Annotated in this window: 54 protein-coding genes and 1 pseudogene (2 of these 55 cut by a window edge); 31 read left to right on the top strand and 24 right to left on the bottom strand. The window is 57.2% G+C overall.

The window, feature by feature from the left end; translation table 11 throughout:
• On the bottom strand, positions 1–318 hold the start of the coding sequence (locus RSF91_RS11755; RefSeq protein WP_332568592.1) for a Bug family tripartite tricarboxylate transporter substrate binding protein. It extends 696 nt beyond the left edge of the window; the window shows 318 of its 1,014 coding nt (coding positions 1–318); the start codon lies at positions 316–318; its stop codon lies off the left edge, out of view.
• Positions 319–429: 111 nt separating this feature from the next.
• On the opposite strand from RSF91_RS11755, the gene RSF91_RS11750 reads away from it, so the two are divergent.
• A complete protein-coding gene (locus RSF91_RS11750) occupies positions 430–2,187 on the top strand; it encodes an IlvD/Edd family dehydratase (RefSeq protein WP_332568591.1) in 1,758 nt (585 codons plus the stop codon).
• 6 nt (positions 2,188–2,193) lie between these two features.
• Entirely contained in the window at positions 2,194–2,874 is a 681-nt protein-coding gene (locus RSF91_RS11745) for a GntR family transcriptional regulator (RefSeq protein WP_332568590.1), read from the top strand.
• A gap of 8 nt (positions 2,875–2,882) precedes the next feature.
• Here RSF91_RS11745 and RSF91_RS11740 read toward each other — a convergent pair whose 3' ends face one another.
• A complete protein-coding gene (locus tag RSF91_RS11740; protein ID WP_332568589.1) occupies positions 2,883–3,698 on the bottom strand; it encodes a 3-keto-5-aminohexanoate cleavage protein in 816 nt (271 codons plus the stop codon).
• Between the two features lie 12 nt (positions 3,699–3,710).
• Entirely contained in the window at positions 3,711–4,697 is a 987-nt protein-coding gene (locus RSF91_RS11735; protein ID WP_332568596.1) for a 3-hydroxyacyl-CoA dehydrogenase family protein, read from the bottom strand.
• A 283-nt stretch (positions 4,698–4,980) separates the two neighbouring features.
• Here RSF91_RS11735 and RSF91_RS11730 point away from each other — a divergent pair, with 283 nt between their 5' ends.
• From RSF91_RS11730 to RSF91_RS11720, 3 genes are read left to right on the top strand one after another with little or no spacing between them, the layout of a single operon-like run.
• Positions 4,981–5,607, top strand: a complete 627-nt coding sequence (locus RSF91_RS11730) for a TetR/AcrR family transcriptional regulator (RefSeq protein WP_332568588.1) — start codon at positions 4,981–4,983, stop codon at positions 5,605–5,607.
• A 28-nt stretch (positions 5,608–5,635) separates the two neighbouring features.
• Positions 5,636–6,505, top strand: a complete 870-nt coding sequence (locus RSF91_RS11725) for a crotonase/enoyl-CoA hydratase family protein (RefSeq protein ID WP_332568587.1) — start codon at positions 5,636–5,638, stop codon at positions 6,503–6,505.
• The gene (locus RSF91_RS11720) at positions 6,505–8,133 is read left to right on the top strand and encodes an AMP-binding protein (RefSeq protein WP_332568586.1); all 1,629 of its coding nucleotides are present in this window, start codon (positions 6,505–6,507) and stop codon (positions 8,131–8,133) included. The genes RSF91_RS11725 and RSF91_RS11720 overlap by 1 nt, the downstream gene beginning before the upstream one ends.
• A gap of 470 nt (positions 8,134–8,603) precedes the next feature.
• Here the strand turns inward: RSF91_RS11720 and RSF91_RS11715 are convergent, their stop codons facing one another.
• Positions 8,604–9,356: an IclR family transcriptional regulator gene (locus tag RSF91_RS11715; protein WP_332568585.1), complete on the bottom strand. Its 753-nt coding sequence runs from the start codon at positions 9,354–9,356 to the stop codon at positions 8,604–8,606.
• Positions 9,357–9,537: 181 nt separating this feature from the next.
• Between RSF91_RS11715 and RSF91_RS11710 the strand changes: the two genes are divergently transcribed.
• The 11 genes from RSF91_RS11710 to RSF91_RS11660 all read left to right on the top strand — a co-directional run bounded on the left by RSF91_RS11710 (position 9,538) and on the right by RSF91_RS11660 (position 20,454).
• Positions 9,538–10,317: an enoyl-CoA hydratase/isomerase family protein gene (locus RSF91_RS11710; RefSeq protein WP_332568584.1), complete on the top strand. Its 780-nt coding sequence runs from the start codon at positions 9,538–9,540 to the stop codon at positions 10,315–10,317.
• Complete coding sequence (locus RSF91_RS11705; RefSeq protein ID WP_332568583.1) at positions 10,314–11,936, top strand: acyl-CoA mutase large subunit family protein; 1,623 nt, start codon at positions 10,314–10,316, stop codon at positions 11,934–11,936. Before RSF91_RS11710 ends, RSF91_RS11705 begins: the two co-directional genes overlap by 4 nt.
• Positions 11,933–12,349: a cobalamin B12-binding domain-containing protein gene (locus tag RSF91_RS11700; protein ID WP_332568582.1), complete on the top strand. Its 417-nt coding sequence runs from the start codon at positions 11,933–11,935 to the stop codon at positions 12,347–12,349. The genes RSF91_RS11705 and RSF91_RS11700 overlap by 4 nt, the downstream gene beginning before the upstream one ends.
• Complete coding sequence (locus RSF91_RS11695) at positions 12,346–13,479, top strand: CaiB/BaiF CoA transferase family protein (protein ID WP_332568581.1); 1,134 nt, start codon at positions 12,346–12,348, stop codon at positions 13,477–13,479. Before RSF91_RS11700 ends, RSF91_RS11695 begins: the two co-directional genes overlap by 4 nt.
• A complete protein-coding gene (locus tag RSF91_RS11690) occupies positions 13,470–14,408 on the top strand; it encodes an ArgK/MeaB family GTPase (protein ID WP_332568580.1) in 939 nt (312 codons plus the stop codon). The genes RSF91_RS11695 and RSF91_RS11690 overlap by 10 nt, the downstream gene beginning before the upstream one ends.
• Complete coding sequence (locus tag RSF91_RS11685; RefSeq protein WP_332568579.1) at positions 14,402–15,367, top strand: Bug family tripartite tricarboxylate transporter substrate binding protein; 966 nt, start codon at positions 14,402–14,404, stop codon at positions 15,365–15,367. The genes RSF91_RS11690 and RSF91_RS11685 overlap by 7 nt, the downstream gene beginning before the upstream one ends.
• A 3-nt stretch (positions 15,368–15,370) precedes the next feature.
• Positions 15,371–15,673 (top strand): hypothetical protein, encoded by a 303-nt coding sequence (locus RSF91_RS11680; protein ID WP_332568578.1) that lies wholly within the window; start codon positions 15,371–15,373, stop codon positions 15,671–15,673.
• A 37-nt stretch (positions 15,674–15,710) separates the two neighbouring features.
• Positions 15,711–16,964 (top strand): ABC transporter substrate-binding protein, encoded by a 1,254-nt coding sequence (locus tag RSF91_RS11675; protein ID WP_442878845.1) that lies wholly within the window; start codon positions 15,711–15,713, stop codon positions 16,962–16,964.
• Between the two features lie 78 nt (positions 16,965–17,042).
• On the top strand, positions 17,043–18,134 hold the full coding sequence (locus tag RSF91_RS11670) for an isopenicillin N synthase family dioxygenase (RefSeq protein ID WP_332568577.1): 1,092 nt from the start codon (positions 17,043–17,045) through the stop codon (positions 18,132–18,134).
• 115 nt (positions 18,135–18,249) lie between these two features.
• Positions 18,250–19,686, top strand: a complete 1,437-nt coding sequence (locus RSF91_RS11665; protein ID WP_332568576.1) for an aldehyde dehydrogenase family protein — start codon at positions 18,250–18,252, stop codon at positions 19,684–19,686.
• 15 nt (positions 19,687–19,701) lie between these two features.
• On the top strand, positions 19,702–20,454 hold the full coding sequence (locus RSF91_RS11660) for an SDR family oxidoreductase (RefSeq protein ID WP_332568575.1): 753 nt from the start codon (positions 19,702–19,704) through the stop codon (positions 20,452–20,454).
• 150 nt (positions 20,455–20,604) lie between these two features.
• Here RSF91_RS11660 and RSF91_RS11655 read toward each other — a convergent pair.
• From RSF91_RS11655 to RSF91_RS11625, 7 genes and pseudogenes are all read right to left on the bottom strand, one after another.
• A pseudogene (locus RSF91_RS11655) lies at positions 20,605–21,312 on the bottom strand (IS5 family transposase); the annotation flags it as partial.
• A gap of 478 nt (positions 21,313–21,790) precedes the next feature.
• Positions 21,791–23,446 carry a fatty acid--CoA ligase gene (locus RSF91_RS11650; protein ID WP_332568574.1) on the bottom strand — a complete coding sequence of 552 codons (1,656 nt, stop codon included), beginning with the start codon at positions 23,444–23,446 and terminating at the stop codon, positions 21,791–21,793.
• A gap of 289 nt (positions 23,447–23,735) precedes the next feature.
• Complete coding sequence (locus RSF91_RS11645; protein ID WP_332568573.1) at positions 23,736–24,314, bottom strand: RBBP9/YdeN family alpha/beta hydrolase; 579 nt, start codon at positions 24,312–24,314, stop codon at positions 23,736–23,738.
• Between the two features lie 289 nt (positions 24,315–24,603).
• Entirely contained in the window at positions 24,604–25,662 is a 1,059-nt protein-coding gene (locus RSF91_RS11640) for a 3-keto-5-aminohexanoate cleavage protein (RefSeq protein WP_332568572.1), read from the bottom strand.
• A gap of 28 nt (positions 25,663–25,690) precedes the next feature.
• Positions 25,691–26,515: an SDR family NAD(P)-dependent oxidoreductase gene (locus tag RSF91_RS11635; RefSeq protein WP_332568571.1), complete on the bottom strand. Its 825-nt coding sequence runs from the start codon at positions 26,513–26,515 to the stop codon at positions 25,691–25,693.
• Between the two features lie 28 nt (positions 26,516–26,543).
• Positions 26,544–27,515, bottom strand: a complete 972-nt coding sequence (locus RSF91_RS11630; RefSeq protein ID WP_332568570.1) for a Bug family tripartite tricarboxylate transporter substrate binding protein — start codon at positions 27,513–27,515, stop codon at positions 26,544–26,546.
• Positions 27,516–27,537: 22 nt separating this feature from the next.
• Positions 27,538–28,755: a porin gene (locus tag RSF91_RS11625; protein WP_332568569.1), complete on the bottom strand. Its 1,218-nt coding sequence runs from the start codon at positions 28,753–28,755 to the stop codon at positions 27,538–27,540.
• A 131-nt stretch (positions 28,756–28,886) separates the two neighbouring features.
• Between RSF91_RS11625 and RSF91_RS11620 the strand changes: the two genes are divergently transcribed.
• The 3 genes from RSF91_RS11620 (at position 28,887) to RSF91_RS11610 (ending at position 33,312) form a co-directional block, all read left to right on the top strand.
• On the top strand, positions 28,887–29,912 hold the full coding sequence (locus tag RSF91_RS11620) for an AraC family transcriptional regulator (RefSeq protein ID WP_332568568.1): 1,026 nt from the start codon (positions 28,887–28,889) through the stop codon (positions 29,910–29,912).
• A 638-nt stretch (positions 29,913–30,550) separates the two neighbouring features.
• The gene (locus RSF91_RS11615; protein WP_332568567.1) at positions 30,551–31,018 is read left to right on the top strand and encodes a (2Fe-2S)-binding protein; all 468 of its coding nucleotides are present in this window, start codon (positions 30,551–30,553) and stop codon (positions 31,016–31,018) included.
• Positions 31,018–33,312 (top strand): xanthine dehydrogenase family protein molybdopterin-binding subunit, encoded by a 2,295-nt coding sequence (locus RSF91_RS11610; RefSeq protein WP_332568566.1) that lies wholly within the window; start codon positions 31,018–31,020, stop codon positions 33,310–33,312. The genes RSF91_RS11615 and RSF91_RS11610 overlap by 1 nt, the downstream gene beginning before the upstream one ends.
• Positions 33,313–33,402: 90 nt before the next feature.
• Here the strand turns inward: RSF91_RS11610 and RSF91_RS11605 are convergent, their stop codons facing one another.
• Positions 33,403–33,612: a hypothetical protein gene (locus RSF91_RS11605; protein ID WP_099735831.1), complete on the bottom strand. Its 210-nt coding sequence runs from the start codon at positions 33,610–33,612 to the stop codon at positions 33,403–33,405.
• Positions 33,613–33,862: 250 nt separating this feature from the next.
• On the opposite strand from RSF91_RS11605, the gene RSF91_RS11600 reads away from it, so the two are divergent.
• Together RSF91_RS11600 and cutA are read left to right on the top strand one after the other, a co-directional pair.
• Positions 33,863–34,867, top strand: coding sequence for a 2-dehydropantoate 2-reductase (locus RSF91_RS11600; protein ID WP_332568565.1), 1,005 nt, complete (start codon positions 33,863–33,865; stop codon positions 34,865–34,867).
• 42 nt (positions 34,868–34,909) lie between these two features.
• The gene (gene cutA / locus RSF91_RS11595; RefSeq protein WP_169108516.1) at positions 34,910–35,269 is read left to right on the top strand and encodes a divalent-cation tolerance protein CutA; all 360 of its coding nucleotides are present in this window, start codon (positions 34,910–34,912) and stop codon (positions 35,267–35,269) included.
• Between the two features lie 1,087 nt (positions 35,270–36,356).
• Here cutA and ftsY read toward each other — a convergent pair.
• Entirely contained in the window at positions 36,357–37,520 is a 1,164-nt protein-coding gene (ftsY, locus tag RSF91_RS11590) for a signal recognition particle-docking protein FtsY (protein ID WP_332568564.1), read from the bottom strand.
• 28 nt (positions 37,521–37,548) lie between these two features.
• On the opposite strand from ftsY, the gene RSF91_RS11585 reads away from it, so the two are divergent.
• The 4 genes from RSF91_RS11585 (at position 37,549) to coaD (ending at position 41,876) form a co-directional block, all read left to right on the top strand.
• Positions 37,549–39,018, top strand: a complete 1,470-nt coding sequence (locus RSF91_RS11585) for a M16 family metallopeptidase (RefSeq protein WP_332568563.1) — start codon at positions 37,549–37,551, stop codon at positions 39,016–39,018.
• A 138-nt stretch (positions 39,019–39,156) separates the two neighbouring features.
• Positions 39,157–40,509: a M16 family metallopeptidase gene (locus tag RSF91_RS11580; protein ID WP_332568562.1), complete on the top strand. Its 1,353-nt coding sequence runs from the start codon at positions 39,157–39,159 to the stop codon at positions 40,507–40,509.
• Positions 40,506–41,210 carry a 16S rRNA (guanine(966)-N(2))-methyltransferase RsmD gene (gene rsmD / locus RSF91_RS11575; RefSeq protein WP_332568561.1) on the top strand — a complete coding sequence of 235 codons (705 nt, stop codon included), beginning with the start codon at positions 40,506–40,508 and terminating at the stop codon, positions 41,208–41,210. Before RSF91_RS11580 ends, rsmD begins: the two co-directional genes overlap by 4 nt.
• A 171-nt stretch (positions 41,211–41,381) precedes the next feature.
• Positions 41,382–41,876 (top strand): pantetheine-phosphate adenylyltransferase, encoded by a 495-nt coding sequence (coaD, locus tag RSF91_RS11570; protein WP_332568560.1) that lies wholly within the window; start codon positions 41,382–41,384, stop codon positions 41,874–41,876.
• Between the two features lie 10 nt (positions 41,877–41,886).
• Here coaD and RSF91_RS11565 read toward each other — a convergent pair whose 3' ends face one another.
• From RSF91_RS11565 to RSF91_RS11545, 5 genes are all read right to left on the bottom strand, one after another.
• Positions 41,887–42,972 (bottom strand): zinc-binding metallopeptidase family protein, encoded by a 1,086-nt coding sequence (locus tag RSF91_RS11565; RefSeq protein WP_332568559.1) that lies wholly within the window; start codon positions 42,970–42,972, stop codon positions 41,887–41,889.
• Between the two features lie 123 nt (positions 42,973–43,095).
• Positions 43,096–43,416 (bottom strand): BON domain-containing protein, encoded by a 321-nt coding sequence (locus RSF91_RS11560; RefSeq protein WP_332568558.1) that lies wholly within the window; start codon positions 43,414–43,416, stop codon positions 43,096–43,098.
• 73 nt (positions 43,417–43,489) lie between these two features.
• Complete coding sequence (locus RSF91_RS11555; RefSeq protein ID WP_332568557.1) at positions 43,490–43,978, bottom strand: hypothetical protein; 489 nt, start codon at positions 43,976–43,978, stop codon at positions 43,490–43,492.
• A 164-nt stretch (positions 43,979–44,142) separates the two neighbouring features.
• Positions 44,143–44,304, bottom strand: a complete 162-nt coding sequence (locus RSF91_RS11550; RefSeq protein WP_332568556.1) for a DUF1328 domain-containing protein — start codon at positions 44,302–44,304, stop codon at positions 44,143–44,145.
• A gap of 162 nt (positions 44,305–44,466) precedes the next feature.
• Positions 44,467–45,816, bottom strand: coding sequence for a sensor histidine kinase (locus RSF91_RS11545; protein ID WP_332568555.1), 1,350 nt, complete (start codon positions 45,814–45,816; stop codon positions 44,467–44,469).
• Positions 45,817–45,952: 136 nt separating this feature from the next.
• Here RSF91_RS11545 and RSF91_RS11540 point away from each other — a divergent pair, with 136 nt between their 5' ends.
• Entirely contained in the window at positions 45,953–46,585 is a 633-nt protein-coding gene (locus tag RSF91_RS11540) for a response regulator (protein ID WP_099735844.1), read from the top strand.
• A 48-nt stretch (positions 46,586–46,633) separates the two neighbouring features.
• Here RSF91_RS11540 and RSF91_RS11535 read toward each other — a convergent pair whose 3' ends face one another.
• The 4 genes from RSF91_RS11535 to gpmA form a co-directional block, all read right to left on the bottom strand.
• On the bottom strand, positions 46,634–47,014 hold the full coding sequence (locus RSF91_RS11535; RefSeq protein WP_332568554.1) for a response regulator: 381 nt from the start codon (positions 47,012–47,014) through the stop codon (positions 46,634–46,636).
• 130 nt (positions 47,015–47,144) lie between these two features.
• On the bottom strand, positions 47,145–47,891 hold the full coding sequence (locus tag RSF91_RS11530) for a HesA/MoeB/ThiF family protein (RefSeq protein WP_332568553.1): 747 nt from the start codon (positions 47,889–47,891) through the stop codon (positions 47,145–47,147).
• Between the two features lie 73 nt (positions 47,892–47,964).
• Positions 47,965–49,476 carry a S41 family peptidase gene (locus tag RSF91_RS11525; RefSeq protein ID WP_332568552.1) on the bottom strand — a complete coding sequence of 504 codons (1,512 nt, stop codon included), beginning with the start codon at positions 49,474–49,476 and terminating at the stop codon, positions 47,965–47,967.
• Between the two features lie 132 nt (positions 49,477–49,608).
• Positions 49,609–50,352, bottom strand: a complete 744-nt coding sequence (gene gpmA / locus RSF91_RS11520; RefSeq protein WP_332568551.1) for a 2,3-diphosphoglycerate-dependent phosphoglycerate mutase — start codon at positions 50,350–50,352, stop codon at positions 49,609–49,611.
• 287 nt (positions 50,353–50,639) lie between these two features.
• Between gpmA and RSF91_RS11515 the strand changes: the two genes are divergently transcribed.
• The 4 genes from RSF91_RS11515 to RSF91_RS11500 all read left to right on the top strand — a co-directional run bounded on the left by RSF91_RS11515 (position 50,640) and on the right by RSF91_RS11500 (position 53,299).
• Positions 50,640–51,053, top strand: coding sequence for a rhodanese-like domain-containing protein (locus RSF91_RS11515; protein ID WP_332568550.1), 414 nt, complete (start codon positions 50,640–50,642; stop codon positions 51,051–51,053).
• Between the two features lie 131 nt (positions 51,054–51,184).
• Positions 51,185–51,442 (top strand): glutaredoxin 3, encoded by a 258-nt coding sequence (gene grxC, locus RSF91_RS11510; protein ID WP_332568549.1) that lies wholly within the window; start codon positions 51,185–51,187, stop codon positions 51,440–51,442.
• 263 nt (positions 51,443–51,705) lie between these two features.
• On the top strand, positions 51,706–52,167 hold the full coding sequence (secB, locus tag RSF91_RS11505; protein WP_003066740.1) for a protein-export chaperone SecB: 462 nt from the start codon (positions 51,706–51,708) through the stop codon (positions 52,165–52,167).
• A 121-nt stretch (positions 52,168–52,288) separates the two neighbouring features.
• Positions 52,289–53,299, top strand: coding sequence for an NAD(P)H-dependent glycerol-3-phosphate dehydrogenase (locus tag RSF91_RS11500; protein ID WP_332568548.1), 1,011 nt, complete (start codon positions 52,289–52,291; stop codon positions 53,297–53,299).
• 238 nt (positions 53,300–53,537) lie between these two features.
• Here the strand turns inward: RSF91_RS11500 and RSF91_RS11495 are convergent, their stop codons facing one another.
• Positions 53,538–54,428, bottom strand: a complete 891-nt coding sequence (locus tag RSF91_RS11495; protein WP_332568547.1) for a DMT family transporter — start codon at positions 54,426–54,428, stop codon at positions 53,538–53,540.
• A gap of 279 nt (positions 54,429–54,707) precedes the next feature.
• Complete coding sequence (gene lysA / locus RSF91_RS11490) at positions 54,708–55,955, bottom strand: diaminopimelate decarboxylase (RefSeq protein ID WP_332568546.1); 1,248 nt, start codon at positions 55,953–55,955, stop codon at positions 54,708–54,710.
• 109 nt (positions 55,956–56,064) lie between these two features.
• Between lysA and RSF91_RS11485 the strand changes: the two genes are divergently transcribed.
• Positions 56,065–56,184: the 5' portion of a LysR family transcriptional regulator gene (locus RSF91_RS11485; RefSeq protein WP_332568545.1), read on the top strand. The gene runs 813 nt beyond the window's last position; only the first 120 of its 933 coding nucleotides appear in the window; its start codon is at positions 56,065–56,067; its stop codon lies beyond the right edge, outside the window.

The following is a 56,184-nucleotide window of genomic DNA, read 5'->3' as shown; positions in this document are numbered from 1 at the left end:
GGCTCCCATTAGCAAGGTATAGCCATCAGCAGGGGACTTCGCAACTTGACCTGCTCCAAGACTACCTCCTGCACCAGCGCGGTTATCGACTACGAATTGCTGGCCTAACGCGTCAGAAAGTTGTTTGGCCAGTACACGGCCAATCACATCAGTTGCGCCACCGGGGGCGTAAGGCACTACAAGCCTCACAGGCTTGTTGGGGTAGTCGGCTTGTGCCAGCGCGGCGCCTGTCGCGCCCAAAGTCAGCAGAACTGCGGTAGCGAGAGTGGAAAGTATGTGACGACGTGAACTTTGGTGATTGAAATCATTGGTGGTCATTAGGTCTCCTTTAGGGTTTTCAGGTATGCGCTTTCTTGGTTGAGCGCTCGATTTTTTCTTTAATCAATAATATTATTAATAATCAGCGCATCAACAATGGTTAACCCTCTCATGACGAACAAGCCAAACCAACAGCCCGCGATTCATCCCGAAGCCGCTTCGAGCGGGATTTCCAAGGGACTCACCAACTACGGTGATCGCGGGTTCTCTCTTTTCTTGCGTAAAGCCTTCATCAAGGGTGCTGGCTATACAGACAAGGCTCTGGATCGACCAGTGATTGGCATTTCGAACACTGGGAGCTCTTACAACCCTTGTCACGGGAACATGCCGCAACTGATCGAAGCGGTGAAGCGAGGCATCCTGATGGCTGGTGGGTTGCCGATGGACTTCCCGACTATTTCTTTGCATGAGAGCTTTTCGCAGCCAACCAGCATGTATTTGCGCAATCTCATGTCCATGGATACGGAAGAGATGCTGCGAGCTCAGCCCATGGATGCGGTTGTGCTGATTGGCGGATGTGACAAGACGGTGCCCGCCCAACTTATGGGGGCTGCGTCGGCTGGCTTGCCTGCAGTCCAGCTGGTTACAGGCTCGATGCTCACTGGCTCTCATCGCAGCGAGCGGGTTGGTGCTTGTACTGATTGCCGTCGCTATTGGGGCAAGTTCCGCGCTGAAGAAATTGATGCTGAAGAGATTTCCGATGTGAATAATCAGCTGGTAGCAAGCGTCGGGACATGTTCTGTCGCCGGAACGGCAAGCACCATGGCCTGTATTGCCGAAGCTTTGGGGATTGGCGTTCCTGGTAGCGCAACGCCGCCTGCAGTAACGGCTGACCGGATTCGAATTGCAGAGCGCTCGGGTGAAGTGGCGGTGCAAATGGCCCGTACGGGTTTGACTATCGACAAGATTCTCACTCCTGCCGCTTTTGAAAATGCGATGCGTGTTCTCTTGGCTATGGGAGGCTCTACCAACGCCATTGTTCACCTGGCTGCTATTGCAGGACGACTGGGCTATGAACTCGATTTGAAGGCTCTGGATGTGATGAGCCGCAATACACCTGTGCTGCTGGATCTCAAGCCTTCGGGAGATCACTATATGGAAGACTTCCATGCAGCTGGTGGCATGCCTACATTGCTGCGAGAGCTTAAGCCTCTGCTGCACTTGGATGCGCTGACTGTGACGGGTAGAACCCTGGGTGAGGAACTGGAAGCTGCTGGCCCAGGCTTCAAGCAGCATATCGTCAAGACATTGGATGCGCCTTTGTATCCACAGGGTGGAATTGCGGTACTGCACGGCAACCTCGCCCCAGGTGGAGCCATCATCAAGCAGTCCGCAGCTAACCCTGAGCTGATGGAGCACGAAGGCCGAGCGGTCGTTTTTGAGAATGCCGAGGATTTGGCCGCTCGCATTGACTCGCCGGATCTTGATGTTCGGGCCGAAGACGTGCTGGTTCTCAAAAATATTGGCCCTAAGGCCGCGGCGATGCCGGAGGCGGGTTACCTCCCTATTCCCAAGAAACTCGCAGCTCAAGGCGTTAAAGATATGGTGCGTGTTTCCGATGGCCGTATGAGCGGCACCGCGTTTGGCACCATCGTTTTGCACGTGACTCCCGAAGCCGCGATAGGCGGTCCACTGGCCTGGGTTCAAACAGGTGACAGAATTCGCCTCTCTGTACGTGAACGCAGTATTGAATGGCTTGTCAGTGATGAAGAACTGGCGATGCGTCAGAATGCCAAGCCTGTTCAGGTTCCGACGGCTGAGCGTGGCTACGCTCATTTGTTCAAGAAAACGGTTTTGCAGGCTGATCGAGGCGCAGACTTTGATTTCTTGACAGCTACGGAACGCAAAGGTTCGATCCCAAGGAGTTAAGACCATATGCCGACGGGCGTTCATGCCAATGAACGCCGTCCTTCTGAGGACGGCGCATCTGCTATTGCCGCGACATTGGAGGAAGACATTGTTCTGGGGCTTTTGGCGCCCAGAGTGCGTCTTGTCGAAGATGATTTGATGGAAAGATTTGGAGCCAAGCGTCATGTGGTGAGAGACGCTTTGGCTCAGCTGGAAAGCGTGGGGCTGCTTGAACGCAAGCGCAACGTTGGCTCCATGGTGAAAGCCTTTGGCAAAGATGAAGTGATTCATCTTTATGAGATGCGTGAGCTCCTTGAAGCTGAAGCAATGCGCAAAATCACGCTGCCTTTGTCCAGTGAGGCGTTGAAACAGTTGAAAGGTATCCAGGCTGGGCATGACACAGCGATCCAGAAGCAGGATCCGCGTGGCATCTTTAGGACCAACCAAGAGTTTCATCGGCTTTTGTTTGCTCAATGCGGCAATGCTTTTTTGTCGCAATCCATTGAAGACTTTGCACGCAGAACGCATGCAATTCGATTCGGAGCTCTGATGTCGAGAGAGCGTCAGCTGCAATCTCAAAAGGAACACCATGAGCTTCTGGATGTTTTGGCTGAGGGGACAAGAGATCGCCTTATTAGCCTGACAGTGGCTCACCTTGTCCCCCCAAGAGATCACTACTTGAAGGCACAAGAATCACTGTCGATCTGAAGCGTTTTTCAGTTCAAGAAAAGGCTTCGGATATCGCTTGCGGTAGCCAATGGGCGTCCGAGAGCCTCGGCGCCCTTGCGTACCTGCGCGACCAATGCCCCATTGTTGGAAGCTTGTTCTCCGCTCTTCAAGAACAGGTTGTTTTCAAAGCCAACGCGTGCATGACCTCCAAGGCTTGCTGCAGCAATGGCGCAGGCGTTTTCTTGAGGTCCAAAGGCACACATGGCCCAAGGGTAGGCTTCGTCATGTGCTTCAAGGAATGGCAGCAAGTCTGTGGGGGACGAGGTCTGTCCTGCCGAATAGCGTCCCAGGACAAAGAGCAAGAACCACTTGTTTTCAGGGATGACGCCAGATGAGCGTAGGCGCTGCCAAGCTTGAACGTCGGCCACGTCATACAGAATCACCTGGGTCATCACATTGCTGTCTTTGAGCCATGTGAAGAAGGCTTGGATGTCGGACTCAGGAACTTCTGGTTTGAGAATCTCGCGTAGACCTACAGAAATCGCTTCAGGATTCACGTCGCGTGCGACCTGCATTTGCTCGTATGGCTGGTAGACCTGAGCTGCTTCGGTTGTGATCTGAACAACCAATTCCTGTCCAACCGCTTTGCGTACAGCAGCTGTAGCTTCCAAGTAGGCATGGGCATCCAGCAAATGTGTGCCATCTGGTTTGCGCACATGCATATGGATCATGGATGCACCTGAGTCCAAGCATTCTTTGGCTGTTTGCGCCAATTCCGTTGCAGTGAGAGGTACGTTTGAGTGCTGTTCTTTGGTCTTGTATGCCCCGTTGGGTGCAACAGTCACGATCAAAGGCTGATTCATCATGTTCTCCTCTTATTGCTCTATCGCATCGCCTACAGGAGGCAGCTCATTTTTCAGAATCTCAAGACCTGCTAGCAGAGTCGTTTGATATCGCTGCTTCTCTTGTGCAATGCTCTCAGGAGTCCATTTGAAAAAACCTTCTCCGCTTTTCATTCCGAATTTGCCTTCAGCCACTTTTTGCGACAGGCATTGGCTGGGCTCTTTGTTGGCGGCAAGTGACGGATACATCGTCGCCCCGGCAGCACAGTGAACTTCAAGGCCTGCGTGGTCGCGCTGAAGAACGGGGCCTGCCGCGAGAAATCGAAAGCCAAAGCCAAAGCGCACTGCCGCGTCTACGTCTTCGGGTGAAGCAATGCCTGCATCGATCAATGCAAAGGCTTCGCGTGCAAGTGCATGCTGAAGGCGGTTGGCGAGGAAGCCAGGTAGATCCTTTTTGACCAGCACTGGAACCATGCCGCACTGGCGCATGAAAGCGTAAAGATTCTCAGCGCACTCCATGCTGGATGCTTCGCCGCATACAACCTCAACCAGAGGCGTCAGGTGGGCGGGCATGAAAAAGTGCAGTCCCAGCATGCGATCTTGAGTCTGCAGTCCCTCGGCAATCGCAGTGATGGGAAAGCTGGAACTGTTGCTGGCCAGCAGTGCGTCTTTACGAGCTCTTTGTTCGAGTTGTTGAAACAGAGCCTGTTTGATATCCAAACGCTCGGGGATGCACTCAATCGCGACATCTACGGATGCCCAGTCGATGTCATCCAGTGAAGAAGCTACTGACAGCTTTTCAAGGTGCTGGGCCGCATTCAGTTGGCTCAGTCCATTTAATACTAGCTCAGTTACCTTCGCCGCACGATCGGCATTGGACTCGATGACTGTCGTTTTGCAGCCACCGCGGCAAAGAACAACTGCAATGTCTGCTCCCATGGTGCCGCCACCAACAACAACGGCGTGTGAACGAGAAGGGCGGAAGAAGTGCTTCGGTGCACTGAAAGTCGTTTGCTCCAACTGACGTCTCCAAGTTTTATAAGTCTTGAAGGAAGTTTGAAGCTTTCCAATAAATTTGTTAAACAAATTTATTTTGTAAATTGGCCTGTTTTGTTAATAAATTTGACAAGGGAATTCATCTTACTAGCTCGTACGAAAGTGCTTATTTCAGGAAGCGAAGCAGCGCTCCCATAGATATCGAAGGAGGCCGTTCTGAAAGGCTTGCGGCTATTTAGGAAAAGCTGGTCGATTCAGGGATTACACCTGTTTAACAGTCATCTCTGACTGCTAATATTTGCAGTCAATGATGACTGTCAAATCAAAACCAACAACCCGCACTGCACAACGTGATGCAACACGTCAGCGCATCGTTGATGCGGCCGTAGCTTCCTTGATCGAACGCGGCAGCGCCGCAACAACCACAGTTGAAGTGCAGGAGCGCGCTCAGGTCAGTCGAGGCGCTCTCCTTCACCACTTTCCGAGCCACGCGCAGTTGCTTGCTGCCACCATCGAAGCACTGGTCGCACGCAATGAGGATTCTGTTCGTCGTGCACTTGCACTGCAGCCCGCCGAGATGGAGCCAGTGGATAGGGCGACGCGCGCATTGGCGGAGGCATTCACCCAACCTGCCTATCTGGCAGAGCTGGAACTGTGGGCTGTAGCCCGCACCGACGCAAACCTTCGCGAGTCGCTGCGCGATGCGGAGCGACAGGCCAGGCGCGATTTCGAGCGCGTGGTTTCTGAACTCTTTGCCTCTGTTAAGAACCTTCCAGCTTATACAGAAGTCGTTGCCTTGAGCATGGAGCTGCTGCGAGGGATGGCTCTGGCCTGCTTGCTACGTGAAGATAAGCATCGACAGGAAAAGCTGCTGCAAAGCTGGTCCTGGGCCGTACGAATTCTGCTCAAAAACCAACCCGATCCCCCTAAGTAGACCTTTCAACCACGAGGAGACCTGAGAAATGAGCCAGTTCAAGACACTTCGCTACGAAGCACGCGACCGCAAGGCCTATATCACGCTGTCCAGGCCCGATCGATTGAATGCTATTGATGACGATATGCCTGGAGAAATCCGCGCAGCTGTGGAGCTAGCAGAAAGTGATCCCGACGTGCATGTAATAGTGCTCAGCGGCGACGGCGATGCTTTCTGCGCCGGTTATGACCTCAAAAAATTTGCGGAAGATGGCAATAGCCGCTGGAACCAGGCAGGTCCATCGTGGGATCCGATCCAAGACTATCGCGGGATGCGTCGCAACACGGACGACTTCTTCACATTGTTCCGCGCGCTGAAACCGTCCATCTGCAAAATCCACGGCTATGCCGTCGCGGGCGGTAGCGATATAGCCTTGAGCTGTGACCTCGTGGTCATGGCGGAGGACGCAAAGATTGGCTATATGCCTGCGCGGGTTTGGGGTTGCCCCACAACAGCCATGTGGGTCTACCGATTAGGTGTGGAACGAGCGAAGCGCATGCTGCTGACCGGTGACAAGATCGATGGAAAGACTGCTGCCGCGTGGGGGCTGGTTCTGGAGGCTGTACCAGCAGAGCGACTAAATGCTCGTGTGGAAGAGTTAGCCGACCGCATCGCAGGCGTACCCACAAACCATCTGGCCATGCAAAAGTTGATGATCAATCAGGCGTTGGACAACATGGGGCTGACCTCTACTCAGACTCTTGCGACGTTGTTTGATGGCATCACTCGGCATACTGCGGAAGGTCGCTGGTTCAAAGATTTTGCGGAGCAGCGTGGCTTTCATGAGGCGGTTGCCTGGCGTGACTCTGGACGTCCCATTCCCAACGGCGGCGGTCCACTTCCTATGGAAAAAGCCTGATGAAAGCCCTGCAGACCTCCTACTGGCCTGCGGATACTTCGCAGCCTATTCTGAGTCTGACTGCAGGTGACGCTTTGCGTCTAGCTGCAGCCGAGGCTCCTGACGTCACAGCGCTAGTCGAGTTAGTCCCTGCAGGCATGACCTCACTGGTCGGAGCAAACAGAACTGATCGGCGCTGGACGTACGCGCAGTTGTTGACTGAGGCCGAGCGTTGTGCTCATTGGCTGGCCCAGCATTTCCGTCCTGGAGAGCGTATCTGCTTGTGGGCACCCAACGTACCTGAATGGGTGTTCATACAGTACGGCGCTGCCATGGCAGGGCTGGTGCTGGTTACCGCCAATCCAGCACTACGAGCGAAAGAGTTGCGTTATGTGCTCCGGCAATCAGAGGCTGCAGGGCTCATTCACACTGAGGAGTTCAGAGGGACGCCTATGGGTGATATCGCCCGCGAGTTGGAAGCTGAGGTCCGGCATCGATTTTGCATCGCTGACTGGCGGAATCTTCTCGAAAAAAATGCTTCGAGTGACACTGTGTTGCCTATTGTCAGGCCTGAAGATCCTGCTCAGATCCAGTACACCTCAGGGACTACGGGGGAGCCTAAGGGGGCGATGTTGCGTCATCTGAGCTTAGTGACGAACGGCTATTACATTGCATCGAAGGCAGGTCTGAAACGCGGTGTCTTTGTAAGCCCCATGCCACTCTTCCATACCTCAGGTTCAGGCATGAGTGCACTCGGCTGCGTCACCACCCGATCAACCTATGTACTACCGCTAGTTTTTGATCCAGAGCTAATTCTCAGCGCTATTGAGCGTGAGGCCGGAACATTGACGTTGGGGGTGCCGACAATGTTGATTGCCATGCACGAGCAAGCAAGCAGAAGTAGTTATGACTTGTCTTCCTTGCGCACGGCAATTTGTGGTGGAGCGCCAATTCCTGGAGACCTACTCAAGCGGGTCGAAACCAGTCTCGGCTGCGACCTGACTCCTGTTTTTGGGCAGACTGAACTTAGCCCGATTGTCATGCAATGTGCACCAGATGACTCACTAGAAGACAAGGCTAATTCGGCAGGCCGCCCCTTGTGGCAGGTGGAAGTCAAGATCGGCGATCCAGCGAAGGGAGATCCAGTCCCCATAGGGGATGAGGGCGAGATCATGGCCCGCGGCTATCAATGCATGCTGGGTTACTACAACATGCCTGAGGCGAATGCCCAGGCCATCGATGCCGAGAACTGGGTACGCACCGGCGACCTCGGCATCATGGACGAACGCGGCTACGTACGAGTGACCGGACGACTAAAGGACATGATCATCCGTGGTGGCGAGAACATCTACCCGCCTGAGATTGAGCAACAATTGTTTTCTCATCCAGGAGTGGCAGACGTGGCCGTGTTCGGTATTCCCGATCCGTACTGGGGAGAGGTGGTCGTCGCAGCGGTGCGAGCCTCCGATCTCCAATCGATCCCCACGGTAAGCGAGCTGCATGCACATTGCCGTGCTGGACTGGCGCCACATAAAACGCCGACGCACTGGTTTTTGTGCCGAGAGTTTCCTTTGACCGGCTCAGGTAAGGTGCAGAAGTTCAAGCTACGTGAGCTATGGCGCCAGGGGAGCCTGGTTGCGTTGGTTTAAGGAACCTCTGCATAAATCAAACCCAAGTGTGGTAACGCTTCGCTGAGTCTACGTTCCAAGGTTCAGTGAGCACCAAGATGCCTGCGTTTCGCGGGCATCTTGCCTTTTCAAGGTGGCACTTCAACCTTAAATGGGCTACTCGCCAGCCGATGTTGAATCGACCTGGGTCCAGTAGAGCAGTACGTGAGTTCTATCTATTGGTGCCGTAGCCATGGGTTGCTAATCTGCTTGTGTCATGCAGCGAAGTGTCATTGATCGTCGATGTGCTGCGGTATCGGCCCTTGTTTCATTGAGGCTTATTGATGATCTATATGTACTTCGAACGGCTTGTTTCCAGTACTGCAGGTCGGTGGCGTGGACATGTGACTTGAAGCTGTCTAGAAAAGGCTGGTCGATTCACCGGGTCGATTCATACGGCAAAGCCGACCTAAGCCTTAGAAGGTGGCTTTAGCCTTGATTAGGACTCGTGATCAAGTATGAACAAGCTGCCGTGATAGAAAACTGCAACTAGCGACTAATAGCTGAGCCATCGCGGCCACATTTCCCTCCAGGCGGTGCTGTGGACCAGCAACTGCAACTGCCAACGTTTCGTTATAGACGTTGATAAACGCTGCTATCGCCCAAACGTCACTAACGTTTTCTCCTCGCGTGACAAAGTAGCCTTGCTTACGACTGTCGAGCACGTCTTGTACGAGTAGCTCGTGCTCGACTTTGGTGGATTGGGTTATGGCTTGCAGCTTACGTTCCTTGAGCCACGTCCGTAGTTCCGTTTCCTTGAGGCTACCGAGCAACGCTTTACCAATCGAGCTGGAATGCAAAGGTTTGAACTCCCCCGGTTTCGCGGAGTATCGGATCGAGTGCAGGCCTTCAACAACTTGCAGATAGATCACTGAGTCCGCCTGCCGCTTGCCCAGAATAATGGTCTCCCGCGTGGCATCACGCAGGCGTTCAAGCACTGGCATAGCACGCTCTACCAAGGGATCTTTAGCGCAGATATCGCGCATCACATCGAACATACGTCTTGTCGGGTAAAGCGCCCGAGGACGGCTCAAGGTGTAGAGATAGCCGCGAGCAATCAAGGTGCTGACAAGTGCATGACAGGTGCTCTTGGGGATGTTGATGGCCTCTGCCAGTTCCGTCAGGGACAGTGGTGTTTGACCGCTCTGAAAGACCTCATAGATATCGATCATACGATCGACCGATGTGACGGTAGTAGCTGCCATGCTTCCCCTTCTAATGAGTTCTATTGAAAACAAAAATTCAGTGGGCTGAACAAAACCGGGTGCTTATGGTGGTAATCATGCGGCATTTTTTAATTTGTTCCAAATACTGAATTTTCATCCTTGTGTTAGAAAAAATGCCTTCCTAGGATGGGTGCACAACATTTCAAGGAGGCAATAAAAAGTGCAGGCCATTCAGGACATCAGCATCGAGCGGCATGAAAACGGCGTGGTTTGGATTACCGTTGACCGGGCCCACAAACACAATGCGCTGGCGGGTCATGTGCTCACAGCGTTGGCACAGGCAGTCACAGAAGAGGGCGCTCAGTCCACCACCCGGCTGTTGCTGATCCGCGGCGCCGGCGAACGCTTCTTTGCCGCCGGCGGCGATCTGGTTGAACTCTCGGAGGTGCGGGACGAAGCCGCGACCCGGGCCATGGCCGAGCGCTCACGCGGCGCTCTTGATGTCATCCGCCAGTGCCCCGTGCCCGTGCTGGCCTTTCTGAACGGAGACGCTATCGGCGGCGGTGCCGAACTGGCACTGGCCTGCGATTTACGCTTGCAGGCAGCACACGCCCGCATCGGCTTCATCCAGGCACGCCTGGCCATCAGCAGCGCCTGGGGCGGCGGCCCTGATCTGTGTCAGCTCGTTGGCAGCGCCCGCGCACTGCGAATGATGGCGCGCTGCGAAATGGTGGGTGCGCAGCAGGCCCTCGACTGGGGTCTGTCTGACCAGCTCATCAGCGACGGCCCCGACGGTCAGGACATCCAGGCATTTCTGGCCCCCATGCTTTCCTGCCCGGTCCATGTGCTGCGCGCCATCAAGGCGCAGACCAGCGCATGGCGCACCGGCCAGAGCTACGAGCAGCGGCGCGAGGTGGAGCGGCAGCAGGTCTTGTGCACTTGGCTGCACGACGACCACTGGAGTGCATCGGACCGATTTCTTGCGAAAGGCAGCCAATGAACCGAGACGACAACCTGCAGTTTGAGGGCGCGATCCCTCAGCTGTACCCCACGTCACCCAGTGGCATTGAGGTGCCGACCTGTGTGGATGCCTCTGCGGTGGATGCCGAGCGCATCGGACGGCCCGGTGAGTACCCTTTCACTCGCGGTATCTTCCCCGATGGCTATCAGGGCCGACTGTGGACCATTCGCCAGTACTCGGGCTTTGGCACGGCCGAAGAATCCAACGAGCGCTACAAATTCCTGCTGGAAAAAGGCCAAACCGGCCTGTCGGTGGCATTGGATCTGCCCACGCAGTGCGGCCTTGATCCAACGCACCCGATGGCTCGCCCGGAGATCGGCAAGGTCGGCGTTTCGCTGTCCAACCTGAGCGAGGCCGAGATCCTGTTCAAGGATCTGGACCTGTCGCAAATTTCCACTTCGTTCACGATCAATGGCACGGCCGCCATCATTTATGCGATGTACCTGGCTGTGGCCGACAAGCAGGGCGTGCCGCGCAGCAAGCTTACAGGCACGATCCAGAACGACATTTTGAAAGAGTACGTGGCGCGCGGCACCTGGATTTTTCCGGTGCGCCCGTCCATGCGCCTGATCGCCGACAGCATTCTGTATTCCAACGAGGTCTCTCCGCGCTTCAACCCGATCAGCATTGCCGGGGCCCACGTGCGGGATGCGGGCGCCACGGCCGCCGAAGAAATGGCCTACACGCTGGCCAACGGCCTGGCCTATGTGGATGAGCTGCGCAGCCGTGGTGGCGATGTCGAGAAGTTCGCCAAGCGTCTGTCCTTCTTCTTCTATGTACACATGGACTTCTTCGACGAAATCGCGAAGTTCCGTGCCGGGCGCCGCCTCTGGGCCCGTTTGATGAAGGAGCGCTACGACGTTCAAGACCCCAAGGCCCAGCATTTCCGTTTTGGCGTGGTCTGTGGCGGCTCGTCTCTGGTGGCTCCACAGCCTTACAACAACGTGGCGCGCGTGGCCGTAGAAACGATGGCCGCGGTCTTTGGCGGTGCGCAGTCCATCTTCACCTGCGCTTTCGACGAGGCCTTCCAGATTCCCACCGAATTTTCGGCCGAACTGGCGGTGCGCACGCAGCAGATCCTAGCCTACGAAAGCGGTATCGCCCGCACGGTGGACCCTCTGGGCGGCAGCTACTTCGTCGAGCAGCACACCAACCGCATGGAAGAGCAGATTGTGGGCGTCATGGACGAGATCGATGCCTACGGTGGTGTGGTGAAGGCCATTGAAGACGGCTGGCTGCAGATGCGCCTGGCTGAGCGCGGGCTGGAGCGCAAGCTCGACAACGACGCCGGCAAAAGCGTGGTCGTGGGCCAGAACCATTTCAAGAAAGAAAACGAAGAGATCAAGGTGGGTGAGGTGTTCACGCTCGATCCCACCGTGGCGCAGCGTGCGCTGGAGAAATACCAGCGCGTGATGGACAACCGTGACAACGCTGGCGTCAAACGTTCACTTTCCCGCCTTTCGGCAGCTGCCGCCAAGGACGATGAGAACGTCATGCCCTACCTGGTCGAGTGCTGCCACGCCTATGCCACGGTAGAGGAGATGGTGGACTGCCTCAAGGCGCAGTGGGGCGAATTCAAGGAGCCGGTGAACTTATGAGCACGCAACAACGCACTGCCAAATTGGCATCCAAACGCATCCTGATCGGCAAGCCCGGTCTGGATGGGCACGACATCGGGGCCAAGATCATTGCGCTAACACTGCGCAACGCCGGGGCCGAGGTGATCTACACCGGCTTGCGCCGCAGCCCGGCGCAGATTGCCCAGGTCGCCATCGACGAAGGCGTGGATGCGGTGGGCTTAAGCATTCTCTCGGGTAGCCACAAAGAACTGGTGGCCGACGTGATTGCGCAGCTGCGCGAGATGAACGCATCCGACGTGAAGGTGTTTGTCGGAGGCACCATCCCCGCCGAAGACCATGAATCGCTGCGCGAGTTGGGTGTCAGCGCCGTTTTCACTGCCGATATGCCGCTCGACAAAGTGGTGGCATCGCTGGCCGAAAGCCTGTCATGACGGCCCCGTTGGCTGGAATCCGTGTCATCGAGGTCGGCCACATGCTGGCTGGCCCCTACTGCGGGCTCATGCTGGCCGACATGGGCGCTGAGGTCATCAAGATCGAAACGCCCGAGGGTGACATCGCCCGCTCGGTGAGCCCGCACTTTGTTGGGCCGCACAACGCCTACTTTGCCAGCCTCAACCGCAGCAAAAAAAGCGTGGTGCTGAATTTAGCCTGCGCTCAGGGGCAAGAGGCGCTGGCCGATCTGGCCAGTACCTCACATGCCCTTATCACCAACCTGCGGCCTTCAGCCATCCGCAAACTCGGCCTGACCTATGACAGCCTGCGGCAGTGCAACGAGCGCCTGGTCTGCGTGGCGCTTACCGGTTACGGGCTGGATGGCCCGTACTCAGATAACCCGGCTTATGACTATGTGATCCAGGCGTTGACCGGCGTGATGGCCCTCACCGGCGATCCGTCGGCACCGCCCACCAAGGCCGGCTACTCCGCCGTGGACAACTCGGCCGGACTGGCGGCCGCCGTGGGCTTGCTGGCCAAGATCGTGCAGGGGCAGGGCGGCCAGGTCGATGTGGCGATGTATGACGTGATGCTCTCGCAGCTTAACTATCTGGCTGGCGCGGCACTCAACGCTGGCGAGACGATCGAGCGCCTGGCCGATTCGTCGCACCCGTATGTGGTGCCGGCCCAGATCTTTGCTACTGCCGATGGCTGGCTGACGCTGTTCATCACGCACGACAAGTTCTGGGAAATTTTCTGCATGGAAATCGAGCGGCCTCAGTGGGTGCGTGACCCGCGCTTTGCCACCATGGCGGCACGGCGCAGCCACCGCACCGAAGTGGTGTCGGCCATTGCACAGGTGCTGCAGCAGGCCCCGGCAGCGCACTGGGTCCGGCGCCTAGCGCCCTTGGGGGTGGTGGTGGCTGAGGTGGGCACTCTCAATACCGCGCTGGACGGCGACATCGCACGTTCGCGGGATTTGGTGGTCTCCCTAGGCGATGGCAACCTGCCGCTCAGCGCCGTGGCCAGCCCTATACGCTTTGACGACTTCACTCCCACTTACCGCTTGCCGCCGCTGCTCAATGAGCACGCAGCAGAACTGCTGGGAAAGGGCGTGCCATGCACATGAACGTCACTGCGCTGGACCGTGCATCGCTAGGGCGCGCGTTGACCAGGCTGGCCAATGCCGGCGTGTCGGACGCCGCACTGCGTCCACTGCCGGTGCGGCCCGCCACACTGGCGCACCGCATCGGCGTGACCGGGGCGCCCGGAGCGGGAAAGAGCACGCTGGTGGGGCATTTGGCCATGCAGCGGCTGCAGACACGGGCGCGGCTGGGGGTGCTGGCCGTGGACCCCAGCAGCCCCCACAGCGGGGGGGCAATTTTGGGCGACCGCATCCGCATGGATGACCTTGCCGGCAGTCACGAGCTGTATATCCGCTCCCTGGGCTCGCGCAAAACCACCGATGGCCTGGCCGACAACCTGCCGGAAATGCTCGATCTCATGGATGCCTATGGCTTCGGCGAGGTGCTGCTGGAAACTGTGGGCGTGGGTCAGGCGGAATACGCGGTGCGTGCACAGGTCGACACGCTGGTGCTGGTGTTGCTGCCCGACAGCGGCGACGTGGTGCAGGCCATGAAGGCCGGAATCATGGAAATGGCCGATATTTTTGTGGTCAACAAGGCCGATCTGCCTGGTGCCCAGCGCATGGTGGCCGATATTCGTCGCATTGCTGCCGTCAGTCGCCATACCCCGGATGCATGGATAGCTCCGATTCTGCTGACGGCTTCATCGCAGCCGGAATCCATTACCGCGCTGTCGCAGGCCATTGATCAGCACCAGGCCTGGTTGGCCCGCAATGGCGGGCAGCAGCAGTCGTTGCACACCCTGCGGGCCCGCTACCGGTTGAAGCGGACGCTGGAGCTGAGACTGGGCGATGCCATTGCGCGTGAGGACACGGAATTTTTCTCGAAGCCTGTTGCAGAGCAGCTGGCGCACATCCTCGAAATCGCTCGAGCGCAGCTCGCGGAAGACCTGAAGAAAGGTTCGACATGCTGAAAAACAGGCTTTCGGTGTTTGCCGCTGCGTGTGCACTACTTGGCTTGTCGGCTCCTACCGCTCAAGCCTTTCCAGACAAGCCGGTGCGCATCATCGTGCCACAGACACCGGGGGGGGCCTCCGATGCACTGGCGCGAGTCATGGCGCAAAAGCTGGGTGAGAAATGGGGCCAGCCCGTTATCGTGGAAAACAGAGCTGGTGCGGGTGGCAATATCGGAATGGGGGCCGTGGCCACGGCTGCCCCGGACGGTTATGTGCTGCTCATGACCTATGTGGGAACCCAGGCCATCAATGGTGCCCTGTATCGAGGTCTGTCGTTTGATCCGGTGGCCGACTTCACCCCTGTGGCCACGCTGGCGACCTTGCCGTTTGTGATTGTGGGGCGTAGCAATGCAGCGTTTCACACCGTGGCAGAGCTGGTGGCTATGGCGAAAAAGGTACGTGTGACTTATGGCTCCGCTGGCAACGGCTCGGTCAACCACTTGCTGGGTGAAATGTTCGGCTCCGGCGCGGCGGTCAAGCTTGAGCATGTCCCCTACCGCGGAGCCGCTCAAGCACTGCAAGACCTGCTGGCCGGACAGGTGGACGTGGTCTTCACCAGTCTGCCCTCCGTGGCTGGGCAGCTCAAAAGCGGCAACCTGCATCCGATCGCGGTGACCAGCGCCCGCCGCGCCAAAGCATTTGCACAGATTCCCACGGTGGCGGAGGCTGGTTTCGCTGACTTTGACGTCAACCCCTGGTTCGGCCTGATGGCTCCGGCTCGTGTGCCGCGCGAAGTCGTCATGAAGATCAACACCGATGTGAACGATTTACTGCGCACCCGCGAGGTGACGGCCAGTTTTGAAGCGCAGGGCGCGGAACCCTATCCGTCCACACCCGATGCATTCGGCCAGCAGCTGCGCGCCGATGCCGTGCGCTGGGGCAAGGTGGTGCGCACTTCCGGCGCGCGGGTGGACTGAGTCATGGCACGGACGCACATCCGATTGTCCAAAAAAGCCATCCATGTCGGCACAACGGAGCTGGCATCGATCGATCAGGTGGATGCGGCCAGAGCCGCATCACTTTCCCTGCTGCAACACAGCGTGCGGCGCAGGCACAAGCAGCTGGCATTGATCCGGCTGTTGAATGCGGTGCAACTGAGAGCGGAGATTGACGGCGCGTCCTGGGATCACAGCCTGGCGGTTGCCGGGGTATTAGGCCGTCCGCAGGAGGTGCTGCTGCTGCGCGCCATGCGGTGCCGAACCGGAAGTGGGCAAGCGCGGTAAAGGCTTGCAGTTCGACTTTTCAACGAAGGAGAGTTAGATGCTGATACCAAGAAAGCGTTTTGCCCGCCGTGCGCCCTCCGGGCCCGGCCGCCTGGCAGCTGTTGCGCTGGCGCTGTCTGCCATGGGGGCTACGGCACCTGTGCTGGCACAGGCCTCGGATGACGTCATCCGCATTGGCGTGCTGGCGGACATGTCGGGTCTGTACTCCGATATGGGCGGGCCGGGAATCACCGAGGCCGTGAAATTCGCCGTGGCCGATGCTGGTGGTACCGTGCTGGGCAAAAAAATCGAGGTGGTTGTTGCCAATCACTCGGCCAAAGCCGATACCGCTGCTACCCGGGCCCGCGAATGGTTTGACACCCAGGGCGTGGACATGATCATCAGTGGCCCCAGTTCGGGCACCAGCCTGGCGATTGCTAAAGTCGCGGCGGAGAAGAAAAAAATCGTGATAGTCACCGGTGGCGTGGCTGCGCAGCTCACCAACGAGGAATGTTCGCCTTACATCATTCATTATCTGTACGACACCGTGGCTCTGGCGCGCGGCACGGGCGCTGCCATGACCAAGCAGGGCGGCAAGAGCTGGTACTTTCTCACGGTGGATTACGCGTTTGGTGATTCCCTGGAGCGCGAGACCGCACAGGTGGTCAAGGCCAGCGGAGGCAAAGTCATCGGCAACGTGCGCCATCCGCTTTCAGCCTCAGACTTTTCATCCTTTCTGCTGCAGGCCAAAGCCTCGGGCGCCCAGGTTCTGGGTCTGGCCAATGGAGGGGGGGACACCATCAATGCGATCAAGGCAGCCAATGAATTCGGCGTGTCCCAGTCCATGAAAATTGCCGGCTTGATGCTGTTTCTGACCGATGTGCACTCGCTCGGTCTGAAGCTCACCCAGGGCATCAACCTGACCGAAGCCTGGTATTGGGACAGTAATGAAAAAACACGGGCCTGGTCCCAGCGCTTTCAGGGCAAGATGAAAAAGATGCCCACCAGCATGCAGGCAGCCAGCTATTCCGCCGCGCTGCAATACCTGCTGGCGGTCAAAGCGGCGGGAACCGACCAGACCGAGCGCGTGATGGCGCAGCTGAAAAAACAAAAAATCGACGATATGTACACCTCGGACGGCTTCATCCGTGAAGACGGCCGGATGGTGCACGATCTGCGGCTGATGGCGGTCAAGAGTCCGGCTGAATCCAAGAAACCCTGGGACTATTACAAGGAGGTGCAAGTTATTCCGGGCAGCCAAGCGTTTGCCTCCAAGGCGGAGTCCAAATGCAAAAACTGGGTGGGAGGGTAAACCAAAAAAAGTCACTCCCTACACCCCACGAGTCAGTGCATCCATTTCCAAGCAAGTACTAAATCAGGAGACAAAGCGATGACCGAAATCAAGCAGAATTTTGTAAAAAGCACGACAGAGCCTTCCGAAGCCGTGCGCAAAGCTATCGTGGAAGCCAAAGAGCTGCCCATTTTGGATGTTGGCCCCTATCTGGCCGGTGTGCCCGGTGCGCTGGAGCAATTGGGCGCAGATGTACGCCACATTCAGGAGCATCTGGGTTTTTTTGCCATCATTAACCACGGTATTCCCCAGGCGCTGATCGATGAATCCTTCCATCAGACAGCGAAGCTGTTTGAAGTGTCGGGGGAGGAAAAGATGAAGCACCGGGTGGGCTATCACCACCAGGGCTATCTGCCGCCCAAGTCATCTATCCTGCAGTCCAATGCCATCAAGGAAAAGATTGCACTCAATACCAAGAAGGACACAAACTCCGCCTGGTTGTTCATGCGTGAACGCGACGCCAACGACCCAAAGGTCAAGGCCAATGTCCGCCACCGTGGTCAGAATCAGTGGCCCGACAGCCTGCCGGACTTCAAGGCCGCACTCTACAAGTACCAGACATCGATGGAACAGCTGGGTAAACAGCTGCTGCCGATTTACGCCCGGGCACTGAATTTGCGTGCAGATTATTTCGACAGCATGTTCAAGACGCCCGAGTACTACCAGCGCTGTGCTTACTACCATCCCGAAGAGAAGATGGAAGAGGGTCAGTTCGCGCTGGCACCGCACTCAGACGGCAGCTTTCTCACGCTGCTGCCCATGACGCCCGTGCCCGGTCTGCAGGTGATGACGCCCAATAAAGACTGGCTGAACGTGAAGTATGTGAAGGACGCGCTGATCGTCAACACCGGCCAGGTGCTCAACCGCCTGTCCAACGACCGCTTTATCGCTACGCCGCACCGCGTCATTAACCCGCCGCACAAGCGTTATGCGATGACGTTCTTTTTCTATCCCGATGACGACGCCAGCGTGGCCCCGATTGCCGAGTGCGTGCAGCCCGGTGAGAAAGTCAAGTACGACTCGCGCTCGTTCTACGACTTTTTCGTTCCCTATCTGGACGACCTCTATCACTACAACGACGCCAACTTCATGAAGGAAGTGGAGCCCGAGCGCGCGGTGGCGCAAGGCTGACGAGGCTGCACCGCCAGGTGCTGTCTCTGCCCGGCCGGCCGCACAGCCTTTGCAGGTACTGTGCGGCGCGGGCAGAGATGAGGGCAGAGGTTTTTCAGATAACCGAGGGGCCAATGTGAAGAGGCAGTTACTCATCAATGGAAATTGGGTGGACGCGCTGGCAGGTGGAACGATCGATGTGATCGATCCCTGCACGGCACGTTCGTTTGGCAGCATTGCACGCGGTCAGGCCGAAGACGTGGACCGCGCAGTCGCGGCTGCACAGGCCGCTATGGACGGCGCCTGGGGGCGTACCACCGCCACCGAACGTGGGCGCATTTTGCTGCGCCTGGCGCAGATCATCGTGGCCAACGGCGAAGAGCTGGCGCAGCTGGAAGCGCGCGACACCGGCAAACCCATGGCCGTAGCTCGGGCAGATGCCGCCGCGGTGGCTCGTTACTTTGAGTTTTATGGTGGCGCGGCTGACAAGGTGCATGGCCAGACCATTCCCTATCTGAACGGCTACAACGTGAGCGTGGTGCGCGTGCCGCACGGTGTCACCGGCCACATCATTCCCTGGAACTACCCGGCCCAGATGATGGGGCGCACGTTGGCCCCCGCACTGGCCATGGGCAATGCCGCAGTGGTGAAGCCGTCGGAGGACGCCTGCCTGACGGCGCTTAAGCTCGCGGAGCTGGCCATGGAGGCCGGCCTGCCTCCAGGAGCGCTGAATATCGTAACCGGCTACGGTGCTGAGGCCGGCGCCGCGCTCACGGCCCACCCGGGCGTCAATTTTGTGACCTTCACCGGTTCGCCCGAAGCCGGCATGCTGGTGCAACAGGCCACGGCACTCCACCATGTTCCTTGCGTGCTGGAACTAGGGGGCAAGTCGCCGCAGATCGTGTTTGACGACGCCAATCTGGCCAAGGCCGTTCCTGCCATCGTGCGTGCCATCGTGCAAAACGCGGGGCAAACCTGCTCGGCCGGCAGCCGTCTGCTGGTGCAGCAAGGGGTGTACGACGTATTCGTGAAGACCGTGGCCGAGCATTTTTCCGCGCTGCGCGTGGGCACGCCAGAGATGGATCTGGACTGCGGCCCGCTGATCAGCGCCAAGCAAAAAAGGCGCGTGCAGGCATATATCGACGATGCCGTGCAGCAAGGCATTCCGCTGCTGGCTCAGGGCCGGCTGGCCGATGGGCTGTCGGACGATGGTTTCTTTGTCGCACCGGCCTTGTTCGGTGCGGTGCCGCGCGACAGCCGCTTGGCCTGTCAGGAAATCTTCGGCCCGGTGCTGGCCGTGATGCCGTTCAGCGACGAAGAAGACGCCGTGCGTCTGGCCAACGCCACGGAGTTTGGCCTAGTCGCGGGTGTCTGGACAGAAAACGGTAGTCGCCAGTCGCGCATGGCCCACAGGATTGACAGCGGGCAGGTGTTCATCAACTGCTATGGCGCCGGCGGCGGCGTGGAGCTGCCCTTTGGCGGCGTGAAGAAAAGCGGATATGGCCGGGAAAAAGGCCTGGTAGCTCTCGAAGAGATGAGCACCACCAAAACCATTGTTCAGCACTACGAATAATCAGGAGACCGCAACATGACTGCATTGACCAACAAAATTGCCATCGTTACCGGTGCCGGCAGCGGCTTTGGAGCGGCTATCGCTAAAGCCTTTGTGCAGGCCGGGGCCAAAGTGGTACTGGCCGATCTGCGGCTCGAAGCCGCGCAGGCCGTGGCTCAGGAGCTGGGGGCCAACGCACTGGCCGTGGCCTGTGATGTGAGTAAAGGCGAGCAAGTGCAGACCATGGTGGACCAGTGCGTGCGTCACTTCGGCATACCCTATGTGGTGGTCAACAACGCCGGCACCACGCACCGCAACCAGCCCATGCTAGAAGTGGACGAAGCCACGTTCGACCGCGTCTTCAACGTCAACGTGAAGTCCATCTACCACATGACCCGCGCCGTAGTGCCCCTGATGCAGGAGCGCAAGGACGGTGTGATCATCAATATCGGATCGGTCGGCAGCATTCGCCCCCGCCCGGGACTGACCTGGTACAACAGTTCCAAGGGCGCCGTTAAGGTGATGACCAAGTCTATGGCGGTAGAGCTGGCGCCCATGGGCATCCGCGTGAACCTGATTGCACCGGTTATGTCGCCCACTGGTCTGCTGCAGGATTTTATGGGAGTAGCCGACAGCGAAGAAAACCGTGCTCGCTTTGTCTCCACTATTCCTATGGGGCGCATGTGTGACCCCATGGATGTTGCCAATGCAGCACTCTATCTTGCGAGTCCGCATTCGTCATTTCTAACGGGCATTGAATTGCCAGTTGACGGAGGACGATCCATTTAACGTCATGAGGATCTGAGCATTGTTGATTAATTATGCTTAGGCGTCAGGTCCCTGCAGTGCAATAACTCCATCGAAAAGTGTTTACAACACTAGATGGGCGTTGTTGCACAAATCCAATTTGAGGCGAACTACCCCAAACTCTCGCCATGGCTATGCTACGCCTACCGTCTGAGGGCGACCCTGGGCTGTAAATCGATTCAAAATGGCTGCTCGGATATGCAGCTCGTTGACTTGGCGTTCAAAGGTTCAGGACATCACTTGGCTCGCCCAGTCGATTGATGCAGTTCATCTTGGTTTCCAGCAAACTTCGCCGGTGGCAGCCACTCCAGTGTTTCCAGCTACCTCGTCCCACAGCCGTCTGCATGCAGCATCGCTGCATTGCGATGCGCAAAGACGCCACCTTTGCGGATTCGAGAATTCTTTCAAGGCGGGATGACTGGAGTTTCTCCAAGCCTCATTACCGTTTCAAGGACTGGTTGCGTGTCGTAAGCACCATCGCCTGTCAGGCGCGTCATCCTCGGGCAACTGTTGCAGCAAGTAAGGCAAGACTGAAGCATCGTTCACATTTTTTGAAGTCACACAGGTGGCCCTAGTCTGCAATGTCTGCTCATCAATACCAATGTGCAACTTGCACTACTGGCGTTGGCGCTCAGGCCCATGCTTTTTGCATTTTCACTCGCCTTCGCCCAAGAACTTGATCTCTTCGAGTCCACCAGCAAGTGCAGACCGGCTTGGCTGCGTGTATACGGTATCTGAACATTCAGATTGAGTGCGTACTGAAGTCTGGCACTGGCCATGTAAGGCCACACAATTGCAGCACCGATTGCACCAGCCCGTGAATTGCCTGAGCGCTAGGCCAACTTGAAGCTTGCCAGCTGGTGGCGTAGCCAGATGGAACTCACACCGGAAGGTCAGACAAACACTCCGCGTTGGCGCAGTTTGTTGCTGATGCGCAATTGGCCGTGTGCGTGCTGTTAGATGGAATTGGCAACAACGGCCGCCTCAATGGCTTCGTCCACTTGATTCTTTGGGTCGGGTTGGTGTCATAAAGTCTCGATCAGAGCCACGATACCACCTCCTTCGTGGTAGTGCTGATATCGATAGGGGGTGCCACGGGGCAGGCCCATGACTTTGCGGCATTGGAGATGTTACCTAGCTCGCTGGCCGGATTGGGCAGGCCAACCTTGTGCCGGATGAAGGTTTGTTGAAGCTGTTCGTGAGGTTTCTCTGTGGGCGCTTGCGCGCCCGGATTGATAAAAATTTGTACCCTTATCAAAAAGGGAAACCTCACCTGTTGAAAAGGCCCGCTGTCAGATCAAGTCTGAACTTCTGCATCTTAGTGTCCGGCTGAAGAGTCTTCGCGTAGCAGTTTCTTGTTGATCTTGCCCACGCTTGTTTTGGGAATCTCGCTCACCAAGCGGATGCGCTCGAGTTCAGGCACCGCATACGCACTCAACCGATTGGCTTGCACCTGGCTCAGCAGCTGCTCGCGCACGAACTCGGCCTTCACCTCGCGGCCAGCGACCACAAAGGCCATGGGACGTTCGCCCCACTTTTCATCCTGCACCCCAATCACAGCGGCTTCTTGCACACCGGGGATCTGCGTGATCAGGCCTTCAACCTCAATCGAAGAGACCCATTCGCCGCCAGTCTTGATCACATCCTTGAGGCGGTCAACGATTTGCACTACGCCGTTGGGCTGCATCACGGCGATGTCCTGAGTGTGTAAATAGCCACCACTCCACAGCTCTTCCGAGGCCTCGGGCTTCTTGAAATAAAGCGGTGTAAGCGAAGGCGAGCGCAGCACGATCTCACCGCGGGTTACGCCGTCGCGGGGCACATCCTGCATGCTCTCGTCGACTACGCGTAAGTCCACCATCAGCGATGGCTGGCCGGTCGAGCAGCGCAGGCGTAGGTCTTCCTGCGCGGTGAGCGTAGCGCCAGTTGCAGGCGTGAGGGCCAGCGAAACCACGGGACCAGTTTCTGACATGCCATAGCCGGCAAATACATCCATGCCCTTGGCCAGGGACGCTGCGCACAGGCCAGGTGGAAGGGCCGATCCACCGATGATGAGCTTCCAGCCATTGAGGTCTTGGCCAGTCTTTTCAGAGCCGTTGAGCAACATCTGCAGGATGGTGGGAACGCAGTGCGAGAAAGTGATCTTCTCGGTTTCGCGTAGTTGCAGCAATACATCGGGCTGGTAGCGGCCTGGCAGCACGGTGCGCAGGCCCAGCATGATGGCGATATAAGGCAGGCCCCAGCCCAACACATGGAACATGGGGGTAATGGGCATGTAAACGTCCGCGCGGTGTAAGCGCTGCGTACCACTCGGCGAGCAGAGGCTCAAGGCCGTGGCCATGGCGTGCAGCACGATGTGGCGATGGCTGTAGCACACGCCTTTGGGATCGCCGGTGGTGCCCGTGGTGTAGAACGTTACGGCCTTGGTGTTTTCATCCAGCTCGGGGAAGTCGTAGCCAGCACTCGCCTGGGTGACTAGGGCTTCGTACTCGCCGGCCAGGTCCAGATCGGTCGCTGGCACGATGCCATTATCGGATAGCACGATGATGTGGCGAATGCGTGGCAGCTCAGAACGGATTTGCTCGATAACGCTGAGGAAGTCGGTGTGCACCAGTAGGACATCTGTATCGGCATCCCTGAGGGTGTACAGAATCTGTGCGGGCGACAAGCGGACATTTACCGTGAACAGTGTGGCACCCATCATGGGAATGCCGAAGTAGGATTCCAGATAGCGGTGGCTGTCCCAGTCCATCACGGCCACGGTGCTGCCAGCACCCACTTCCAAGCGAGTCAGGGCGTTGGCTAGCTGTCCAATTCGGCGCTGGAAGTCGCGGTACTGGTAGCGCATTTCCCCTCGGTAGGTAATTTCTTGATCCCCGTGCAAGCTCATGGCATTGATCAGCAACTGCTTGATCAACAGAGGGTAAGCGTACGCCGATGGTGTTGGCTGGAGCAAGTTATCAGTGGACTTCATATCATCTCGCATTCATTTTTGGTTTGCTATTTGAGGGAGACGGCCGCAGCCACAGGTGCGCATCCTCTACGGCGAGGTCATAGCTGAGGCCAGGTAAACGGGGGGCAATGCACCGGCCATTTAGAATATCGACCTTCAGCCCGAGTGCGAGACAGCTAAAGGCATGAGCTTCGCATAGCCCGCTAGCTCTTAGTTAAATGCAAGACTTCCCGAGCTGAGCAGTAACTACTTGAAAAAACAGCTAGCTATGCGTCGACAGGCTGGTCAAGAAAACAGAAATGGTTGGCGGTTAAGCCATTAATAAATCGACCATCAACTGCTCCGCATCCGGCCAGTAGCCAAAGCCCGACAGCGGATTCAAATGGCCTACCGCACCCAGATGAGCCAGCCGGCTGCCCCATGCCTCACCCATGGCAGCCGCCTTGTCTGGGGCGCACAGCGGGTCATTTGAGCTGCTGGCGACAATCGATTTGAAGGGGAAGTTTTGATGGGGTACGGGCGTCCACAGATGCTCAGCAAATTCTTGTGCCGATGGGTAGCCCGTTGGCAGCACTTTTTCCAGGTCAGGGGGTGTTACCAGCAGCGCCCCCTTGACCTTGCCAAGCAGGCCGGATGACTGCGCCCAATGTGCCAGCATCACACAACCGACGCTGTGCGCCACCAGCAGCACGGGCAGCTGTGCAGTGGCCACCGCCTGATCAATGGCGGTGATACGCGCGGTCAGTGAGAAATCTTTTTTCCCCGCGGGTGGCACCAAGGTCACATGCTGCAAGCTTTCTGCCAAGATTTCCTGCCAGTGGTCCTTGAGGCGGTCCCTCATGCCCGGTATGAGCACAACATGCATGTCTTGCAAAGAAGAAGCGTTCATTTGTCGTTCAAACTAATAGTGAAGCATCTCTCATTCATCTGCCGAAGAATGAGGGCGATTACTGGAAAGAGTCGTGTGAGAACGTGTTCAAAATCTCTTCTGTACCGCGCCAAAGTCTTTGTGGGATGCGATTCCGCAGGCCGCCCGCAAAGGCACTGGCCCTCTGGGTTGGGTGCTGGACACGGAGGTCCAGGCGACCGGCTGTACTGGCGGGCGATTTCTTCGCGCGGCGCAGCTTGCACCCTGCTAACTCATCCCAATTGCGCTGCAACGCGGCATCGTAGAGGCTTTAGGCTGCGCGTTTCAGGAAGCCCTGGTTGCCGCCATTGCGATTGGGGGAGAACCCGTTGATTTCCAAGGTTTCGTCCGCAGAATCGTAGAAGGTGTCAATGCGGCAGATTTCACGCGCCTGCTCCGGCGTCGCAATGGGACGGCCAAATTCACGAGAGATACGCACCAATTGCTTGATCTGCTCAACGGTTGACATGCGTTCGGTGCGTGACTGGTTCCACAGGTTATCTTCAATGCCACAGCGCACATGCAACCCCAGTGCAATGCCCATCATGTTGATCGGCAGCACATTGCGCATGGAGCTTTCCACCGTCAGCACGGCGCCGTCCGGCAATGCGCGCACAAAGTTGGCCAGACTGTAGAGGTTTGGCATGTCCATGCCGCCGCCGATGGCTACCCAATTGAGCACCAGCGGACCTTTGTAAATACCACGGCGAATCAGGCGTTCGACGGACTCGTAGCTGTTGATGTTGTAGCACTGAAAGGCGCTTTGAATACCCGCCGCGCTCAGCCGCTTGATGTGTTCCTCGACCCAGCCGGGTTGAGCCGGTACCGTCATTTCCTTGTAGGCGTTGAATACGGCCGGGTCTTCCATCGATGTGCCAACGATGTCGGCATGGTCCCAATGCTCGACGACGTTCATCTGCGACGTGTTCACCGTCACCGTGACTTGGTCGGGCTTGGGCTGAAGTTCGGCCAGCATGTGGCGCGTGTCGTCGGACAACCACTTGGCGGCAGCGCCGTCGCTCTCGGGGGCAAAGCTAATCGAACCACCCACCTGAATAATCATCTTGGGTACGGCCTTGCGCACACCGGCGATCAGCTCGTTGAATTTGGAAAGGCGCTTGCTGCCCTTGCCGTCCAACTCGCGCACATGCAGGTGCAGCACCGTTGCGCCCGCGTTGTAGCAATCCACCGCCTTTTGGATTTGCGCTTCCATCGTGACCGGAATATCTTCTGGAAAATCAGCAGGGACCCAGGATGGACCATAGGGCGCTGCAGTAATAATCAAGGGCTGCTGGTTTTCCGGATAAAGGGAGCCGTCGAGAAAATTCATGATTAATATTTCCGATGTGTAGGTATATTTAAATAGCAACGCCGCCATTGGGGCTGATAATCTGCCCAATTAAGTATTTAGTCTCTGCAAGATGCAGTGCGGTTTCTGCGTACTCTTCAGGCGTACCCAGACGACCCAATGGAATCATTTGCGCCAGACGGGAACGACCTTCTTCCCCTGCCTGCTCCATATATCTTGAAAATGCTGGCGTCAAGATTCCGCCGGGGGCCATGGCATTCACAAAAACATTGGATCCAGCGACTTCGGCGGCGACGGATTTGGTGAAAGCAATCACAGCGCCCTTGGTTGCGGAGTAATGAGGAGAATGCGAGCTGATGGGGCAGAAGCCAGCAACCGAGGCGATATTTATTATTCGCCCCTCACGCTGAGATTCCATGATATTCAAGGCTTCACGCGTGCAGAAAAAAACCCCGTGAACATTAACATCCCAAAAGCGAAACCAATCCGCATCGGTCATTCGGCTGGTGAATTCTAAGGACTGACGGGGAACCGGTGTACTGATATAGGTGTAGTGCTTTGCACGGCGTGCTTCGTCGTCAGGCTTTTCCGGGGTGATCGCTGCATTATTGAAAAGCACGTGCAAGCCACCGAACTCAGCCTTGACTTCGGAAAACATCTGCTTGACCTGTTCGCTGTCCGCAACGCTTGCACGTTTGGCAACCGCTTTACCGCCATTTTTGAGAATTTCTTCAACAACGGCATTGATTCGTGATTCATCACAAAAATCATTAACCACCACCGTGGCACCTTCAGATGCAAGTCGCTTGCAAATGGCCGACCCTAGGCCGCCAGCACCACCTGTCACTAAAGCAATCTTATTAGATAAACGCATAAATTTCCCTTTTTTATATCAATGATATTCAAGAATTGATATTGATATTGAATTTCTTCACAATATCGCCATTGTCATGGTGCTCCTTGGTGGTAATAGCCTTGATATTTCCCATGGAGACTGTCTTAACCAGATCAAAACCGCCTTTGACAATGGCGTCCTGGTAACCCTTGTCACTCGTGCAGGCAATAATTGACTCGTGAAGTTTTGCAAGAACTTCTTCGCTGATTTTTGAACTGCCGATAACCCCAATCCAATTAGAGAAGTTGATTTCAGGTAACCCCAACTCTCCCATTGTTGGAATATTTGGCAGTTGCAGTGACCTTTTTTCTGAAGTCACTGCATATGCATTTAATTTTCCAGAATCTATCAAAGGCTTGGATGTATAAATTCCATCGAACATGATAGAAACACGTCCAGCCATAATCTCCACCAATGCTGGAGGCGAGCCGAGAAATGGGATATGCTGCATTTCAATACCGAGGCGTTTGGCAAACAGCAGACCCGCATAATGCGAGCTGGTGCCAGTGCTGTACGACGCGTAGCTATAAGCCCCGGGACTTTTCTGCAGATAAGTGGTCATTGCCTTGAAGTCTTTTGGCAATGAAGGGGATGCCACTAATACCATATTGCTTTGCGCCAACAAGGCAATAGGCCGCAAATCCGTCAAAGGATTGAAGCGGGTCTTCAATACATGAGGGATTTCGGTCAAAATATTGCTCGCACCTACAATCAGCGTATCGCCATCGGCTGGAGCATTGAGCAGAGTTTGGATGCCAATGCCACCACCTGCACCCGGCTTGTTTTCTACGATCACCGGCCGGCCGAGTACTGGGGCCAGTCGCTCAGCCAACAGGCGTGCCACGATGTCTGGTGTCCCTCCGGCTTGGGCTGCAACAATAATTCTCAAAACCTTGGTAGATGCATAGGTGGAGAAACTGGGGAGAGCCAACATTCCACCCATCCAGCTGAGTGCGTTGCGTCGATTCATTGCATTCATGAGATTACCTCCAGTTAATCAATCAAAATGTGTGACGTATGCCAAGCATCACGGCAGCATTGTTCTTGTTCGCTGCTACCGGCGATGCATATAGCGGACTCAATCCCATGTTCTCACCTTTATTTTTAGTGATGGCGCCACCCAGATATGCCATGGTTCTTTTGGATAGAAAGTAATCAAAGCCTAGAACCAGTTGCTCAGCGTAATGTCCATTATTGGTGTTGTCATCAATTCGGTAATATGCTGCGGTTAAATTATTCAGCGCATTCATACGGTAACCAACGCCGATGGACCATTGATTCATGCTGGCAGACCCGCCAGGCACGATAGCCTTAGAGGGATTTCTTGCCAAGTAATATCCAGCAGATACGGTGTACTTATCCCGCGAATAAAGTGCTCCAGCTCCACCAAGTCGATTGGTATTGGCTGACTCACTAAATCCGGCCGAACGCGCTGCAGCAGCACCTGCGACAGCGTTGCCTTCACGTAGCGTAAAAGCGGTGGTTGCGCTGGATAAATTATTCCCATAACCGTTGTAAATCAAGCCAGAAAGACTCAATCCACCATTTTTGTATAGGATAGACGCTGACTGCTGAGAGTCCTCCTTACCGCCACTCGGGCCAAAAGCGTAATGTAGAGTGAATGTTGTGTTATTCCACGTGGGCGATCGATAATTTATCGACCTGTCATTGTAGATAGAGGAGAAAGCGGCATTTGAGTTGTTTCCTATATACGCGCCACTAGCACTATTAAGGCCGACGAGTGCCGTAAGTGCACTGCCAAAATTTCTGGCTTGGCGCACGTCGGTTGCAGCCAGTGAAAAGAAAACTGGTGAGGCTTGTCGTCCCACACGGATTTCACCGAATCCGCCTGCCAATCCTACCGTGCTGAAGTGATTGAAGAATGAAACCTGCCCCGAACTATTCCCCGCACCCACCACGCCCGTGCTGGAGTTGTAAGCCGCCTGCAGTTGGAATATGGCGCTCAGGCCACCACCTAGGTCTTCTTTGCCACGCAAGCCCCAGACACTGGCCCCGCTGCCACCATCTTTGAACACTGTTTTTCCACTGCTAATTTTTGTGGTGGGAAGATATCCAATATTGCCGATCGGTAAACCGCTAATGGACATGACACCCGCATCAATGGCACCGTAAATAATGACGTTTGATTGCGAAAATGCAGGTATCGATAAATTCGAAAGCAAAAAACACGCAATGGTAGAACGCGTTTTAAAAGTCATGATCTTTTTGTCTCCTATTTTTTATTTATGCGTTTTTAATCGCATCGCTTTGAAGAGCTTGACGATTAATACTAAGTACATAACTTGCTGTAGACTTGATCAAATGGGACATTTTTTTGTTGATTTGTGACATGAACATCGCACGTTTCACGCACTGGGTACGCAGTGCCAGTCTTCAGGCATACCCGGAGTTGATGCATGCCTTGGGGGCGAATCCCGTGCCACTGCTGCGCGAGCACGGGCTAACTGCCAAGTTGCTGGAGAATCCGGAAACACGGCTTCCGCTACGAGCGGTGAATCAGCTGCTGGAGCGCTCAGCGCTTTCGACCCAACGCCCAGACTTTGGCTTGTTGCTGGCGTCGCGGCGCGATTTCACCGATCTGGGGCCGATCAGTGTCGTGTTGAAGGAAGAAAAGACGCCCAGGCATGCGATCAACACCCTGCTGCGCTACATGAAGCTGTTGAATGCCTCGCTGGTCTCTCACACCGAAGAGGTGGATGGGAAGCTATTGATTCATGAGCGCATCGTGAGCGATCAAGGGTCGCCGGCACGCCAGGGTATTGAATTTGCCGTCGCGGTAGTGTTCAAGACCGTGCAAGAACTGGTCTCACCCGAGTGGCGCCCCGTGACCGTCTGCTTTACCCACCGCCCTCCGTCGGACCTGACTTTGCACAGGCGGTTCTTTGGCTGCGACGTGCAGTTCAACAGCGACTTCAATGGTTTCGTATGCATGCTTGCGGATCTAAATAAAGAGACGCATAAACGCCAGACCACGATTTCCAAATTCGCGCGAAGCTACCTGGAAGACTCGCTGAACAGCTACCAAAACAGCAGCATCTCCACTATTCGACAGCTGGTGCTGGCCTTGTTACCGGCTGGGCGCTGTACCGCGAAACAAGTGGCCGCGCATCTGGGTGTGGACCGGCGCACGGTTCATCGCCACCTAGCAGAGGAAGGCGTGAGCTTCAAGCTCTTACTGGAACGGATACGCAGCGAGTTAGCCATTGAGCATTTGCGCGATAGCGATATGTCCATGTCGGACGTCAGTGCCATTTTGGGATTTTCATCTAGCAGTGCATTCTCACATTGGTTTAGAGATAAGTTTTTTTGCTCACCGCTGGAGTGGAGAAAAAATTCTCGAAGCCCTGAGGCATAAATTGACATCTGGACGAGATATCGCCGCGTGCAAAAAACTGGGTCGAAGGATATGGGGCATGGAGTGGTTTCAACCAAACTTCGCCGGTTGTAGTCACTCCAGCGTTTCCAAATACTTTGTCCCAGCCGCCTGCATGCAGTGATCGCTGTATTCCGATGCACAAAGACATCGGCCTTTGTTGCATCGGGGCTTATTGATGATCCATATGCCCCTGGAAGGGGTTGTCTCAAGTGCTGCAGATCGATGGAGTGGACGCGTGACTTGACGCTTCCGATATGTGAACCACGCCGCTATTTCGGAAAATACAAAACTGAGTGAGAAAAATTCCGGAAAGTACAACACTCAGTGAGAAACGAGTACAAAACTGGCCTCTTCACCGAGCGCTAAGTCATTGATTGTGTTGGGGCGCGAGTACAAGACTCAATGAGGATCGACAAGTGTCATTTTCACTGGGGGTGAATTTCAATTGCTTACCGATGCATCAATTAGAGCTGTCTGCTTGTAGCTAGAAGGTATGGAAGTGTTTGCTTACGAAGGCTGACAGCATTGCTGTCGGGCTTTAGTGTCTGTTTGATGGGGTCTGTATGCTGCTTTGAGGTTTGATGCAGATCAGATCGCTCCACAAAAAAGGACCCCTGATGACAACTCTTGATATCAACGGACAGCGCCAGTCGGTGGACACGGTGCAGGAGACCCCATTGCTCTGGGTATTGCGCGATGAGCTGGGAATGTGTGGAACCAAGTTTGGTTGCGGCATGGCCTTGTGCGGGGCGTGTACTGTGCATCTCGATGGCCAGCCGATTCGCTCTTGCATCACCCCTATCTCGGCGGTTGAGGGCAAGAAGGTTTCCACCATCGAAGGCATGGAGCTGGATCGTGTGGGCAAAGTGGTGCAGGCAGCATGGGTGGAGCTGGGGGTGGCTCAGTGTGGCTACTGCCAGGGAGGGCAGATCATGTCGGCGGTCGGTTTGCTCAAGACCAATGGCAAGCCTACGGACAAGCAGATTGACGAGGCCATGAGCGGCAACATCTGCCGCTGCGGCACCTATCCGCGCATTCGTGCGGCCATCAAGCTGGCAGCGCAGCGCCTGCAAGGAGCCAAATGATGCAAGAAATCGCAACATTGCCTGAGATTTCGCGCCGTACCTTGCTGCAAGGCAGTGCGGCCCTGGTTTTCAGTTTGGCTGTGACGGCGCAGGGCGTGGTCCATGCGCAGGAGGCTCAGAAATACGGGGCCGATTCCATGCCCGGCGGCACGGTCGACGACCCGCTGGTCTTTGTCAGCATTGCTGCCGATGGCACGGTGACCATCATCGCGCACCGGGCCGAGATGGGCACGGGCGTGCGTACCAGCCTGCCTATGGTGGTGGCCGACGAGCTGGAGGCGCGCTGGGACAAGGTCAAGATCGTTCAGGCCCAGGCCAATGAGGCCAGATATGGAAACCAGAACGTGGATGGCTCGCGCAGCGTGCGCCACTTCTTCGGCCCCATGCGCCGAGTAGGGGCTGCCGCCCGCCAGATGCTGGAAGCAGCGGCTGCGGCGCGCTGGGGCGTGCCCGTGGCGCAGGTCAAGGCCGTGCAGCATGAGGTGATTCACCCGGCCAGCGGCAAGCGCCTGGGCTATGGCGAGCTGGCTGCCGATGCGGCCAAGCAGCCCGTACCCAAGGGCGATGCTCTGCGGCTTAAAAAATCGGCGGAGTTTCGCTATATCGGCAAGGGCAAGATTGCCGTGGCCGATCTGGAGGACATTGGCCGCGGCAAGGCCGTCTATGGCCAGGACAAGCATCTGCCAGGCATGGTATTTGCCGTGGTGGCCCGCCCGGCGGTGCTGGGCGGCAAGCTGCGCAGCTATCAAAAAGACAAGGCACTGGCCGTGCCCGGCGTGAAGACGCTGGTGGAAATTCCGGTCTACAAGAAGGCCCCAGGATTTCAGCCGCTGGGCGGCGTGGCCGTGGTGGCGCGTAACACCTGGGCGGCCATGAAGGGGCGCGAAGCCCTGGTGCTGGACTGGGACGACGGCCTCAATGCCAGCTATGACTCGGCGGAGTACCGCAAGGTGCTGGAAAAGTCGGCCAACAGCCCCGGCAAGATCATGCGTAGCAACGGTGACCTGGATGCAGCCGTCAAGCAGGCGGGTGGCAAGAGCATGGTCAAGGCTGATTACTACGTGCCGCATCTGGCCCATGCCTCCATGGAGCCGCCAACCGCTACAGCTTTGCTGGCCGCAGACAAGAGCCACTGCGAAGTCTGGACTTCGGTGCAGGATGCAGAAACGGCCAAGAAGATGGTGGCCGGCGTTCTGGGTCTGACGCCCGATAAGGTGACGCTGAATGTGCTGCTGCTGGGCGGCGCTTTTGGCCGCAAGTCCAAACCGGACTTCGCGGTTGAGGCAGCGCTGATTGCCAAGACCATGCCGGGCACGCCCGTCAAAGTGGTGTGGACGCGTGACGATGATATTCAGCACGACTTCTTTCACGCAGTGGCAGCTGATCATCTGGAGGCCGCGCTGGATGCCAAGGGCATGCCCCAGACCTGGCTGCACCGCTCTGCAGCACCCACGATTAGCTCGTTGTTTCAGGAAGGTGCCAAGGGGCAGAGCAGCATGGAAATGGGGATGGGGGCTATCAACATGCCCTATCAAATTCCCAATGTACGCATTGAGACTGGCGAGGAGGAAGCCCATACCCGCATCGGCTGGTTCCGCGCTGTCTACAACATTCCTCATGCATTTGCGGCGCAAAGCTTTATTGCCGAACTGGCCCACCGAGCAGGCAAAGACCATAAGCAATATGCACTTGAGCTGATTGGCCCGCCGCGCAAGCTCAACCCTGAAAAGGACTTGAGTGATAGCTGGAACTACACCGAATCGCCCACGCTATACCCCTATGACACAGGCCGTCTGCGCGCGGTGATTGAAGCAGCGACACGTGGCGCGCGCTGGGGCCGAAAACTGCCCAAGGGCCATGGACTGGGGCTGGCTTTCTGCTACAGCTTTATGAGCTATTCCGCCGTGGTGGTGGAAGCGGCGGTGGACGATAAAGGTAATGTGAAAGTGATTGCGGTGGATACGGCGCTGGACTGCGGACCGCAGATCAACCCCGAGCGCATTCGCTCGCAGCTGGAAGGTGGCGTCATCATGGGCATGAGTCTGGCCATGAGCAGCGAAATCACCTTTGCCAAGGGCCGCGTGCAGCAAAGCAACTTCCATGACTATGAAGTGCTGCGCCATGCCGATCAGCCACAGACCATTCGCACCCATCTGGTGGGCGGTGGCATGGATGTCCCGCTGGGAGGCGTGGGCGAGCCGCCATTGCCTGCGGTTGCTCCGGCCTTGGCCAATGCCATTTTTGCGGCCACAGGCAAGCGAGTGAGATCGCTGCCGATTCGTCAGGTCATCTGATCGGAGTCTGAATGCTAAAGCCGGCGGGCAAATGGCCCGGCCGGCTTTTTTCATGGAGCGGTGATCAGTGCATCAACCGATCAACGGAGATCAACCCAGTAAGGCGGCCTTGATGGTTTTGACGCCGCTTGCGTTGTCCCACATACCTTCTTCCTGCGCGTCATGAATGGACTGGTTCAGCGCGGTGGCCAGTTGCTCGCGTACCTGAGCGGCATCGGGGCTGGCATTGAGAACGATGCGCAGCGCCGTACTCAGGGTGGTGATTTGGGCGGTCAGGTTGATGGTGTTGCTGGAGCTCATGAGGACAGTCCTTGAAAATACAAAAAACAAGGCAGCGGGCACCCGGTTGGCGGGTCTGTCAGCTGTCAACGGCCTTCAGTTTCTCTCGGGTTGATACTGATGTTCACGTGTCAACAATGCGCAAAGATGCGCCCGCCCGGTGAAAATTAAGTATGAAAAAAGCCTCAAGCGCTTTCTCATCAAGCGCGAGATGCTCTTGTTTTGAGAGTCTTTGCTGCGCCCGGATAAAACATAAAACTGAGATATGGAGATGAATTTGACCAAGGTATGCATTTTTGGCGCGGGTGCCATTGGCGGCTGGCTGGGTGTGGCACTAGCCAAGGCTGGGTGTGAACTCAGCGCTGTGGCGCGGGGGCAGACGCTGGCTGCCTTGCAGCAAAACGGCTTGACGCTGGTGCATGGCGATACGCGAGAGACCGTGGCCGTCAATGCCCAGCAAGACCCTGCCGCGCTGGGTGTGCAGGATGTGGTGGTGATTGCTGTCAAAGCCCCGGCCATGCCGGATGTGGCACGCCAGATTGCGCCGCTGATAGGCCCGCAAACGCTGGTGCTGACCGCTATGAATGGCGTGCCATGGTGGTTTCTGGCTGGCGGGGTGGATGCCAGCCTGCGCGGCCTGCAGCTCAAGACCGTGGACCCGCAGGGCGAGATTGCGCAGGCCATTCCCACCACGCAGGTGATTGGCTCGGTCGTGCATGCCAGTTGCTCGCTGGATGCGCCCGGCGTGGTGCGCCGCCATTTTGGTAACAGCATCATCGTGGGTGAGCCCATGACGCTGCCCGGCGACGAACCTACGCCGCGCCTGCTGGCGCTGGCCGAGCTGCTGCGCGTGGGAGGGCTGGAGGTCAAGGTCTCCAGCAACATCCAGCGCGACGCCTGGTACAAGCTCTGGGGCAATATGACCATGAACCCCGTCAGTGCCATCACCGGAGCTACGACGGACAAGATTCTGGGTGATGAGCTGGTACGCAACTTCATCACCGCTGTGATGCTGGAGGCCAAGGAGATTGGCGATCGCATCGGACTGCCGATCAGTGATTCGCCGCAAGACCGCCATCAGGTCACGCTCAAGCTGGGTGGCTTCAAGACATCGATGCTGCAGGATGTGGAAGGTGGCAAGCCGGTGGAGCTGGATGCGCTGGTCGGCGCAGTGCGCGAGATGGGCGTCATGTGCGGCATTGCCACGCCATTTACCGATGCGCTGCTGGGGCTCACCCGGCTGCGGGCGCAGCAGCTGGGTTTGTATCCGTTGTAACGCTTGGCGGGTTGGAATGGTCTTGGGCCTAGACTAGGCTGCATGAGCACCCTATCGACCAAGACCGCGTCTTCACCCGAAAGCCATTGGGCCACGCTCTGCGTGGTGACCACCACCGTGGGCCATTCTGGCGAGGCCGAAGACATGGCGCGCGCGCTGGTGGCTGCCAAGGCGGCGGCCTGTGTACAGACCGAGCGCATTACCTCGTACTACGAATGGGATGGAGTGCTGCAGTCATCGCCAGAGTGGCGACTGGTCTGCAAGACCTTGCCAGAGGCATTGCAGCGGCTAACCAAGCTGATGCGCGACCAGCACAGCTACGAGGTGCCGCAAATTACGATGCGTACCGAGCGCTGCCTGAGCGACTACGCTAAGTGGCTCAAGCAGCAGGTGCAGGCCTAGCAGAGTAATTGCGACTGGCCTCAGTCTCTGCATCGCTGACACCATAAAAAAGCCCAGCAATTTGACGCTGGGCTTATGTGAGATCGAACAGAACTAAGTAGGCGGCTTGGGTCAGCCAGCGACGGTCTCTGATCGACCCATTGCCGTCAACCACTAACGCTCTAGCCCAGCGGATGCCGAAGGCGGTCCACTGGAGCGACCTGTTAGGCGGAACCCTCGCCAGTAAAGATATGTCCAATGCAAACCAACCAAAATACAAAGTAGTTCTGGTCTGTATGTCAATAAGCCAGGGGGAGCCGAGCAGGAGGCGCATGGAGGCGTTCCTGTGAACACCGGCCACAGCAAGGCAATGACGGTCACTGAGCCTGCAGTTATTCCGAGCCAAGTAGCGCCGCCGGGCACAGGCGACCCTTTTAGGAAGTTCAGAAAGACTCGAGTTAGAGCACCTAGCGCCCACCAACCAATCATGTAAGCGAGCCACAGAGTCGGCGTTGCAGCGATGAGCATGATGGTGGTCATTAGATGACCAAGTGCGGCGGGAAAAACTGCGAGCAAAAGACCAAACCAAACGAGGAGTCTGTGAATTTGGTAAGCCACGCCTTTCGTTCCGAACATCATCGTGCCGCCTAATTAGATATAGACGACCAAATAAACTTGGTTGTCGTTCCAATAAAACTTTAAGTGAAGCAATGATAGTGGACAGGCAGGCGATAGATTTTTAGGCAAACCTAGAAAGATCAAGATCGCAGTCTGTGATCAGCACAGAAGAGCAAAGATCAAGTGACTGCTTTTTGCCGTTCAGAGGCATTCGACAGCCCGTCTGCTTAAGTCGCCGTAACTGTGTCACATCCTGGGCCAGTCGCATCAACTTTGTCGAATCATGTGGTGGGGTCGTGGCGCAGCCACACAGCGCCGCTGAGAAGGCAGTCGCATTATTTGTGGCGACTTACGGCAGGCCTGAAACCCTCGTATCCATAAAAAAGGAGCGCCTTGCGCGCTCCTTTCATAGGTTTGACTGCTGAAGGGGCCTGAAATTCATAGGAATCAGGTGCTGCCAGCTATCAAATAGGCATCAATTGCTTGTAGATCAGGACAGCAGAGCCTGCGAGAACTCGCGGGCGCTGAAGGTTTCCAAGTCTTCGATTTTCTCGCCCACACCGATGAAGTAGACGGGAATAGGGCGCTCCTGCGCAATCGCGGCCAGCACGCCGCCCTTGGCGGTGCCGTCCAGCTTGGTCACGATCAGGCCGGTCAGCTGCAGGGCATCGTCAAAGGCGCGTACCTGAGTCAGAGCGTTCTGGCCGGTGTTGCCGTCAATGACCAGCAGCACTTCGTGCGGTGCAGTGCCGTCGGCCTTGTTGACCACACGCTTGATCTTGCGCAGCTCTTCCATCAGGTGCAGCTGCGTGGGCAGGCGACCGGCGGTATCGACCAGCACCACATCTTTTTTGCGGGCCTTGCCGGCGGAAACGGCATCAAAGCTCACGGCGGCGGGGTCGCCACCTTCCTGGCTGATGATTTCCACGGTGTTGCGGTTGGCCCATACGCCCAGCTGCTCACGCGCAGCGGCGCGGAAGGTGTCTGCGGCGGCCAGCAGTACGGTCTGATCGTTGTCGGCCAGGTGCTTGGTCAGCTTGCCAATCGACGTGGTCTTGCCCGCGCCGTTGACGCCGGCAACCATGACCACGGTGGGCTGATGCTCGCCAATGGTCAGCTGCTTCTCAAGGGGCTTGAGCAGGTCGGTCAGGGCATCGGCCAGCAGCGCCTTGACGGCGGCGGGCTCAGTAGTCTTGGTGTCCTTGACGCGGCGCTTCAAGTCTTCCAGCAGGTGCTGGGTGGCTTTGACGCCAGTGTCTGCCATCAGCAGCGCATCTTCGAGCTCTTCATAAAGCGCGTCGTTGATCTGCGTGCCAGTAAAGACGGTGGCGATGCTGGAGCCGGTCTTGCGCAGGCCGGCCTTCAGGCGTTCCATCCAGCTTTGGCGGGAGTTATCCGCTTGCGGCTTTGCGGTAGGCTCGGGGGCTGCTACAAAATCCTGAGTGGCTGGCGCTGCTTCGGTATGCTTGTCATCGCCGCCACCAAAGGGCTTGCGCCACCACGAGGCGCTGGCGCTCTCGGCAGGCACCGCAGGCGTATCCTGTGGGTTGGGCTTGGACTCGATCACAGGAGCGGGCGCAGCAGCTGCCGGGGCAGCTGGCGTGGGCTCCACCGCATTGGGCGGGCTGGGCTTTTTCTTGAAAAAACTGAACATTGGCTGGTTTTTAGAATCGCATCATTCTATGAAACATGTACTCGTACTCCCTGCACTGGGCTTAATGGCCTGTTTGAGCGCTGGGGCAGCTTTGGCTGCACCGGGCGCATCGTCAAAACCTGTGCCTGCCACGGCCGCTGAAGTTGCACCGCTGGTGCAGCAGTTCACGCTGAAAAACGGCATGCAGCTGATTGTGCAGCCAGACCGGCGCGCGCCTACGGCGGTGCACATGGTCTGGGTGCGCGTGGGCTCCATGGATGAGGTAGATGGCACGACGGGCGTGGCTCATGCGCTGGAGCACATGATGTTCAAGGGCTCCAAAACCGTCAAGCCGGGTGATTTTTCGCGCCGCGTGGCAGCTCTGGGCGGTCAGGACAATGCCTTTACCTGGCGCGACTACACCGGCTACTACCAGCAGATTCCATCCAATCGTCTTGAAGACGTGATGAAACTGGAGTCTGACCGCTTTACCAACAACCTGTGGCCCGATTCTGAGTTCAAGAAGGAAATCGAGGTTATCAAGGAAGAGCGCCGCATGCGCACCGATGACCAGCCGCGTGCCATGCTCATGGAGCAGTTGATGGCAGCCACCTTCATGGCGTCGCCCTACCGCCGCCCCGTGGTGGGCTGGATGAGCGATCTGGACTCCATGACTCCCGCTGATGTACGCGACTTCCACAAGCGCTGGTATGTGCCCGCCAATGCGGCCGTGGTCGTCGTGGGCGATGTGAATGTGAACCAGGTGCGCGCCTGGGCCGAGAAATACTACGGCAGCATGCCTGCCCGTGCCGTGCCGCAGCGCAAGCCGCAGACCGAACCCACGCAGATTGGTGTACGCCGCATTGAGGTCAAGCAGCCCGCAGAACAGGCCTTTATCGCCATGGCTTACCGCGCGCCCACCTTGAAGAGCGTGGAAAAAATGGGTGTCGATGACAGAGAGGCGCTGGCGCTGCTGGTGCTGTCTGCCGTGCTGGATGGCTATGACGGCGCCCGCCTGGAGCGCGCACTGGTGCAGGGCGAAGGCCAGGCCAATGGCCGCGTGGCCGATAGCGCTGGTAGCTCGGCCAGCATCATGGGCCGTGGCCCCAGTCTGTTCATGCTGACGGGCGTGCCCGCCAAGGGCAAGACCGTGGCTGATGTGGAAGCCGCACTGCGTGCCCAGATCAAGAAAATTGCCGACGAGGGTGTGCAAGAAGACGAACTCAAGCGCGTCAAGATTCAGTGGATGGCCTCCAACGTCTACGAGCGCGATTCGGTCATGGGTCAGGCCCAGAACCTGGGTAGCTACTGGATTCAGGGCATGCCGCTGGATGCTGAAGACAAGCTGCTGGCGGAGTTGCAAAAAGTGACTTCAGACGAAGTCAAGGCCGTGGCGGCCAAGTATTTTGGCGATGACCAGCTCACCGTTGGTACCTTGAACCCCCAGCCCCTGCCTGCAGGTGGCAAGCCCCAGCGCCCCATGTCGGGTAAGGCTGACATGGGCGGATCGGTGCATTGATGAAACACCCCCTGAGCCGCTGCGCATCTTCCCTCGAAGGGGGACGCAGCCTTTGCTGCAGGGCAGCCCTTGCTTGGCTGCTCGCGCATGGGGCGCGCCTATGCTTACGCAGCGTTGTGGAACACAGAGGTTGAACACATGAAAACTATGAAAAAGATAGCTGCTGGCGCTTTGGTTGTAAGCGCTGGAATGGGTTTTTTAACTCAATCTGCCTGGGCGATATTGCCTATTGAGCACTGGACCCAGCCCAGCGGTGCGCAGGTCTGGCTGGTGCAAAGCCCCGGCATCCCCATGGTGGATGTGCAGATGGACTTTGACGCCGGCAGCCGCCGCGATCCGCAAGGCCAGGCCGGTCTGGCTGCTGCCGTGGCCATGATGACATCCAAGGGCATCAAGGCGGCTGGCGATGCGCCTGCGCTGGATGAAAACGCGCTGGGCCAGGCCTGGGCCGATCTGGGTGCCAGCTTTGGTGCCAATGCAGGTCGCGACAGCTTTACCTTTGGTCTGCGTAGCTTGACCGTGCCCAATCTGCAGCAAAAAGCCGTGGCCCTGGCCGCACGCCAGATGGCTGCCCCCAGCTGGCCCGATGCCGTGTGGCAGCGCGACCGCGAGCGCTGGAGCGCATCGATCAAAGAATCCGATACACGCCCCGGCACCATTGCTTCCAAGGCCTTTCGCAAGGATGTGTTTGGCAACTCGCCCTATGGTTACCAGACCACGGTCGATAGCCTGAGCAAGATCGATGTCTCGGCCATGCAAGCCTTTCACAAGGAGCTGATTAAGGCCTGCCGTGCCAAGGTCAGTGTGGTGGGGGCGGTCAGCCGCGAGCAGGCCGATGCCATGGTCAAGCAGTTGCTGGGCCCACTGCAAGCGACCAACGGCAATGACTGCGCGCCTTTGCCAGCAGTCGCCAAGGTGCAGGACTTGAAGGAGGCCAAGGTGGAGAGCATTCCGTTTGAGTCTGCTCAGGCGCAGGTGCTGATCGGCCAGCCCGGCATTGCACGCAGCAATCCGGACTTTCTGGCGGTGATGGTGGGTAACCATATTCTGGGCGGCGGCGGTTTCACCTCGCGCCTGATGGAAGAGGTGCGTGAAAAGCGTGGCCTGACCTATGGTGTCTCCAGCGACTTCTCGCCCGGCCTTGATCGTGGCGCGTTTGTGATCAGCCTGCAGACCCGCCCTGATCAGGCGGCCGAGGCGCTCAAGGTCTCGCAGGATGTGCTGCGCAAGTTCATCGCAGAAGGCCCGACAGAGAAAGAGTTGAAGGCAGCCAAGGATAATCTGGTCGGCGGCTTCGCGCTGCGCATAGACAGCAACCGCAAGCTGCTGGGCAATGTCTCGAACATCGCCTGGAACGGCTTGCCACTTGATTATCTGGAGCATTGGACGGACCGCGTCCAGGCTCTTACCACCAAAGACGTGAAGGACGCCATGCAGCGCATGGTGCAACCCGATCGCATGGTGACCATTACCCTCGGATCCAAGCCATGAGCCGCAGCGCCATCAAACTACACACCCCCGCAGGCCGCAAGGCACTGGACAAGATGATTACCGAGGCCGAGCGCAAGGCTCAGGAGCTGGCTGCGACCAAGCCTGGTCGCCCCGGCGCAGCCAAGGGTGCCGCATCTTCCGGCAAGAGTACGGGTGCGGGTGAAATTCGTATCGTTGGCGGCCAATGGCGCCGCACGCGCCTGGCCGTGGCGCAAAAGCCCGGCCTGCGCCCCACGCCTGATCGCGTGCGCGAGACTCTGTTTAACTGGCTGGGTCAGGACCTGACGAACTGGAAATGTCTGGATGCCTTCGCTGGCACAGGCGCTCTGGGCTTTGAAGCCGCATCGCGCGGCGCCACCAGCGTCATCATGAACGAGCAAGACCCGGCGCTGGTGCAGCAACTGCAGCGTCTGCAGCAAAAGCTGGATGCCAAGATGGTGCGCGTGCAGCGTGGCGATGGCCTGAGCTGCCTGAAAACGGCTACCGGCCAGGACCTGATCTTGCTTGACCCGCCTTTTGAGAGCGTTGACCTGTTCGAGCCCTCCGTAAAGGCGGCCATGGCTGCGCTGAATGACGGCGGCTTCATCTATCTGGAGGCTCCCGAGGCCTGGTCTGAAGAGCGCTTGCTGGAGATGGGGCTGGAGCTGTACCGCTATCTGAAAGCGGGAGCGGTGCACGCCCACCTGCTGAAAAAGCAATAAGCATCAAAGCATTAATTTGCTATTGATATAAGAGCTGCTAGCGCTGATAAATAAGGCGCTAGCAGCTCTTTTTTATGCAAAAACAGCGCGCTTTGGGGCTGCATGCATAATGCTTTTGTGCTGCACTGCAGCAGCATCTAAACCCATAAAAAGCCGCAGGAGAGATAAGCCATGAGCCAGAACGTGATTGCCGTTTACCCCGGCACCTTCGACCCGATTACGCTGGGCCATGAGGATGTGGTGCGCCGGGCCACGCAGTTGTTTGGCAAGGTGATCGTGGCGGTGGCGGCCGGTCATCACAAGAAAACACTGTTCACGCTGGACGAGCGCATTGCCATGGTGCGCGAGGCTTGCTCCAACTATCCGCAGGTTCAGGTTGAAAGCTTTGATGGCCTGCTGGCGCACTTTGTGCTGGCCCGCGGAGCCAAAGCCATGGTGCGCGGTCTGCGTGCGGTGACGGATTTTGACTATGAATTCCAGCTCGCAGGCATGAATCGCACGCTGATGCCCGAGGTGGAAACCGTGTTCCTCACGCCCAGCGACCGCTACCAGTTCATCAGCTCCACCTTTGTGCGTGAGATTGCAACGCTCAATGGCGAGGTGGACAAGTTCGTCTCCAAGGGCGTGCACGAAAAGCTGATGACCAAGGTGGGCCGTAGCAGCTAAGGGCGGTGAATCACAGGGCTGGCACTGCAAAGCCAGATTTCTGGCGGTAGTCGCCGATCAGGTCGTGCACAAAGCGTAGCTTGTCCCATGCCATGGCGGAGATGGAGAACGGGTAGGCATCCTCAAGCCCCAGGCTGCGGTTGAGGCTGTTGTGCAGCAGCGTCAGGGGCACCCACTGGGCCTGCATCACAGAAAAGTCCAAAGGCTCGTTCCCCAGCGGGTTACAGATCAGCTGTGGTCCCGAGCTGGGAATATCCGGCACGGTGATGCTGGTGCTGTAATTGGCCGCTGTTTCCATCAAATCCACCATGTGCAGGTAGTGCGCCCAGGTCTCGGCCCAGTCTTCCCATGGGTGGGATGTGGCATAGGCGCTGATGGCACTCTGGCGCCAGCGGGTGTCCAGAGGGTCCTTGTTGTAGTGCTGTTGCAGGGCTTGCGCGTAGTCCAGATTTTCATGGCCAAACAGGGCTCTGAATGGCTCCAGCCAAGCGCTATGCGCTATCAATTGATCCCAGTAAAAATGTCCTGATTCGTGGCGCAGATGGCCAATCAGCGTGCGCAATGGCTCACGCAGCGCAAGGCGGCGTCTGGCGCGCTCATCATCGTCAGCTTCGACCACGTTGAGGGTAATCATGCCGCTGGCGTGGCCCGTCATCACCGGGGTGGAACCGGGAATATCCGCAAGCAGTGAGAACCGGGGCTCGGGCACCCGGTGCCCATGAGGGTCAAGCAGGCCAAGCTTGGCCAAGGTGTAGAACAGGCGCCGCTTGGCGACTTCAATCTTGGCCCAGCGCAGCTCGTTGGCAGGGTTGCTGGAGTCTGGCAGCCATTCGGTCTGGCGGCAGGAAACGCAGAGTGGATTCGGGTCGGACGCCTCTATCGCAAAATTGCACAGGCTGATGTTGTGCCGGTGCGCACAGGGCCGGTAGCGCGCTGTCAGGTAGTTGGGTGACGCATCCGAAGTAGTACTGGAGGGCGGAAGAATCCCGACCCTTAACTGATCGGGCAGAAATGCCTGAGCCGCACCGCAATGCACGCATTGCAGGCTGTCAAAGTAGATCAGATGGCCGCAGGCCTCGCAGTTGAAAACTCGCATGCAATCACTTTAGCGGCGAACTGTGGTGCCGTGGTGTAGGCGCAAAAAACAAAGCCAGCTCGAAGTTGGCTTTGGCTGAGGAAAGCAGAGCCTGTCAGGCCCCGCTTCCAGGTGATGTGAAGATCAGGGCTTGACTACGATGCTGTTGCGCACTTCGCGCACATTCTTTGTTGTGCGGGCAATTTCAGCAGCGCGGGCTTTTTCCGCATCAGACTTGGCAAAGCCTGACAGCTGTACAACGCCCTTCAATGTTTCCACGCTGATAGCGGTAGCAGACACGCTCTTGTCTTCAGCCATCTTGGCCTTTACCGCAGCGGTGATGGCTGCGTCATCAACGTAGGAACCGACGGTTTGCTGGTCACGGGCGACCGAGCAAGCGGTAGTGCCCAGAACGGCTGTGACGGCAACGAGGCTGAACGTCAAAGCACGAGCCATGTTCTTCATAGGTTTCCCCCTTGGTGTTGAAAACGGCGCCAAAACGTTTTGCTAAGGCGCCTGCAGAAAAAGAGCTGAAAGCTTATTTCTTGCGCGAGCGACCGAGGAAGAAGGCCGTAGCCAGAGCTGCGCCCGTGGCGGCAGCAATCAGTACCGATTTGCCGGGCTGCTCGCTCACATACTTGGTGGTGGCGTCTGTAGCCGTATTGATCTGGCGGCGGGCGCGGTGAGAGTTATCGGCCCAGAAGTTGATGCTGCGCTCGGCCAGATCTTGCGCGCGGTTGGCGAGGTTGTCGATCAGCGGGTTGACTTCATCATCAGCATTGCGCAGGTGACGACCTGTTGAGTCAATGGCTTCAGAAGCCGTGCGGCGCGCGCTGCGCGCGGTGTCTTTGGCTTTGTCTGCCAGGTCGTCAGCCATGTCTTCGGCGGCATCAACAACCTTGTGAGCCGTGTTCTTGGCGGAGCTCACTGCACCATTCACAGCCTCTTTTGCATCGCCAGCCAGTTCTTTGGCTGTGCTCTTGAGGTCTTCGATTGTGTCTTTGGTGTCTTTTGCAGCTTGGCTCATTGTCTGAAACTCCCAGAAATTTAAAAATTCTTACGAAAGTGTGCGGTCATGCAGCTCATGAACATCGCAACTTCTGAAATGCAGAAGCTGAGAGGAATCATGGCCAATACTCCCTGTTTGCGCAATGCATACGAACAAAGTTCTACACATTTGCAAAGCAAAGTTTATTTCTTCGCCAGTCCAACCAAGAAGGTGATGACGGCCATCACGAGGAAGACGAAGAATAAAATTTTTGCGATGCCTACAGCGCTGGCTGCAATGCCGCCGAAGCCAAAGACGGCGGCAATCAAGGCGATGATAATAAAGACGATAGCGTAGTGCAGCATGGTTCTCTCCTCGCGAATACAGGCCCGGCAGAAGTTGCTGCCAAGGGCCATCTATTGACTGTAGAGGTTCGATGCCAAAGGTGCTGACGGTGAGCATCTTCCTACTGCGTAGGGGCAATTTCGGACACTTGCGTAGGATAAATTCCTACGAAGTACTTACTATCAGGCATTCGCCATGGCCAGTGGAATGACGGCTGAAATAGTCGTTCCTTTACTGGGTTGCGAGGCTACGGTGAGTCGGCCACCCACGGCTTCAACGCGGTGCTTCATACCTGCCAGCCCGTGGGAGTTGGGGCGCATGCTGGCCATCTCAAAGCCCTGACCGTCATCCTGAATCTGCACAGCTACATAGGTCGGGTAGTTGTGAACGGTCACTATTACATGGCTGGCTTTGGCGTATTTGCCAATATTGGTCAGCGATTCCTGAACGACGCGGTACACCGTTAGCTGGGTTGACTCCGTCAAATCGACAGGTTCCAGACTGCATTCCACCTCGATGCTGCTGCGCTCACCAAACTCGCGGGTCAAAATTTCTAGAGCGGTGGTCAGGCCCAGATTGGAGAGGGACGAGGGGCGGAGGTCTTCAATGATGCGGCGCTTGAGCGCAATCCCGCTGTTGAGCGTTTCGATCAAGTGAGCGACTCGCTCTGAGACTTCGGGCGTTGAGGTATCAATCTTTGATTTGAGTCTTGCCACATCGAGCTTGGCGGCGGTCAGCAGTGATCCCAGCTCATCATGCAGTTCACGAGCCAGATGTCCGCGCTCATCTTCGCGCACCTGCTGCAGGTGGGTTGCCAGTTCCGTCAGTGTGGCAGTTCGTTCACTCACCACTTCTTCGAGTCGATTGCGCTCTTCGCGCTGAATTTCTTGCTCGCGCTGGTGCGAATGCTGCAGGGCGTTCGCCTGGCGCAAGTACATGAAGAAGCCAAGAATTCCCAGCGCAGTCACGGTGGCAATGCCGATGCGGGACAAGCTCAGTGTTTGTTCGATATCAGCGAGGTTGGCTTTAGCACGCTGGTCGATGCTGTCCACCAGGGTTTTGATGTGCCCGCGGATGGCATCCATGTTTTCTACGCCGACATCGGTAAACATCACAAACCGCCATGCCTCGTTGTTGCCTTGGCGATACAGGCGCAGGCTCAGCTCCATCTCACTGGTCTTGCGCTCGACCTGGCGGGCCAGTGGAGTGAAGATTGCCAGATCCTTGGGGTCCATGATGAAGATGCGGCGCAGCTCATCCATGCTGCCGCTGATGGCTGTATTTGCGGAGTTATAAGGCTCTAGATAGCGCTCTTCTCCTGTAAGTAGATAGCCACGCAGACCCGTCTCTGCATCCAGCATTTGCTGCATCAGCAAATTGAGCTTGGCCCTGGTGCTTTGTGTCTGGGTGAGTGCATCCAGTGCCTGCAAGGATCGTTTATAGCCAGCTTCATTAATACTCACCATTAAGACAGCCGCAATGATCGCGATCGTCAGGCTGACTGCAATTTTGCGGATATTGGTCCAGCGCATCTACATCCTCTCACCTACAAGGCAATTACCTGATATTCTGCATAATCGTATCGTCAATGACTGACATCATAGTGCGGGTCTTAAAAATGTTATGCGCCGGGGAAGACGAGCGCAACTTCATGAAAAAGAGGTGTTCATGATAAAAGTAGGCATAGTGGATGACCACGCGATTGTTCGTTCGGGATTACGCCAATTCCTGTCTGAGCATGTAGACCTGAGGGTAGTTGGAGAAGCAGGCAATGGACGAGAGGCCATTGACTTGGTACGAGAGCAAGAGATCGATGTGCTGCTGATGGATTTGTCCATGCCGGGGCAAAGTGGCATTGATGCACTGGCAATGCTCCGGGCTAAAGCGCCGGACATGGGGATTTTGATTCTCAGTGGATACCCTGAGGAGCACTACGCAATCAACTTGATTCGCCAAGGTGCCAGCGGTTATCTAAACAAGGAATGTGACCCCCAGGATATTGCCGAGGCGATTCGAACTGTTGCACTGGGCCGACGTTATCTGACGCCTGCTGTGGCTGACCTGCTGGCACAGCAACTCAATCGCAAAGATGATGTGCCTGCACACGAGCAATTGTCTGAACGCGAGTTTCAGGTGTTTCTGAAACTGGCTCGCGGTGAGACGGCTGGTGATATTGCTAAATCACTTTCTTTAAGTGTCAAGACGGTAAGTACCTACCGGACAAGACTGATGGAGAAAATGGGGCTTTCTTCCAATAGTGATTTGACATATTACGCGTTAAAGAATCGTTTGATCGATTAACGAAAAGAGGCTTGGAAAATCCAAGCCTCTTTTTATTTGCGGCAGCGATCAGGCTTTTGCCGTGTTTAGATCAATGCAGAAGTCGATGAGAGCATCGATTTCATTGGATTTGTCAAACACAGCATCGGCATTCAGTTCTAGGCAGCGCTCGCGAACATCTGTGGTTGCATAGTTGCTGAGCACCAGCAGCTTTTGCGATGGAAGGCGATGCTGGAAGCTAGTGACAATGCCAAGGCCACTACCTTCGCGCAAAAACAGATCCACGATGACGAGATCCCATGCGCCTGGGTTGCTGCTCAGCCACTCCGATGCATCAGCCTCAGTCTCGGCGAGACCTACCGCTTCGACGTCCGCAAGCTCTGCCAGCGTCGCAATCAGGTTCTCGCGAATCGTAGGGTTGTCTTCAACGAAAAAGGTGCGCAATTTCACGGCGGCAGGTGGGGTAGTGAGGATGACTGTTTTTTGCGGAAACTAAGTGAGAGCTACCAAGCTCCCGCATAGTGAAACAAATTATGTTTTATACAATTTGATTGTAATGTTGATTTACGTAAAGCGCATTTCAGCTTCCGCAAACAACACAGGTTTTAACCCTAGCAATTTTCATCGTACTCCACTCCAAAGTGCGTGCATCAAGCATTTGGAGTCGTCCGACAGAAGATTGGCCAAAACCGACGATCAGCTTCATTGCCTCTGCCGCCTGCTGGGTGCCGATGAGCCCCACTAGTGGTGCAAAAACGCCCATGGTCGAGCACTGAATTTCTTCAAACTCAGCCTCAGGCGGGAAGACGCAGGCATAGCAAGGGCTGTCAGAAGCTCGAGGATCGATGACCATGAGTTGTCCGTCCAGCCGAATAGCCGCGCCTTCTATCAACGGAATGCTGTGGCGCACACAGGCGGCGTTGATGGAATGGCGGGTCTTGTAGTTATCGGTGCAGTCCAGAACGACAGTTGCCTCTGGAAGTAGCTCATCGAGCAAGGCATCCGTTGCGCGCTCCTGAATGCAGCGAATATCAACCTCTGGGTTGATGGCGTGTACTGCTGTGCGAATGGATTCGACTTTGGGCATGCCGATGCGCTCGGTGGTGTGGGCAATCTGGCGCTGCAGATTGGTCATGTCCACAGTGTCGTTGTCGACAATGGTCATGCGACCTACGCCGGCAGAGCCCAGATACAGCGCAGCAGGGGAGCCCAGGCCACCTGCGCCAATGATCACGACATGTGCGGCAAGAATTCGCTCCTGACCTTCGATGCCGATTTCGTCGAGCATGATGTGGCGGGAGTAGCGCAGCAATTGATCATCGTTCATCGGTTGGCTTCCATGGGTCCAAGAAAAAAGCCGGGCAAGCCCGGCTGGTTGGGAGGGTTCTACAACCCTGAGCTTATTTTTTGCTCTTGTCGGATTCGCTCTTTTCAGGCGATTTCTTCACGGCAGGCTTTTTATCTGTAGCGGTCGCATCGTCGGACTTGTCTTCAACTTTGCGCTCTGTCAGCGTTTTGCTGACCTGCACGGGCTGGCCCTTGAGCTTGTTCAGCGCTTGCTGCAGCTGGAAGTCCTTGTCAGAGCCGAACTCTGGCAGGCGGCGTTCAGAAACGGGCTTTTTCGCTTCTTCTTCCAGGCGCTTACGGGCTTCTTCGCGAGCTTTTTCCAGTGCGTCGTTCTTGACTTCAGCGCCTTGCCCACTGGAGAGGTGCTTTTCCAGATCCGCTTCACGCATGCCAAGAGCAGCGAAGAGGTTGCCTTCTGGGGTTTCATCCACCATCAGATCGGGGACGATGCCCTTGGCCTGAATGGACTTGCCGCTAGGCGTGTAGTAGCGCGCAGTGGTCAGCTTGAGTGCGGTCTCTGGGCCCAGAGGACGAACCGTTTGCACGGAGCCCTTGCCGAAAGACTGGCTGCCCATTACGGTAGCGCGCTTGTGATCTTGCAAGGCGCCGGCCACGATTTCGCTGGCAGAGGCCGAGCCTTCGTTGACCAGTACAACCAGAGGCAGCTTTTTCAGCGCAGCAGGCAGGCGTTGCAGCGGGTCACCAAAGCCCCGCTGGGCGTAAAACTCGGGAGATGCCTTGTAGACCGCCTTGCTCTCGGCCAACTGGCCGTTGGTGGAAACCACGGGCACATCGGGCGGCAAGAAGGCTGCAGAGATGGCGACGGCTGCATCTAGCAGGCCGCCCGGATCGTTGCGCAGGTCCAGCACCAGACCCTTGAGGTTAGGGTCCTGCTTGTAGATTTCTTCGACCTTGCGGACGAAGTCATCGACCGTGCGTTCCTGGAACTGGCTCAGGCGAATCCAGGCGTAGCCGGGCTCGATGACCTTGCCCTTGACCGACTGGGTCTTGATCTCTTCACGCGTGATGGAGACAGGGAAGCTACGGCTTTCATCCTTGCGCAGGATGTTCAGGCGCACCTTGGTATTGGGTTCGCCACGCATGCGCTTGACGGCGTCATTGAGCGTCAGGCCCTTGACGGCAGTGTCATCAATCTTGGTGATCAGGTCGCCGGTCTTGAGGCCTGCGCGGAAGGCTGGCGAGCCTTCGATGGGGGAGACGATCTTGATCAGGCCATCTTCCATGGTGATCTCAATGCCTACGCCAACGAACTTGCCGGTAGTGCCTTCTTTGAATTCTTTGTATGTCTTCTTGTCGAAGTACTGGGAGTGGGGATCAAGACTGGAGACCATGCCGGAGATGGCATCGGTGATCAGCTTCTTGTCACTGACCGGCTCCACATAATCTGTTTTGATCAGACCAAAAACGGCCGACAGTTGCTGGATTTCTTCAAGTGGCAGAGGCGTTACGCCGCCACGAGCCAGCGTCTGCAGCGATACGGTGGTCAGCGCACCAGCGACCACGCCTACAGAGATCCAGCCTGCAATTTTGATTTTTTGACCCATAGCACCCCTTTAACCATTCGCAATATACACCTTGGACGACAGAAGGCCTATGAGGTTCCATAGGCCTTCTGCTGCGTCAGCCCATGTTCAGACTAGCTAAGCAGTCTGGGCAATGGGCGGCGAAAAGGAATCTCAGGCCTTGCCCTGAGCTGCGACTGCAGCGGCTGCCTTGGCTGCCGCTTCGGCATTGCCCAGGTAGTAGTGGCGAATTGGCTTGAGATCGGCATCCAGCTCATAAACGAGAGGGATGCCGTTGGGAACGTTCACACCCACGATGGCGTCGTCGGCGATGTTGTCCAGATACTTGATCAGCGCGCGGATGGAGTTGCCGTGCGCTGTGATGACGATGCGCTTGCCAGCCTTGATGGCGGGGGCAATGGACTCGTTCCAGAAAGGAACCACGCGCTCAACGGTGTTCTTGAGGCACTCGGTCAGCGGGATCTGCTCGGGCTGCAGCTTGGCGTAGCGCAGATCGCCACGCTCGCTGCGGGGGTCCGAGGCTTCGAGGGCCGGAGGCGGCACATCGTAGCTGCGGCGCCAGACCAGAACCTGATCATCGCCGTACTTCCTGGCGGTGTCAGCCTTGTTCAGGCCTTGCAGACCGCCGTAGTGGCGTTCGTTGAGGCGCCAGCTATGCACCACGGGCAGCCAGGTGCGGTCCATTTCATCTTGCACATGCCAGAGGGTGCGGATGGCACGCTTGAGCATGCTGGTATAGGCCACATCGAAGTCGAAGCCTTCTGCCTTGAGCAGTTGGCCGGCCTTCTTGGCCTGTTCGACGCCGGTGGCAGTCAGATCCACATCGGTCCAGCCGGTGAAGCGGTTTTCTAGGTTCCAGGTGGATTCACCGTGGCGGATCAGAACGAGCTTGTACATGGATTCTCTCAAAGTAGCAAAGCAGTAATGACACAAAGTCAAAACCGTGCATTCTAGAGGCTGGGCCTTTGCCCGGGAGCGAGCCCAGGAAAGCCACTTCAGGCAAATAGCCGCTCTGCTGCCTATTCCTGGGAGACTTTTCGGGATTTTTGGAGAGCGTGCACTTTCGGTTGAGGCCTTGTAAACAGAACATATGGGCTTGTGGGGTACGGGTCTGTGCAGGGCCGCCCGGGCTGAATGGCGGACCAGCCTCTAAAATCAGCAGGTTTGCCATCCCAAGGAATGACGTGAAATTCATCATCGATAACTGGTATTTGATCCTGATTGCTGTGGCTTCGGGTGTGATGCTGCTCTTGCCCGCCCTGCGCGGTGCTGCTGGCGGTTCCCTTTCGGCTGCTGCTGCCGTGCACCTGATCAACCGTGAAAAAGCTGTGGTGCTGGATATCTGCGAGCCCGAAGAGTTTGCGGCAGGCCATGTCAACGGAGCCAAGAATCTGCCTCTGAGCCAGTTCGAAGAAAAGCTGGCTACGACCGTGAAGAACAAGCAACTGCCCTTGGTGCTGGTCTGCGCATCGGGCGCACGTGCTGTGCGCGCTGAAGCCATTGCCAAGAAGCTGGGCTACGAAAAGGCCCAGGCACTGGCCGGCGGCATGAAGGCCTGGCGCGATGCCGGTCTGCCTGTTGAGAAAAAGACCGCCTGAGGCGTTGAGCGCCTTCCGTAAAGGGACGACAGCCTTTGTTGCGGGGCGGCCTTTGCTGGCTGCCTCTGATCAGGGGCCAGGTCATCGTGTGGCTGGCGCCCTCTGTGAAATACTGAAAAGAAAGTGACCCCATGCAAGCCGTGAAGATGTACACCACCGCCGTCTGCCCTTATTGCACACGTGCCAAGCAGATTCTCAAGTCCAAGGGCGTTGAGGAGATTGAAGAAATCCGCATTGATTTCGATGCCGCTGCACGCAATCACATGATGGAGATCACCGGCCGCCGCACCGTGCCGCAGATCTTTATTGGCGAGACCCATGTGGGTGGCTGCGACGATCTGATGGCGCTGGATGCCAATGGCGGCCTGCTGCCCCTGCTGCAGGGCTAAGGTCTACTGAGATTGCTCGGAGTCACAACGCGATCTTCGAGTAATTCTCAAAGGCCCCCTCATTACATACCCTGTAAAAATGCCAAGAAATGGCATGAATTCCCGCTTTACACAAGTAGCGACCATAGGCCGGTTGGCAGTCGCTGCATAATGCAAAGCGCTATTTCATGGAAATGCCTGCTGTGAGACTAGCCCCGTGCTGACACTCATCGCAGGCATTTGCATTTCTCCCGCAAGAATTTTTCTGAAAGACCAAGCTCATCATGGCCGAACAAGACAACAGCCCCGTGTTCCAGATCCAACGCGTGTACCTGAAGGATCTGTCCCTGGAGCAGCCTAACTCTCCCGCCATCTTGCTGGAGCAAGAGCAGCCTAGCGTGGACATTCAGCTGGGCGTGGAAGCCACTCCCGTGGCTGAAGGCGTGTACGAAGTGGCCGTGACCGCTACGGTTCAGACCAAGATTCAGGACAAGACCGTGTTCCTGGTCGAAGCCAAGCAAGCTGGCATCTTCGAAATCCGCAACGTGCCTGAAGACCAGATGGGTGGCGTGATCGGCATTGCCTGCCCCCAGATCATTTACCCCTACCTGCGCGGCAACGTGGCTGACGTGGTGACCCGCGCTGGCTTCCCTCCTGTGCACCTGGCCGAAATCAACTTCCAGGCCATGTACGAGCAGCAGCAAGCTGCTGCCGCAGCACAGGCTGAAGGCCAGCTGCCCCAGTAAGGTGCGCCGCTTTTTGATCTGATGCCCCTGTGGGACAATCAGATCAAGGCACCCAGCAAAGAGGCCCTAGCGGCCTCTTTCGCATATCTGGCGTGCGTTACCTGCTATGAATTCCAAAGCTATGAAAATTCTTGTCATCGGCGCTGGCGCCTGGGGTACAGCCATGGCCATCAGCGCGGCCACCCATCCGGACAAGCGCGTCGTCAGCCTCTGGGCGCGTGACCCGGCGCAGGCGCAACAAATGCAGGCTGAGCGTGCCAACAGCCGCTATTTGCCCGGCATCACCTTTCCTGAGCCGCTGGCCGTGGTCAGCGGCGATGTGATGGCGCATGCGGCTGCTGCAGATCTGATTGTGCTGGGCACGCCCATGGCGGCGCTGCGCCAGTGGCTGGGCTTGCTCAAGGATTGCCGCGTGCCCGTGGTCTGGTTGTGCAAAGGCTTTGAAGCCGTGCCCGCCGATGCCGCCGCTGGCAGCTATGGCCTGATGGCACACGAGGTTTGCCAGCAAGTGGCACCGCAGCTTCAAAGCGGAGCCCTCAGCGGCCCCAGCTTTGCGGCCGAAGTGGCGCGCCAGCAACCCACAGCACTGGTCGCGGCCAGCGCGCATGAGGGCGTGAGCGAGCTGCTGGTGTCGGCCTTTCACGGCGATGCCATGCGCGTTTATGCCAACCACGACATCGTGGGTGTAGAGGTAGGCGGCGCCGTCAAGAATGTGCTGGCCATTGCCACCGGCCTGTGTGACGGGCTGGAGCTGGGTCTGAATGCCCGTGCAGCGCTGGTCACCCGCGGCCTGGCCGAGATGACGCGCCTGGGCGTGGCACTGGGCGCGCAGGCAGAGACTTTCATGGGCTTGTCGGGTCTGGGCGATCTGGTGCTGACGGCCACGGGTGATTTGTCACGCAACCGCAAAGTGGGTTTGCTGCTGGCGCAGGGCAAGACGCTGGAGCAGGCCGTGACATCGCTGGGCCATGTGGCCGAGGGTGTTTACAGCGCCCGCACCGTGCTGGCCCGCGCCCGCCAGGTTGGAGTGGAGATGCCGATTACCGAAACCGTGGTGGCCTTGCTGGATGGGACCTTGCCAGTGACCGAGGCTGTGCAGTCTTTGATGGCACGTGATCCGCGTGGCGAGTAAAGCCTCATAAAATAATAGCTGCATGCGCCTGATATTTCTATGTTTCAAATGCTTTTTGCATTGAAAGCTAATGAATAAAGGCGCAAGCAGCTATTCTTTTTAGGGTGGCTAACACGAACCAGCAAACCGAAGGTTTGCGTTTGAGACGAGGCGCGAAGCCGCAGGCAGTACAGAAGAGAAGTACGACAAGGCGAAGCAACGACGTATCAAGGGTTGTGTTGGCAGCTCTTAATGCGGGCTAGCGACTTTCTCGCATGCTCAGCCATGCACTGGCTGCCCCGCACAGCGCAATCACGGCCATGCCCAGCACGGCCCACTGGTCGGGGATATGGCCATAGACCAGCCAGCCGGCCAATAAGGCACAGGGAATCTGGCTGTAGAGAAACGGTGTGATGGTGGCGGGCTCGGCCTTTTCATAGGCTTTGAGCAGCATCAGGTGTCCCACGGCGCTGCCCACACCCATGGCAATAGCCGCCAGCCACAGCGCTGCGGTATTGGGCAGTTGCCAAATCCAGGGCAGGGCCATGCTGGCAAGGCCTAGCGCCAGCAGGCTGGTGTAGATCTGTGTGGTCAGCGGGCGCTCTTTGCCTGCCATGCGGCTGCTCAGCACTTGATAGGCCGTATTGGTGACGAGTTGCAGCGCAGGCCAGACCAGCGCCCAGCCGCTGAACTGCGCACCGCCCGGGCGGATGATGACCAGCGTGCCCGCAAAGCCCAGTGCCACCAGCACCCAGCGAAGCGGGCTGACCTGCTGGCGCAGCCATACAGCAGCAACCAGTGTGAGAGCTAATGGCGTCAGCGCCACGATGGCGGTGAACTCAGCCAGCGGCAGGTAGCGCAGGCTGAGCATGGCCAGTGCATTGGTCATGCAAAACAAAATAGCGCGCAACAACTGAAACCCGGGGCGTTGCGTGCGAAAAATGTCCAGCCCATGACGCGCCACGCCAAAACCGACCGTCAAGGCCGACTGCAGCACATAGCGCAGCCACAGTGCCATCAGCAGCGGCAGCAAGGCGCCCGCATATTTGGAGCCGGTATCCAGTATGGAAAAGCAGGCGCAGGCCAGTACCGTAAAACCAATGCCCGTCAGTGTGTGGCGATGGACTGAAGGGGCAGGGTGCTGTGACATGGACGAACTGGCTGGGCACTGTACGGTGCCGAGAGAAGCAGATTTCAGGCGATTTCGGCCTGAAGCCCTTGATGAATAAGCGTTAGCTGCTATCGAATCAGCTAGCCATGGTGCAGCATGACGCCTGTATCGCATCAAGCTGGCGCAGAACAAACCAGTGCCGCAGGGCAAGGGCAGATCCGCAGCGAGGGCTGTGCGTCCCCTCCCTTAGCGCGCAGAGCGTAAAGAGAGGGGGGAGGCAACAAGGCCAAATGTTGTGCGCCTCAGGGGGCGCTTTAATTACAAGCCCAGTTCCAGCGCCAGCAGCTCATCCACCGTCTGGCGGCGGCGAATCAGCTGCACTTTGTCGCCATCAACAAGCACTTCGGCTGCCAGAGGACGGGTGTTGTAGTTGCTGGACATTGAGCTGCCGTAGGCGCCTGTGTCATGAATCACCAGCAGATCGCCCACGGAGGCACCGGCCAGACTGCGCGGTAGCACCACGCCGCCGTCGCCCTGGGTAAACACGTCACCCGATTCGCACAGAGGGCCAGCCACCACGCTATCTTGCGCGGGCAGTTGTTGGCCGTCGCGGCGCAGCACTTCCATGCCGTGATAGCTGCCGTACATGCTGGGGCGCATCAGTTCGTTGAAGCCGGTATCGACCAGCACAAAGTGGTTGCTGCCCGCATTCTTGGTGGCACGCACGGTGCCCAGCAGCACGCCAGATTCGGCGACCAGGAAGCGACCGGGTTCCAGTTCCAGGCCAAGGCTGTGGCCCACAACGGCTTCGGCTTGCTTGCGCGCGGCATCCCACAGGCCGTGGTAGTGAGCGGTGTCGATGGTGGCGTCGCCCTTTTTGTAGGGGATGGACAGGCCGCCGCCAGCGCTGATAGCGTGCAGATCCACACCCGCCGCCTTGGCGCGCTCTACCAGCTTGACCATGGCGCCGCAGACTTCCTGCAGATGGCCGTAGTCCACGCCAGAGCCGATGTGCATGTGCAGACCAGCCAGTACCAGGCCGCCAGCCTTGATGGCTTCAAGCGCCTCTTCCAGCTCGCTGTGCCAGATGCCGTGCTTGCTGTGCTCGCCGCCGGTATTGGTCTTGTTGCTGTGGCCGTGGCCAAAGCCGGGGTTGATGCGCAGCCACACATGGTGGCCCTTCGATACTGCCGCCAGTTGGCCCAGCATGTCGATGGAGCCTGCGTTCACGGGCACTTTGTGCTCGACCACGGTGGCCAGAGTCGCCTCATCCATCACATCGGCGGTGAAGACGATCTCGGCGGGCTCGCCAAAGCCGGGTTGAAAGCCCGCAGCCAGCGCACGCAGAATTTCGCCGCGCGAGACCGCATCCACCTTCACGCCTTGCTCGCGCATCAGCTTCAGGATGTGGATGTTGGAGCAGGCCTTCTGGGCAAAACGCACAGTGTCAAACGCCTTGAGCTGGGCAATGCGCTCGCGGATGGTGGCGGCGTCGTACACCCACAGCGGGGTGCCGAATTCGTCGGCCAGGTTCCAGAGCAGGGCGGGAGTGAAGGGGTTTGACATGGTGGCTGTCTCTTGAAAATAGAAAAATCCTGCGCATCATGCCAAGCGCCATCTATTCAGTCCAATAGCTTGTTTTTTGAAGAGTATTCAAACTGGATATGCTTTTGGCATGACCGATTCAGATTCTTCGCTGCGCATCACTCACCGGCATATCGAGGTGTTTCGCGCCGTCATGACGGCGGGAAGCGTCACCGGCGCGGCGCAGTTGCTCTATACCTCGCAGCCCACC

Source organism: Comamonas sp. (genome assembly GCF_036643215.1).
GTDB lineage: Bacteria > Pseudomonadota > Gammaproteobacteria > Burkholderiales > Burkholderiaceae_C > Comamonas.
This window is presented reverse-complemented; position numbering and strand designations above follow the sequence as displayed.

What these genes read in the sequence shown, in the direction of transcription:
- coaD (WP_332568560.1), top strand. Translation starts at nt 41,382, where the DNA reads ATGAGCCAGAACGTGATTGCCGTTTACCCCGGCACCTTCGACCCGATT.
- RSF91_RS11650 (WP_332568574.1), bottom strand. Translation starts at nt 23,446, where the DNA reads ATGAAGTCCACTGATAACTTGCTCCAGCCAACACCATCGGCGTACGCT.
- RSF91_RS11715 (WP_332568585.1), bottom strand. Translation starts at nt 9,356, where the DNA reads ATGGCAGCTACTACCGTCACATCGGTCGATCGTATGATCGATATCTAT.
- gpmA (WP_332568551.1), bottom strand. Translation starts at nt 50,352, where the DNA reads ATGTACAAGCTCGTTCTGATCCGCCACGGTGAATCCACCTGGAACCTA.
- RSF91_RS11530 (WP_332568553.1), bottom strand. Translation starts at nt 47,891, where the DNA reads ATGAACGATGATCAATTGCTGCGCTACTCCCGCCACATCATGCTCGAC.
- RSF91_RS11700 (WP_332568582.1), top strand. Translation starts at nt 11,933, where the DNA reads ATGAGCACGCAACAACGCACTGCCAAATTGGCATCCAAACGCATCCTG.
- RSF91_RS11725 (WP_332568587.1), top strand. Translation starts at nt 5,636, where the DNA reads ATGAGCCAGTTCAAGACACTTCGCTACGAAGCACGCGACCGCAAGGCC.
- RSF91_RS11545 (WP_332568555.1), bottom strand. Translation starts at nt 45,816, where the DNA reads ATGCGCTGGACCAATATCCGCAAAATTGCAGTCAGCCTGACGATCGCG.
- RSF91_RS11580 (WP_332568562.1), top strand. Translation starts at nt 39,157, where the DNA reads ATGAAAACTATGAAAAAGATAGCTGCTGGCGCTTTGGTTGTAAGCGCT.
- ftsY (WP_332568564.1), bottom strand. Translation starts at nt 37,520, where the DNA reads ATGTTCAGTTTTTTCAAGAAAAAGCCCAGCCCGCCCAATGCGGTGGAG.
- RSF91_RS11500 (WP_332568548.1), top strand. Translation starts at nt 52,289, where the DNA reads ATGAAAATTCTTGTCATCGGCGCTGGCGCCTGGGGTACAGCCATGGCC.
- RSF91_RS11740 (WP_332568589.1), bottom strand. Translation starts at nt 3,698, where the DNA reads ATGAATCAGCCTTTGATCGTGACTGTTGCACCCAACGGGGCATACAAG.
- RSF91_RS11645 (WP_332568573.1), bottom strand. Translation starts at nt 24,314, where the DNA reads ATGAACGCTTCTTCTTTGCAAGACATGCATGTTGTGCTCATACCGGGC.
- RSF91_RS11675 (WP_442878845.1), top strand. Translation starts at nt 15,711, where the DNA reads ATGCTGATACCAAGAAAGCGTTTTGCCCGCCGTGCGCCCTCCGGGCCC.
- grxC (WP_332568549.1), top strand. Translation starts at nt 51,185, where the DNA reads ATGCAAGCCGTGAAGATGTACACCACCGCCGTCTGCCCTTATTGCACA.
- RSF91_RS11565 (WP_332568559.1), bottom strand. Translation starts at nt 42,972, where the DNA reads ATGCGAGTTTTCAACTGCGAGGCCTGCGGCCATCTGATCTACTTTGAC.
- RSF91_RS11690 (WP_332568580.1), top strand. Translation starts at nt 13,470, where the DNA reads ATGCACATGAACGTCACTGCGCTGGACCGTGCATCGCTAGGGCGCGCG.
- RSF91_RS11695 (WP_332568581.1), top strand. Translation starts at nt 12,346, where the DNA reads ATGACGGCCCCGTTGGCTGGAATCCGTGTCATCGAGGTCGGCCACATG.
- rsmD (WP_332568561.1), top strand. Translation starts at nt 40,506, where the DNA reads ATGAGCCGCAGCGCCATCAAACTACACACCCCCGCAGGCCGCAAGGCA.
- RSF91_RS11730 (WP_332568588.1), top strand. Translation starts at nt 4,981, where the DNA reads ATGATGACTGTCAAATCAAAACCAACAACCCGCACTGCACAACGTGAT.
- RSF91_RS11550 (WP_332568556.1), bottom strand. Translation starts at nt 44,304, where the DNA reads ATGCTGCACTACGCTATCGTCTTTATTATCATCGCCTTGATTGCCGCC.
- RSF91_RS11555 (WP_332568557.1), bottom strand. Translation starts at nt 43,978, where the DNA reads ATGAGCCAAGCTGCAAAAGACACCAAAGACACAATCGAAGACCTCAAG.
- RSF91_RS11620 (WP_332568568.1), top strand. Translation starts at nt 28,887, where the DNA reads ATGAACATCGCACGTTTCACGCACTGGGTACGCAGTGCCAGTCTTCAG.
- RSF91_RS11585 (WP_332568563.1), top strand. Translation starts at nt 37,549, where the DNA reads ATGAAACATGTACTCGTACTCCCTGCACTGGGCTTAATGGCCTGTTTG.
- lysA (WP_332568546.1), bottom strand. Translation starts at nt 55,955, where the DNA reads ATGTCAAACCCCTTCACTCCCGCCCTGCTCTGGAACCTGGCCGACGAA.
- RSF91_RS11630 (WP_332568570.1), bottom strand. Translation starts at nt 27,515, where the DNA reads ATGAATGCAATGAATCGACGCAACGCACTCAGCTGGATGGGTGGAATG.
- RSF91_RS11680 (WP_332568578.1), top strand. Translation starts at nt 15,371, where the DNA reads ATGGCACGGACGCACATCCGATTGTCCAAAAAAGCCATCCATGTCGGC.
- RSF91_RS11605 (WP_099735831.1), bottom strand. Translation starts at nt 33,612, where the DNA reads ATGAGCTCCAGCAACACCATCAACCTGACCGCCCAAATCACCACCCTG.
- RSF91_RS11540 (WP_099735844.1), top strand. Translation starts at nt 45,953, where the DNA reads ATGATAAAAGTAGGCATAGTGGATGACCACGCGATTGTTCGTTCGGGA.
- RSF91_RS11525 (WP_332568552.1), bottom strand. Translation starts at nt 49,476, where the DNA reads ATGGGTCAAAAAATCAAAATTGCAGGCTGGATCTCTGTAGGCGTGGTC.
- RSF91_RS11660 (WP_332568575.1), top strand. Translation starts at nt 19,702, where the DNA reads ATGACTGCATTGACCAACAAAATTGCCATCGTTACCGGTGCCGGCAGC.
- RSF91_RS11615 (WP_332568567.1), top strand. Translation starts at nt 30,551, where the DNA reads ATGACAACTCTTGATATCAACGGACAGCGCCAGTCGGTGGACACGGTG.
- RSF91_RS11745 (WP_332568590.1), top strand. Translation starts at nt 2,194, where the DNA reads ATGCCGACGGGCGTTCATGCCAATGAACGCCGTCCTTCTGAGGACGGC.
- RSF91_RS11705 (WP_332568583.1), top strand. Translation starts at nt 10,314, where the DNA reads ATGAACCGAGACGACAACCTGCAGTTTGAGGGCGCGATCCCTCAGCTG.
- RSF91_RS11720 (WP_332568586.1), top strand. Translation starts at nt 6,505, where the DNA reads ATGAAAGCCCTGCAGACCTCCTACTGGCCTGCGGATACTTCGCAGCCT.
- RSF91_RS11635 (WP_332568571.1), bottom strand. Translation starts at nt 26,515, where the DNA reads ATGCGTTTATCTAATAAGATTGCTTTAGTGACAGGTGGTGCTGGCGGC.
- secB (WP_003066740.1), top strand. Translation starts at nt 51,706, where the DNA reads ATGGCCGAACAAGACAACAGCCCCGTGTTCCAGATCCAACGCGTGTAC.
- RSF91_RS11640 (WP_332568572.1), bottom strand. Translation starts at nt 25,662, where the DNA reads ATGAATTTTCTCGACGGCTCCCTTTATCCGGAAAACCAGCAGCCCTTG.
- RSF91_RS11610 (WP_332568566.1), top strand. Translation starts at nt 31,018, where the DNA reads ATGCAAGAAATCGCAACATTGCCTGAGATTTCGCGCCGTACCTTGCTG.
- RSF91_RS11670 (WP_332568577.1), top strand. Translation starts at nt 17,043, where the DNA reads ATGACCGAAATCAAGCAGAATTTTGTAAAAAGCACGACAGAGCCTTCC.
- RSF91_RS11625 (WP_332568569.1), bottom strand. Translation starts at nt 28,755, where the DNA reads ATGACTTTTAAAACGCGTTCTACCATTGCGTGTTTTTTGCTTTCGAAT.
- cutA (WP_169108516.1), top strand. Translation starts at nt 34,910, where the DNA reads ATGAGCACCCTATCGACCAAGACCGCGTCTTCACCCGAAAGCCATTGG.
- RSF91_RS11685 (WP_332568579.1), top strand. Translation starts at nt 14,402, where the DNA reads ATGCTGAAAAACAGGCTTTCGGTGTTTGCCGCTGCGTGTGCACTACTT.
- RSF91_RS11495 (WP_332568547.1), bottom strand. Translation starts at nt 54,428, where the DNA reads ATGTCACAGCACCCTGCCCCTTCAGTCCATCGCCACACACTGACGGGC.
- RSF91_RS11560 (WP_332568558.1), bottom strand. Translation starts at nt 43,416, where the DNA reads ATGAAGAACATGGCTCGTGCTTTGACGTTCAGCCTCGTTGCCGTCACA.
- RSF91_RS11600 (WP_332568565.1), top strand. Translation starts at nt 33,863, where the DNA reads ATGAATTTGACCAAGGTATGCATTTTTGGCGCGGGTGCCATTGGCGGC.
- RSF91_RS11750 (WP_332568591.1), top strand. Translation starts at nt 430, where the DNA reads ATGACGAACAAGCCAAACCAACAGCCCGCGATTCATCCCGAAGCCGCT.